At 70.2% G+C, this 55478-nt stretch carries 55 protein-coding genes (1 of these 55 only partly in view); 28 read left to right on the forward strand and 27 right to left on the reverse strand.

What is annotated here, in order from left to right; all coding sequences use genetic code 11:
• The first annotated feature begins 207 nt into the window (after positions 1–207).
• A complete protein-coding gene (locus AB0M73_RS07625; protein ID WP_363888188.1) occupies positions 208–849 on the forward strand; it encodes an NAD(P)H-dependent oxidoreductase in 642 nt (213 codons plus the stop codon).
• On the opposite strand, the gene AB0M73_RS07630 is transcribed toward AB0M73_RS07625, so the two are convergent.
• Entirely contained in the window at positions 850–1479 is a 630-nt protein-coding gene (locus AB0M73_RS07630; RefSeq protein WP_363888190.1) for a TetR/AcrR family transcriptional regulator, read from the reverse strand.
• A gap of 70 nt (positions 1480–1549) precedes the next feature.
• On the opposite strand from AB0M73_RS07630, the gene AB0M73_RS07635 reads away from it, so the two are divergent.
• A complete protein-coding gene (locus AB0M73_RS07635) occupies positions 1550–2416 on the forward strand; it encodes an NAD(+)/NADH kinase (protein WP_363888192.1) in 867 nt (288 codons plus the stop codon).
• Here AB0M73_RS07635 and AB0M73_RS07640 read toward each other — a convergent pair.
• From AB0M73_RS07640 to AB0M73_RS07660, 5 genes are all read right to left on the reverse strand, one after another.
• Complete coding sequence (locus AB0M73_RS07640) at positions 2413–2910, reverse strand: N-acetyltransferase family protein (RefSeq protein ID WP_363888195.1); 498 nt, start codon at positions 2908–2910, stop codon at positions 2413–2415. The two genes, AB0M73_RS07635 and AB0M73_RS07640, sit on opposite strands and share 4 nt — an antisense overlap.
• On the reverse strand, positions 2907–3467 hold the full coding sequence (locus tag AB0M73_RS07645) for an XRE family transcriptional regulator (protein WP_363888197.1): 561 nt from the start codon (positions 3465–3467) through the stop codon (positions 2907–2909). The genes AB0M73_RS07640 and AB0M73_RS07645 overlap by 4 nt, the downstream gene beginning before the upstream one ends.
• Positions 3468–3500: 33 nt before the next feature.
• Positions 3501–4331 (reverse strand): GNAT family N-acetyltransferase, encoded by an 831-nt coding sequence (locus tag AB0M73_RS07650; RefSeq protein WP_363888200.1) that lies wholly within the window; start codon positions 4329–4331, stop codon positions 3501–3503.
• Positions 4332–5408: 1077 nt separating this feature from the next.
• A complete protein-coding gene (locus tag AB0M73_RS07655) occupies positions 5409–6509 on the reverse strand; it encodes a DUF222 domain-containing protein (protein WP_363888202.1) in 1101 nt (366 codons plus the stop codon).
• Positions 6510–6587: 78 nt separating this feature from the next.
• Complete coding sequence (locus AB0M73_RS07660) at positions 6588–7223, reverse strand: hypothetical protein (RefSeq protein ID WP_363888205.1); 636 nt, start codon at positions 7221–7223, stop codon at positions 6588–6590.
• A gap of 73 nt (positions 7224–7296) precedes the next feature.
• Here AB0M73_RS07660 and AB0M73_RS07665 point away from each other — a divergent pair, with 73 nt between their 5' ends.
• Genes AB0M73_RS07665 through AB0M73_RS07680 form a run of 4 tightly spaced genes read left to right on the forward strand, consistent with a single transcriptional unit; the run spans position 7297 to position 10541 of the window.
• A complete protein-coding gene (locus AB0M73_RS07665) occupies positions 7297–8499 on the forward strand; it encodes a cytochrome P450 (RefSeq protein ID WP_363888207.1) in 1203 nt (400 codons plus the stop codon).
• A gap of 10 nt (positions 8500–8509) precedes the next feature.
• Positions 8510–9142, forward strand: coding sequence for a TetR family transcriptional regulator (locus AB0M73_RS07670; protein WP_363888209.1), 633 nt, complete (start codon positions 8510–8512; stop codon positions 9140–9142).
• An 8-nt stretch (positions 9143–9150) separates the two neighbouring features.
• The gene (locus AB0M73_RS07675) at positions 9151–9345 is read left to right on the forward strand and encodes a ferredoxin (protein ID WP_043725940.1); all 195 of its coding nucleotides are present in this window, start codon (positions 9151–9153) and stop codon (positions 9343–9345) included.
• A complete protein-coding gene (locus AB0M73_RS07680) occupies positions 9342–10541 on the forward strand; it encodes a cytochrome P450 (protein ID WP_363888211.1) in 1200 nt (399 codons plus the stop codon). Before AB0M73_RS07675 ends, AB0M73_RS07680 begins: the two co-directional genes overlap by 4 nt.
• Here the strand turns inward: AB0M73_RS07680 and AB0M73_RS07685 are convergent.
• The 3 genes from AB0M73_RS07685 to AB0M73_RS07695 are packed head-to-tail and all read right to left on the reverse strand — an operon-like array spanning position 10531 to position 12997.
• Positions 10531–11214: a nitroreductase family protein gene (locus AB0M73_RS07685; RefSeq protein WP_363888214.1), complete on the reverse strand. Its 684-nt coding sequence runs from the start codon at positions 11212–11214 to the stop codon at positions 10531–10533. The genes AB0M73_RS07680 and AB0M73_RS07685 overlap by 11 nt on opposite strands.
• Before the next feature lie 33 nt (positions 11215–11247).
• Positions 11248–12078, reverse strand: a complete 831-nt coding sequence (gene nadE, locus AB0M73_RS07690) for an ammonia-dependent NAD(+) synthetase (protein ID WP_363888216.1) — start codon at positions 12076–12078, stop codon at positions 11248–11250.
• Positions 12079–12109: 31 nt separating this feature from the next.
• The gene (locus AB0M73_RS07695) at positions 12110–12997 is read right to left on the reverse strand and encodes a sigma-70 family RNA polymerase sigma factor (protein ID WP_363888219.1); all 888 of its coding nucleotides are present in this window, start codon (positions 12995–12997) and stop codon (positions 12110–12112) included.
• Positions 12998–13128: 131 nt separating this feature from the next.
• Here AB0M73_RS07695 and AB0M73_RS07700 point away from each other — a divergent pair, with 131 nt between their 5' ends.
• A complete protein-coding gene (locus AB0M73_RS07700) occupies positions 13129–15621 on the forward strand; it encodes a LuxR C-terminal-related transcriptional regulator (RefSeq protein WP_363888221.1) in 2493 nt (830 codons plus the stop codon).
• A gap of 27 nt (positions 15622–15648) precedes the next feature.
• Here the strand turns inward: AB0M73_RS07700 and AB0M73_RS07705 are convergent, their stop codons facing one another.
• Positions 15649–15969 (reverse strand): hypothetical protein, encoded by a 321-nt coding sequence (locus AB0M73_RS07705; RefSeq protein WP_363888223.1) that lies wholly within the window; start codon positions 15967–15969, stop codon positions 15649–15651.
• Between the two features lie 283 nt (positions 15970–16252).
• Between AB0M73_RS07705 and AB0M73_RS07710 the strand changes: the two genes are divergently transcribed.
• Positions 16253–16708, forward strand: coding sequence for a carboxymuconolactone decarboxylase family protein (locus tag AB0M73_RS07710; protein WP_043725957.1), 456 nt, complete (start codon positions 16253–16255; stop codon positions 16706–16708).
• On the opposite strand, the gene AB0M73_RS07715 is transcribed toward AB0M73_RS07710, so the two are convergent.
• On the reverse strand, positions 16705–17079 hold the full coding sequence (locus tag AB0M73_RS07715) for an STAS domain-containing protein (protein WP_363888227.1): 375 nt from the start codon (positions 17077–17079) through the stop codon (positions 16705–16707). The genes AB0M73_RS07710 and AB0M73_RS07715 overlap by 4 nt on opposite strands.
• A gap of 177 nt (positions 17080–17256) precedes the next feature.
• Between AB0M73_RS07715 and AB0M73_RS07720 the strand changes: the two genes are divergently transcribed.
• From AB0M73_RS07720 to AB0M73_RS07730, 3 genes are all read left to right on the forward strand, one after another.
• Positions 17257–18342: an acyltransferase gene (locus AB0M73_RS07720; protein WP_363888229.1), complete on the forward strand. Its 1086-nt coding sequence runs from the start codon at positions 17257–17259 to the stop codon at positions 18340–18342.
• Positions 18343–18420: 78 nt separating this feature from the next.
• Positions 18421–19710 carry an NAD(P)/FAD-dependent oxidoreductase gene (locus tag AB0M73_RS07725; protein WP_363888232.1) on the forward strand — a complete coding sequence of 430 codons (1290 nt, stop codon included), beginning with the start codon at positions 18421–18423 and terminating at the stop codon, positions 19708–19710.
• Between the two features lie 134 nt (positions 19711–19844).
• The gene (locus AB0M73_RS07730) at positions 19845–21233 is read left to right on the forward strand and encodes an alpha/beta hydrolase (protein ID WP_363888234.1); all 1389 of its coding nucleotides are present in this window, start codon (positions 19845–19847) and stop codon (positions 21231–21233) included.
• Here AB0M73_RS07730 and AB0M73_RS07735 read toward each other — a convergent pair.
• The 3 genes from AB0M73_RS07735 to AB0M73_RS07745 form a co-directional block, all read right to left on the reverse strand.
• Positions 21230–22036, reverse strand: coding sequence for a PhzF family phenazine biosynthesis protein (locus tag AB0M73_RS07735; protein WP_363888237.1), 807 nt, complete (start codon positions 22034–22036; stop codon positions 21230–21232). The two genes, AB0M73_RS07730 and AB0M73_RS07735, sit on opposite strands and share 4 nt — an antisense overlap.
• Positions 22037–22056: 20 nt before the next feature.
• Complete coding sequence (locus AB0M73_RS07740; RefSeq protein WP_363888239.1) at positions 22057–23082, reverse strand: medium chain dehydrogenase/reductase family protein; 1026 nt, start codon at positions 23080–23082, stop codon at positions 22057–22059.
• 227 nt (positions 23083–23309) lie between these two features.
• On the reverse strand, positions 23310–23876 hold the full coding sequence (locus AB0M73_RS07745) for a TetR/AcrR family transcriptional regulator (protein ID WP_363888241.1): 567 nt from the start codon (positions 23874–23876) through the stop codon (positions 23310–23312).
• A 330-nt stretch (positions 23877–24206) separates the two neighbouring features.
• On the opposite strand from AB0M73_RS07745, the gene AB0M73_RS07750 reads away from it, so the two are divergent.
• From AB0M73_RS07750 to AB0M73_RS07765, 4 genes are read left to right on the forward strand one after another with little or no spacing between them, the layout of a single operon-like run.
• A complete protein-coding gene (locus AB0M73_RS07750) occupies positions 24207–25538 on the forward strand; it encodes a cytochrome P450 (protein WP_363888245.1) in 1332 nt (443 codons plus the stop codon).
• Positions 25538–26521 carry a hypothetical protein gene (locus AB0M73_RS07755; protein WP_363888247.1) on the forward strand — a complete coding sequence of 328 codons (984 nt, stop codon included), beginning with the start codon at positions 25538–25540 and terminating at the stop codon, positions 26519–26521. Before AB0M73_RS07750 ends, AB0M73_RS07755 begins: the two co-directional genes overlap by 1 nt.
• Positions 26522–26523: 2 nt before the next feature.
• Complete coding sequence (locus tag AB0M73_RS07760; protein WP_363888586.1) at positions 26524–27843, forward strand: cytochrome P450; 1320 nt, start codon at positions 26524–26526, stop codon at positions 27841–27843.
• 3 nt (positions 27844–27846) lie between these two features.
• Complete coding sequence (locus tag AB0M73_RS07765) at positions 27847–28587, forward strand: SDR family oxidoreductase (protein ID WP_363888250.1); 741 nt, start codon at positions 27847–27849, stop codon at positions 28585–28587.
• Here AB0M73_RS07765 and AB0M73_RS07770 read toward each other — a convergent pair.
• Together AB0M73_RS07770 and AB0M73_RS07775 are read right to left on the reverse strand one after the other, a co-directional pair.
• Positions 28577–29761, reverse strand: coding sequence for an alpha/beta fold hydrolase (locus AB0M73_RS07770; RefSeq protein ID WP_363888252.1), 1185 nt, complete (start codon positions 29759–29761; stop codon positions 28577–28579). The genes AB0M73_RS07765 and AB0M73_RS07770 overlap by 11 nt on opposite strands.
• Before the next feature lie 5 nt (positions 29762–29766).
• Positions 29767–31305, reverse strand: a complete 1539-nt coding sequence (locus AB0M73_RS07775) for a serine/threonine protein kinase (RefSeq protein ID WP_363888255.1) — start codon at positions 31303–31305, stop codon at positions 29767–29769.
• Between the two features lie 146 nt (positions 31306–31451).
• On the opposite strand from AB0M73_RS07775, the gene AB0M73_RS07780 reads away from it, so the two are divergent.
• Together AB0M73_RS07780 and AB0M73_RS07785 are read left to right on the forward strand one after the other, a co-directional pair.
• Complete coding sequence (locus AB0M73_RS07780) at positions 31452–32123, forward strand: DUF6218 family protein (RefSeq protein WP_363888257.1); 672 nt, start codon at positions 31452–31454, stop codon at positions 32121–32123.
• The gene (locus AB0M73_RS07785; protein WP_363888259.1) at positions 32120–33034 is read left to right on the forward strand and encodes an exonuclease domain-containing protein; all 915 of its coding nucleotides are present in this window, start codon (positions 32120–32122) and stop codon (positions 33032–33034) included. Before AB0M73_RS07780 ends, AB0M73_RS07785 begins: the two co-directional genes overlap by 4 nt.
• Here AB0M73_RS07785 and AB0M73_RS07790 read toward each other — a convergent pair.
• Positions 33031–33321 carry a hypothetical protein gene (locus AB0M73_RS07790; RefSeq protein WP_363888262.1) on the reverse strand — a complete coding sequence of 97 codons (291 nt, stop codon included), beginning with the start codon at positions 33319–33321 and terminating at the stop codon, positions 33031–33033. The genes AB0M73_RS07785 and AB0M73_RS07790 overlap by 4 nt on opposite strands.
• A gap of 85 nt (positions 33322–33406) precedes the next feature.
• Positions 33407–34090 (reverse strand): DUF2848 domain-containing protein, encoded by a 684-nt coding sequence (locus AB0M73_RS07795; protein WP_363888265.1) that lies wholly within the window; start codon positions 34088–34090, stop codon positions 33407–33409.
• A gap of 45 nt (positions 34091–34135) precedes the next feature.
• Here AB0M73_RS07795 and AB0M73_RS07800 point away from each other — a divergent pair, with 45 nt between their 5' ends.
• From AB0M73_RS07800 to AB0M73_RS07830, 7 genes are all read left to right on the forward strand, one after another.
• Positions 34136–35413, forward strand: a complete 1278-nt coding sequence (locus tag AB0M73_RS07800; RefSeq protein WP_043725987.1) for an MFS transporter — start codon at positions 34136–34138, stop codon at positions 35411–35413.
• Between the two features lie 60 nt (positions 35414–35473).
• Positions 35474–36265, forward strand: a complete 792-nt coding sequence (locus AB0M73_RS07805) for an alpha/beta hydrolase (RefSeq protein ID WP_363888268.1) — start codon at positions 35474–35476, stop codon at positions 36263–36265.
• Positions 36266–36379: 114 nt separating this feature from the next.
• Positions 36380–37561, forward strand: a complete 1182-nt coding sequence (locus tag AB0M73_RS07810) for a glycosyltransferase (protein WP_363888271.1) — start codon at positions 36380–36382, stop codon at positions 37559–37561.
• Positions 37562–37652: 91 nt separating this feature from the next.
• On the forward strand, positions 37653–39830 hold the full coding sequence (helR, locus tag AB0M73_RS07815; RefSeq protein ID WP_363888273.1) for an RNA polymerase recycling motor ATPase HelR: 2178 nt from the start codon (positions 37653–37655) through the stop codon (positions 39828–39830).
• A 189-nt stretch (positions 39831–40019) separates the two neighbouring features.
• Complete coding sequence (locus AB0M73_RS07820; protein WP_363888275.1) at positions 40020–41105, forward strand: ATP-binding protein; 1086 nt, start codon at positions 40020–40022, stop codon at positions 41103–41105.
• Complete coding sequence (locus AB0M73_RS07825; protein WP_363888277.1) at positions 41098–42186, forward strand: hypothetical protein; 1089 nt, start codon at positions 41098–41100, stop codon at positions 42184–42186. Before AB0M73_RS07820 ends, AB0M73_RS07825 begins: the two co-directional genes overlap by 8 nt.
• Positions 42174–42827 carry a response regulator gene (locus AB0M73_RS07830; protein ID WP_363888279.1) on the forward strand — a complete coding sequence of 218 codons (654 nt, stop codon included), beginning with the start codon at positions 42174–42176 and terminating at the stop codon, positions 42825–42827. Before AB0M73_RS07825 ends, AB0M73_RS07830 begins: the two co-directional genes overlap by 13 nt.
• Here the strand turns inward: AB0M73_RS07830 and AB0M73_RS07835 are convergent.
• The 4 genes from AB0M73_RS07835 to AB0M73_RS07850 form a co-directional block, all read right to left on the reverse strand.
• A complete protein-coding gene (locus AB0M73_RS07835; protein WP_363888281.1) occupies positions 42817–43203 on the reverse strand; it encodes an MmcQ/YjbR family DNA-binding protein in 387 nt (128 codons plus the stop codon). The genes AB0M73_RS07830 and AB0M73_RS07835 overlap by 11 nt on opposite strands.
• A 168-nt stretch (positions 43204–43371) precedes the next feature.
• Positions 43372–44355, reverse strand: a complete 984-nt coding sequence (locus AB0M73_RS07840; protein WP_363888284.1) for an amidohydrolase family protein — start codon at positions 44353–44355, stop codon at positions 43372–43374.
• A 32-nt stretch (positions 44356–44387) separates the two neighbouring features.
• The gene (locus AB0M73_RS07845; protein WP_363888286.1) at positions 44388–44969 is read right to left on the reverse strand and encodes a hypothetical protein; all 582 of its coding nucleotides are present in this window, start codon (positions 44967–44969) and stop codon (positions 44388–44390) included.
• Positions 44970–45447: 478 nt separating this feature from the next.
• Positions 45448–46191 (reverse strand): IclR family transcriptional regulator, encoded by a 744-nt coding sequence (locus tag AB0M73_RS07850; RefSeq protein ID WP_363888289.1) that lies wholly within the window; start codon positions 46189–46191, stop codon positions 45448–45450.
• A gap of 101 nt (positions 46192–46292) precedes the next feature.
• Between AB0M73_RS07850 and AB0M73_RS07855 the strand changes: the two genes are divergently transcribed.
• The 3 genes from AB0M73_RS07855 to AB0M73_RS07865 all read left to right on the forward strand — a co-directional run bounded on the left by AB0M73_RS07855 (position 46293) and on the right by AB0M73_RS07865 (position 48890).
• Positions 46293–46934: a hypothetical protein gene (locus AB0M73_RS07855; protein WP_363888291.1), complete on the forward strand. Its 642-nt coding sequence runs from the start codon at positions 46293–46295 to the stop codon at positions 46932–46934.
• A 90-nt stretch (positions 46935–47024) separates the two neighbouring features.
• Positions 47025–47732: a hypothetical protein gene (locus AB0M73_RS07860; RefSeq protein WP_363888293.1), complete on the forward strand. Its 708-nt coding sequence runs from the start codon at positions 47025–47027 to the stop codon at positions 47730–47732.
• Between the two features lie 6 nt (positions 47733–47738).
• Positions 47739–48890, forward strand: a complete 1152-nt coding sequence (locus AB0M73_RS07865) for a hypothetical protein (protein WP_363888296.1) — start codon at positions 47739–47741, stop codon at positions 48888–48890.
• Here the strand turns inward: AB0M73_RS07865 and AB0M73_RS07870 are convergent.
• Positions 48869–49876 (reverse strand): LuxR C-terminal-related transcriptional regulator, encoded by a 1008-nt coding sequence (locus AB0M73_RS07870; RefSeq protein ID WP_363888298.1) that lies wholly within the window; start codon positions 49874–49876, stop codon positions 48869–48871. The genes AB0M73_RS07865 and AB0M73_RS07870 overlap by 22 nt on opposite strands.
• A 13-nt stretch (positions 49877–49889) precedes the next feature.
• Positions 49890–50666, reverse strand: coding sequence for an SDR family NAD(P)-dependent oxidoreductase (locus AB0M73_RS07875; RefSeq protein WP_363888300.1), 777 nt, complete (start codon positions 50664–50666; stop codon positions 49890–49892).
• Positions 50667–50723: 57 nt separating this feature from the next.
• Between AB0M73_RS07875 and AB0M73_RS07880 the strand changes: the two genes are divergently transcribed.
• Positions 50724–51290 (forward strand): TetR family transcriptional regulator, encoded by a 567-nt coding sequence (locus tag AB0M73_RS07880; RefSeq protein WP_363888302.1) that lies wholly within the window; start codon positions 50724–50726, stop codon positions 51288–51290.
• A 73-nt stretch (positions 51291–51363) separates the two neighbouring features.
• Here the strand turns inward: AB0M73_RS07880 and AB0M73_RS07885 are convergent, their stop codons facing one another.
• The 3 genes in view from AB0M73_RS07885 to AB0M73_RS07895 are tightly spaced (at most 37 nt apart) and all read right to left on the reverse strand, a layout consistent with a single transcriptional unit that may run on beyond the window.
• A complete protein-coding gene (locus AB0M73_RS07885; protein WP_363888303.1) occupies positions 51364–54129 on the reverse strand; it encodes a discoidin domain-containing protein in 2766 nt (921 codons plus the stop codon).
• A gap of 37 nt (positions 54130–54166) precedes the next feature.
• A complete protein-coding gene (locus AB0M73_RS07890) occupies positions 54167–55033 on the reverse strand; it encodes a carbohydrate ABC transporter permease (protein ID WP_363888306.1) in 867 nt (288 codons plus the stop codon).
• A protein-coding gene (locus AB0M73_RS07895) for a sugar ABC transporter permease (RefSeq protein WP_363888309.1) crosses the window boundary here: on the reverse strand, positions 55030–55478 show its 3' end. The gene runs 478 nt beyond the window's last position; 449 of the gene's 927 nt are visible here — the last part of the coding sequence; its start codon lies off the right edge, out of view; it ends in the stop codon at positions 55030–55032. The genes AB0M73_RS07890 and AB0M73_RS07895 overlap by 4 nt, the downstream gene beginning before the upstream one ends.

The following is a 55478-nucleotide window of genomic DNA, read 5'->3' on the forward strand; positions in this document are numbered from 1 at the left end:
GTCACGCTCTCCGGCAGTGCGAAATACGGTTTCGGGCAGATCCGAGACTGGCGGCTCAGATCTGCTCGAAACCGTATTTCGGTGTGTCCGAGAGCGGGACTCGCGGGGGGTGTGACCCGTGCCGCAGTATTTGACATGAAGTCAGGTCAGCCGCATGCTTGAGCTCTCAACTGACATGAAGTCAAGTCAACTCAGGGGTGAACCAGCATGCCGCACCTGTTGCACATCGACTCGAGCATCAAGGGGAACGAGTCGGTCAGCCGGAAGCTGACGGCGCGGGCCGTCGCAGCGTGGCGGGCGGCCCATCCGGACGGCACCGTGACGTACCGCGACCTGGGCCGCGACCCGGTGCCGCACCTCGACGACAACGGCGGCCTGGCCCGTCAGACGCCGGTCGAGCAGCACACGCCGGCCCAGGCCGCGTCGTGGCGGGTCAGCGAGGAGCTGATCGCCGAGGTCCGGGCGGCCGACGCCATCGTGCTCGGGCTGCCGCTGTACAACTACGGCGCGCCGAGCAGCGTCAAGGCGTGGGTGGACCACCTGATCGCGCCGGGCCTGTCCTTCGACCCGTCGACCGGCAGCGGGCTGCTGGAGGGTCGGGACCTGATCGTGCTGGGCAGCCGCGGCGGCGGTTACGGCCCCGAGACGCCCCGCCACGGCTGGGACCATGTGACGCCGTGGCTGCCGCACGGCCTGGCGGTGACGGGCCTTGAGCCGCGTTTCATCACGGCCGAGCTGACCCTGGCTCCGGTGGTGCCGGCGATGGCCGAGCTGATTCCGCTGGCCGAGCAGAGCCTGGCCGAGGCCGAGCGCGAGATCGACGGCCTGTGGGCGTCGGTCTCCGTCTGATCAGCCGACCGGCGCGAGCCCCGCGACAGCGGCACTGACCTGCGGGTCTTGCGTGCAGACGGAACCCAGGATGGCCAGCAGGGTGGCGTAGGCCAGCTCGATGAGGTGGTCCAACGGCATGTCCAGGCCGTGCGACAGCCAGTCCATGGTCATCTCGTCGACCGCGCCCAGGCTGCCCCGCATGGCGATCCGCATCAACGGGTCCGGCTCGCCGGTCACGCCGAGCAGTTGGCGCAGGAAGCACACCCCGGACCGACGGGTCTGTTCGATCAGCTCGTCGACCTCGGGGTCCTGGCCGCCCGAGCGCATGATCGCCATGGACGTGTGGACGTGGTCGCGGCGGTACTCGATCTGCCGTCGCACCACCCCGCGCAGCCACAGCGGGTTGGTGTCCTCGCCCGGGCGCCGGTCGTGCAGCGCGCTGATCTCGGCCTGCATCTGACGGAGCACTTCCAGGTACAGGCCGCGCTTGTCCTTGAAGTGGTAGAAGAGCAGGCCGTGCGCGACGCCCGCCTCCTTGGCGATGTCGCTGATGTAGATCTCGTCGTACGGACGGGAAGCGAACATCTGCGAGGCGACCGCGACCAATGCGGCGCGGCGCTGGCCCCGCACGGGAGTAGTCGCACTCATAGTCCCCAGGATACGTCCGCGACTGCGGTCAGGTCTCGCCGGAACGGTCCGGAGCGGGCAGACTTTGCCCATGCATTCCGCCGGTCTTGTGCTGCACCCCCAGCGAGACTCCGCCGACGCCGTCGCCGCCGTGCTCGGCTGGGCGGCCAAGCGGGACATCGAGATCCTCGGCATCGAGGGCGAGATAGTCCGGCTCAACTGCGCCGCCATCCCCGTCACGCCCGTCGAGCTCGGCCGCCGCGCCGACCTTGTCGTCAGCCTCGGCGGTGACGGCACCATGCTGCGGGCCATGCGCATCGCCGACGGGCAGCGGGCCCCCGTGCTCGGCGTCAACCTCGGCAAGCTCGGGTTTCTCGCCGAGGTGGATGTGCCCGATCTGCCGGTGGCCCTGACCGCCATCGACGATCACGAGTTCAGCATCGAGCCCCGCCTGGCCGTCGACGCCGTCCTCGGCGACCGCACCGTCACCGCCTTCAACGACGTCGCCGTCGTGCGCGTCCCCGGCGACGGCTCCGCCGTTGTCGCCGTTCGTGTCGCCGGGCAGCCTTTCGTCAGCTACGCCGCCGATGCCGTCGTCGTCGCCACGCCCACCGGCTCCACCGCCTACAGCTTCTCCGCCGGCGGACCCATCACCAGCCCGTCCGTCGAGGCCCTGTTGGTCACCCCCGCCGCCCCGCACTCCGCGTGGAGCCGGGGTGTCGTGCTTTCCGTGCACGACGACGTGGAGCTGGACATCCTCCCCACCAGCGGCCGCCTGGCCGTCGAGGTGGACGGCGGAGTCGCCGGCTATGTGGGTCCGGGCGACCGTATCCAGCTGCGCGCCCGCCCCGGCGCCGCCCGCGTGGTTCGCCTTGGGCACACCACCTTCTATCAGCGGGCCCGCCGCAAGCTGCGCCTGACCGACTCCGCGGAGATTCCGGACGGGGTGGGGATCTAGAGCGGCCGGCCGACGATCACCAGGTCTTTCGGCACGCCGTCGAGGTCGGCGACTCTCGGCAGCCGCCCCCATTCCTCGAACCCGTGGGCACGGAACAACCTGAGGCTCGGCTCGTTGCTGGCGAAGATCGTGGTGGCCAGCGTGCGGGCCCCGAGTCTCGGCGCGTGGTCGATGGCTCGGCGGAGCAGATCCCTGCCCTGGCCCCGTCCTTGGTGCTCGGGGTGCAGATAGATCGCCAGGTCCAGCGTGACGTCGTAGCCCCGCCGTCCATTGAGGAACGGTTCGAAGGACAGGTATCCGGTGACGTGCTGGGGATCTTCCGGCCGGTAGCCGACCCAGGTCGGGTGTCGGGCTGTTTCGAACCATGCCCGTCGCGCGTCGACGGTGACCGGATCCAGATCGGCCGTGCTGGTTCTGGCGCTGACGGCCGCGTTGTAGATGTCCACTATGGCCGGCAGGTCTGCTCGGGTCGCCGTCCGGTGCAGGTACGTCATGGCAACACCACCACCAGCGCGTAGCGGACGGGATCCCCTGTAGGGCAACGGAAACGTGACGGTCCCCAGAGCCGGAACCTCAGGCAGTCGCCGGTGTCGAGGGTGTGGGTGTGGCCGTCGAGGGTGAGTTCCAGCGTGCCTTCGAGGACCCAGATGTGTTGCTCCAGTCCGGGAACCGGCGTCACCGCGTAGGCGATGTCGGCCCCTGGGCGCAGCGTGCATTCGACGAGCTCGCCCCTCAGTCCCGGTTGCGGCGGCGACACCGAGCGCCGGACGAAGCCGGCTTCGTCGTCTCGCCATGTCGGCTGTTGGTCCGGGTGCAGCACTTGTGGCGGGTTGTCTTCTATCTCGGCGAGGATCTGGGAGGCCGTTCGTCCGTAGGCCGCGCAGAGTTGGCTCAGCACGGCCGTTGTCGGGCTGATCTCCGCTCGTTCCAGCCGGGACAGCGTCGAGCGGCTGATGCCGCTCTGCCCGCTCAGCTCGTCCAGCGACCAACCGCGCTGCTGGCGCAGCTCCGCCAATCGCCGCGCCAGCCGTCCATCGAGATCGCGTCCCATATTCGAGAGACTATCCCAGATGTGAGACGCCGCTCAAGCCGTCTTCGGCGTCCAGACCCAGTTCTGCCGTTCGTACAGCACCTCGAAGCCCAGGCGCAGCATGTTTCGCAGGGACGTGTTGTGCTCTCCCGGCCCTTCCGCGCCCGTCTCGGTCACCAGCCACCGGCAGCCCGCTTCTCGGGCCGCTTGGGCCCGTGCCGCCAGCATCGCCGTTTGTCCGCCTCGCCCTCGGGCTTTGGGCAGCGTCGCGCCGGAGAAGCACTGCCCGGTCTCGCCGCGGACGAACATGGTGCCCGTGGTGACGATCTCACCGTCCAGCCGGGCCGTGAACGACCTCCAGCCCTCGCGGTCGGTGATCGCCACGAACACCGGTGTCAGCTCGTCGCCCATGCCGAACACCTCAAGCATCACCGATGTCCACTTCGGACCGTCCTCCGGGGACAGTGGCTCGATCTCCAGGCCCTCGGTCTCGACGGCTTGGTTCGCCACCGTGTCAACCTCCGCGACGACCTTCACCCACTTCGCCCCGGCCGTGATGCCGTGCTTGGCGCAGATCTCCGTCCAGTCCTCGGGTATGACCGTCGGCGCCAGTTGGATGACCGCCTTCGGCGTGCCCGCGTCGCGATAGAAGGCGCAGACCTCGCCCATCAGCTCCGCCGTGACCGGCTCGTCGAACCCGAACCCCAGCGCCTTGCTCCAGAACCCGCTTTCGTCGGTCCGGGTGGAGTTCACGATGCCGCCGCCCATACGGGCCTGCGTGACGCCGAGCGCGTCGCGGACCGCCTGCGCTGGTGCTTGGAAGAGGTCGTAGAGGGCCTCCGCCTCCGACCGCTCCGCCGTGTCGACTGGGATGTTCACCGTCATGTCGTTGACGCTACCGAGGATTGTAGGGGCGGTGGCTGTTCGGGCAGCCATTGGGTGACGGCGGTGCTCTTCGAGTGGGCGGTTGAGGTGTTGGGGAGGGGCGGGACGTTCTGGCATGCGGCTGTGGTGCGGGAGGCGTCGCGGGTTGGGTGGGTGTGCGGGTGAGGTCGGGCGGTGTCTGGTGGGTGGGGTGTGGGTTTACAGATGGCTTTGGAGGGCGGGGAGGGTTGGGGAGTTCGTGGTGCGGGGTGTGGTGTTGGAGAAGGGCGGGACTGTCCGGCATGCGGCTGGGGTGTCGGCGGGGGCGCGAGGTGGGTGGATACGCGGGTGGGTCGGGCAGTGTCCGGTAGGTGGGGCGTACGTCTACAGAAGGCTTAGGAGGGCGCGGAAGGAGAGGAGCGTCCGTGGTTCGCGGGCGTGGTGTTGAGGAAGGGCGGGACTGTCCGGCATGCGGCTGGAGTGTCGGAGGGAGCGCGAGGTGCATGGGTGCGCGAGTGGGTCGGGCGGCGGGGGTTGGGTAGGTGCGTGGGTTTACAGAAGGCTTTGGAGGGCACGGGGGGTGGGGAGGGTTCGTGGCACGGGGTGTGGTGTTGGGGGAGGGGGCGGATTTCTGGCATGCGGCCGTGGTGTGGGAGGGGCGCGAGTGGGGTGGGTGCGCGGGTTGTGTTGCGCGGTACGGATTGGGTGGGTGCGTGGGTTTACAGAAGGCTTGGGAGGGCGCGGAAGGAGAGGAGCGTCCGTGGTTGGCGGGCGTGGAGTGGAGAAGTGGCGGTGTGGGGGTGGTTTGTGGTGCGGGCCGGCGGGGTGAGGGCAGCGAGGGGTGCTGGGATGCAAGAAGTCGAGGTGTGGATGATGGCGCGCGGCAAGGTGAGCCACGGTGTGACGTGAGTGGACTGGCGGTCGCAAGCGCTGGACGTGAGGTGCGGCTGGCGGGACCACGGGTTCGGGTGGCAAGGCCGCGACGGCACAGAAATCCTTCAGCAGAGGGACTTGCCGTCGTGGTCGCGGCAGCGGCCCCTCCGACGTTGAGGCTTCCGGCGGTGGTTGGCCGGTCAGCGGGCAGTCCCCGGTCCGCCTTTAGAACGGGGGCTCGTCCAGCGGTTCGGGCTTGGTGACGTAGGTCAGACCCCACCGCGTTTTGACCGTCGTGGTGCCGTCCTTGTCGATGCTGATGTCGGCGTTGGTGGCGTGCTTGTAGCGGTGGTGCCGCCGGTCCAAGGGGGCCATGTTGGTGCCGGTGGACTCGCCCAGCGGCCACGGGGTGGCGTGGTCGATGTCGCAGCTCCGGGAGGGGTGTGAGCAGCAGGGCATGATGCAGGTTTGGTGGCGGGCGCGGAGGAAGCGGTCGACGCCGACCTTGGGCCGGTAGAGCTTCGGGGTGTACTCCACGAGGTGCCCGGCGGGGTCGGTGAGCAGGCGGTGGAACAGGGTGCCGGGGTGGGACATCAACTCCCGCACGACTGGGGCGGGGATCAACTGGCCGGTGGCGAGTGTGCCGGGGCGTTCGTCGACGCCGAGCAGGGCGGTGAGGGGGACGGTGACCTGGATCAGGGGCTTGAGGCCGGCGGTCTTGGGGTCTTCGAGGATGAGACCGGCCATGACGTCGGCGCGGATCTGGTCGAGGTTGCGGCCGTTTTTCGGTTCGTGGGCGGCGAGGCGGTCGATTTTGGTGTAGATGGCGTGGGCGATCTCGATGGGTTGGGAGCAGGAGACGATGCCGAGGCCGTCTTGGGCGTCGAACAGGATGACTGTGCGGCTGCGGCGGGCGGCGTCGCGGCGTTGCAGGTGGATGGCGGGGTCGGCGCGCTGCAACCGGGCCTGGCAGGAGCGGCGCAGTTGCTGCGGGGAGCGGCCTGCGGCGGTTTCGAGGGTTTTGGCGATGGCCCGCTGGCCGAGTTCGGGCGGGTAGTACTCGGTGGGGTCGACCAGGGCGTGGGCGGAGCGCTCGGAGATGGTGCCGGCGTGCAGGGCGTCTAGGACGGTGGGGTGCTCGTCATGCAGGGTGCGGGCCCACTTGACGCGGTCGGAGGCGTTGGAGGGGGAGAGTTGTAGGGCGGGGCCGATGTCGTGGGCGGTCCATTCGTCGACGTCGAGGGTGGCGATGAGGCGGAGTTGTTCGGCTTGCAGGCGGCGGATCTCGCGTTCGCATTCGATCATGCGAGCGACTTCGGGGTTCATACCAGCAAGTTTACGCGTGGAGCATGATCGACTCGAATCACTAACGGGTGAAAAGCGTTGGGGCACAACGACTTTAGGTCACCAAAGCTGTGAGTCGATGACGAGCATGTGGTGGGCGCCGCGTTGGAATCGGTAGGGGACGGGGCGGAGCTCGCTGGGTGGGAGGGAAGAACGCAGGTGGTCGAGGAACGCGACGGGAGAGCCGGTTGCCTGATGTACCAAGGGAAAGATGCGGACCTCACGGCGGGCGACGCGGAGGAGCTCGGTGATGGCCCGGAGGTGCCACTGCTCGTCGAAGCGGTTGGCCCACGTGAACAAGAGGTGTGAGCACAACGCCACATCGACGCTGCTGGAGGCGAAAGGCAGATCGGGCAGGGCGGCGGCGATGTAGTGGCTGGGACGGGAGCGGAGGTCGGCGAGGAAGAGCTCGGCGGCGGACAGGCGCATGGCGGCACGGGCGGAAACGGAGCCGTACCAAGACCATTCGAAGCGGTCCTGGTGCGCGGCGATCATGCGGTCGCCGTCGACCAAGCCGGCGCGGACGAGGCGGGACATCGCGGCGTAACCCATGGTGTAGGCGGGATCGACGGCGATGACGTCGGGCGTCTCGGCGGCGAAGCTGGAGCCGCCGGCGCAACAGTCGAGGAACGAGCCGCCGGGGTAGAGGTCGAACATGGCGCGGTACTCGGCAGCCGATCGGGAGGTGACAAGCATGACGACCATTCTGTCGACAACCCATTAAGTCAGTCGCTTGACTTAAAGCGGAGACAGGGCTTCACTGGGTCACGTGGAGAAACTGAGTTACCCACTACCCCGGCCGGCGGCGCTCGAACCACCCGCGGAGTGGGCGGAGCTGCGGAAACGCTGCCCGGTGGCCCATGTGACGATGCCGAGCGGCGACGACGCGACGCTGCTCACGCGCTACGCGGACGTGCGGCAGATCCTGTCGGACAACCGGTTCGGACGGCTGCTGAACGCGCCGGACGCGGCCCGGCTGTCGGACACGGACTCGGGCGGCGTCTTCAACAGCGAGATGGCCGAAGTGCTGCCGCAGACGGGACCTGGTCACGAGCGATGGCGGCGAATGATCAGCAAGTGGTTCACGGCGAAGCGCATGACGGCGCTGCGCCCGGGCATCGAAGCGATGGCCAACCAGCTGATCGACGAGATGACGGCCAAGGGACAACCGGCGGATCTCAAGGCGGCACTGGCCTTTCCGCTGCCGGTGTGGGTGATCTGCGACCTGCTGGGCGTGCCGGAATCGGACCGTGACCGGTTCGCGCACTGGTCGGACAGCCTGCTCAACCTGACCCGCTACACGCAGCAGGAGATGGAGACCGCCCAACGCGAGTTCGCGGCGTACATGGCGGAACACATCGCGGCCCGCCGCCGGGCGCCGGGAGAGGACCTGCTCAGCGAGCTGGTCCTGGCGACGGACGCGGAGGGGCGAGGCCTGTCGGACGCCGAGTTGGTTGCGACGGGCCAAGGTCTGCTGATCGCCGGCCACGAGACGACGGCGAACATGATCGCCAAGATGACCGGCATGCTGCTGGCCGACCGCGCCCGCTGGGAGCGGCTGCTGGAGGACCGGTCCCTGGTGCGCACGGCGGTCGAGGAGGCGTTGCGGTTCGACGCCAACCTGGGCTTCGGCATGGTGCGCTACATCGACCAGGACGTCGAGGTCGGCGACGAGCAGATCACCAGCGGCACCACGGTCGTCTGCGACATGGCGGCGGCGAACCGGGACGAGACGGAGTTCGCCGGGGCGGACGAGATGGACCTGGCCCGCACGCCCAACCCGCACCTGACCTTCGGCGCCGGCCCGCACTCGTGCCTGGGCCAGTCGCTGGCCCGCACCGAGCTGCAGACGGTGCTCACGGTGCTGTTGGACCGGGTGCCCTCGCTGGCGCTGGCGGTGCCGGCGGAAGATCTCCGTCGAGTGGAAGGTCTTGTGGTCGGCGGGCTGAGCGCCCTGCCGGTGCGATGGTGAGGAGCTGATCATGGCCGATGGCGCGGTGCGGACGGAACGGGCGCAGGCGACGCGGGACGCGATCCTGACGGCGGCGGAGCGGCTGTTCGCCGAACACGGCGTGATCACCGTGTCCAACCGGCAGATCAGCGAGGCGGCGGGGCAGGGCAACAACACCGCCGTCGGCTATCACTTCGGCACCAAGGCGGATCTGGTGCGGGCCATCGTGCGCAAGCACCAGGCCCAGGTCGAACGGCTGCGCGAGGCCATGGCGGCCGACGCGGCCGACTCCATCGACCTGCGGGTGTGGGTGGCCTGCCTGGTCCGGCCGGCCACCGGGCACCTGGAAGGACTCGGCAAACCCACCTGGTACGCGCGGTTCGCGGCCCAGGTGCTGGCCGATCCCGAGCTGCGCACCGTGATGATCGACGAGGCGCTCAACTCGCCCAGCCTGCGGACCGTGGTCGACGGCTACAACCGCTGCCTGCCCGACCTGCCGGCCCCGATCCGGGCCGAGCGGGACGACATGGCGCGGCACCTGATCGTGCAGATGACGGCCGAGCGCGAGCGCGCGCTGGCCGAGAACCGCCCAACGCCCCGGTCCAGCTGGCACGACGCCGCGACCGGGCTGATCGACGCGATCGTGGGCATCATGCGTGCCTGAGGAGAACCATGCAGGTCTTTGTCGACCAGGAAAAGTGTTGTGGCGCCGGCAGTTGCGTGCTGCTCGCGCCGGATGTGTTCGACCAGCGGGAGGATGACGGCATCGTGGTGCTGCTCGATGCCGCGCCACCCAGTGAACTGCACGGCGCAGTCCATGAGGCCGTCAACGTCTGTCCCGGCGCGGCGATCCGGGTGGCGTCATGACTGTGCTGCCCGAGTTCCCGCTGCCCAGGGCGGCCGGCTGCCCGTTCGATCCGCCGCCGGCGCTGCGTGAGATGCAGCAGGCGGGACCGCTGGCCCGGGTGCGCCTGGCCGACGGCAGCACGCCGTGGCTGGTCACCCGATACGACGATCAGCGCGCCGTGCTGGCCGACTCCCGCGTCAGCGCCGACATCGAGCGGCCCGGATATCCCCTTGGCGCACCGCGTCCGCCGAGCGGCGGGCCCAAGATCGGGTTCATCCTGATGGACGACCCCGAGCACGCCCGCCTCCGCCGCATGGTCACGGGTTCGTTCGCGGTCAAACGGGTCGAGGCGATGCGGCCGGCGGTGCAGCGCATCGTGGACGAGCGCATCGACCAGCTGCTGGCCGGTCCACGACCGGTCGACCTGGTGGAAGCCTTCGCGCTGCCGGTGCCGTCACTGGTCATCTGCGATCTACTCGGAGTGCCGTACACCGATCACGACTTCTTCCAGCAGAACAGCAGGACCATCATCCGGCGCACGGCGTTGCCGGCCGATCGGACGGCTGCCATGCAGGCGCTCAACTTGTACCTGGACGATCTGATGGGCCGCAAGCTGGCCGAGCCCGCCGACGACCTGCTGTCGCAGCTGGCCGGCCGCGTCCACAACGGCGAGCTGACCCGACAGGACGCCGCGCAGATCGGCGTGCTGCTGCTCATCGCCGGGCACGAGACCACCGCCAACATGATCGCGCTGGGCACCTTGGCGCTGCTGGAGAATCCCGCGCAGCTCAAGGTTCTCCGCGACTCCGACGACCCCAGGCTGGTGGCCTCGGCGGTCGAGGAACTGTTGCGGTACCTGCACATCACCCACAACGGCCGCCGCCGCGTCGCCATCGAGGACCTGGAGGTCGGCGGCCAGCTGATCCGCGCCGGCGAGGGTCTGATCGTCGCCAACGACATCGGCAACCGGGACCCCTCGGCGTTCGAGGATCCCGACCGCCTCGACCTGGCCCGCAACGCCCGACACCACGTCGCCTTCGGTTTCGGCGTGCACCAGTGCGTGGGGCAGCCGTTGGCCCGCATGGAGTTGCAGGTCGTGTACGGCACCTTGTACCGGCGCCTCCCCGACCTGCGCCTGGCCGTCGACGCCGATCGGATCTCGTTCAAGCACGACGGCGCGGTCTACGGCGTGTACGAGCTGCCCGTCACGTTCTGACCACGACCAGCGCCTCGGAGAGCGATTTCCGGCTCAGGTCGGGCACTTCGCAGTCGTCGGCCGGATAGCCGACGGGGAAGAGGATGTACGGCCGCTCGGTTGCCGGGCGGCCGAACAGCTCCGTCAGGAAGATCATGGGATTCGGCGTGTGGGTGAGCGTCGCCAGGCGCATTTCGTGCAGGGCGGCGATAAAAAGCCCGCAGGCGATCCCGACGCTCTCGTTGACGTAGTAGTTCTTGCGCAGCGAACCGTCCGGGCGCGGTGTGCTCTTCTGGGCGAACGCCACCACCAGCCAGGGAGCGCTCTCCAGGAACTCCTTGTTCTCATCGGTCTCCAGCCGTGACAGCGCCGCGTGCCACTCGGGGGCCTGGCGCTCGTGGTAGAAGCGGCGTTCCTCCTCCTCGGCCGCCGCCCTGACCTGCCGCTTCAGCTGCGGGTCGTCGGTCGCGGCGAACGTCCACGGCTGGAAGTGAGCCCCGCTCGGCGCGGTGTTGGCCGCCCGCACTGCGAGCTCGATCGCCTGCTGCGGCACGGGATCGGGGGAGAACCACCGCACCGAGCGTCGCTCGTCCAGACGGCGGTAGAAGTCCTCGCCCCGCCGCAGCGCGTCGTCCAACGACGGCCGGGCGGGGCGGTAGGGCACGAAGGGATGCTCATGGCGGCGTTCGGGCACGTCCTCGACCCTGGCACGCCGCCGGTCAGCGGTCTAGCTCTTGCGCCACCAGGTGTCGAGAGGGGTCACGGGCACGGTCCGCTTGTGCCGGGTCGCCAGGAACACCGACTCGACCCGCTGGGCGACCTCCGGCGTGACGTCCAGGCCCTCCAGGTAGTCGTCGAGCTCGGTGTACTTCATGCCCAGCGCCACCTCGTCCGGCAGCGCCGGCCGGTCGTCCTCGAGGTCCGCCGTCGGCACCTTCTCCCACACGCTCGGCGGCGCCCCCAGCTCCTGCAGCAGCGCCGCACCCTGGCGCTTGGTCAGTCCCGTCAGCGGCGTCACGTCCACGCCGCCGTCGCCGTACTTGGTGAAGAAGCCCGTGACCGCCTCCGCCGCGTGGTCCGTGCCCACCACCAGCATGTTCAGCTGGCCGGCGATCGCGTACTGGATCACCATGCGCTCGCGGGCCTTGATGTTGCCCCGCACGAAGTCCCGCAGCCCCGGCTCGTCCAGGCCCCTCGCCGCCTCCGCCGCCACCTCGTCCGCTCCCGGCTTCACGTTCACCGTGATCGACCGGTCGGGCTGGATGAACTTCAGCGCGATCTGAGCGTCCTGTTCGTCGGCCTGCACCCCGTACGGCAGCCGCACCGCCACGAACGTCGCCTCGTGCCCCTCCGCCCGCAGCTCCTCCGCCGCCAGCTGGCACAGCCGCCCCGTCAACGTGCTGTCCTGCCCGCCGCTGATGCCCAGCACGAACCCCTTGGCCGGCGTCGACCGCAGGTACTCCTTGAGGAAATCGACCCGCTGCCGGACCTCGACCTTGGGCACGACGGTCGGCTTGACACCCAGTTCGGCGAGGATCTGCTCCCGTAGGTTCACCATCCCCGCACTCTACCGAGCCCTCGGGCGGTGATCAGTTGCCCAGCGGCAGCTTGAGAGGGAGGCCGGGGAGGGACGGCAGCGGGGGCAGCGCGGTGGGCAGGTGACGGAGGAGATCCGTGACGACGCTGTCCACGTGCGGCACGACATCGGGCGTCGGCAAGTGGTGGGCCGTGGTGGTCGTGGTGACCGATGCGGGGGTGGACGTCGCGGTCGTCGTGGTGCTGACAACAGTTGTTGTCGACGCTTTGACCGGGGGCGGAGGCGGGGTTGTCGTCGTGGGGGTGGTGGTCATGGCGGCGGGGGCTGCGGCGTGGGGGAGCGAGTGGTGCGGGGCGGGGGAGCCGGGCAGGAGCATCACGGCGGCGACCGGGGCGGCGACGGCGGCGCAGGTCAGGGGGGCGGCGAGGCGCTGGAGGACGCGGGCGCAGCAGACGCCGACGGGGAGGACGATGGCGATGCGCAGCCTGCGGAGCCGGCGGCGGGCGCGGGTGAGGTGTGACTCGACGGCGCGGGCGGTGAGGCCGAGCTCGGCGGCGACCTCGGCCTCGGACTTGCCGGCGCCGATGGCGGCGCAGACGTCGCGGGTGGTCGGCGGCAGGTCGGCCATGGACCGGACGAGCCAGCGCGCGAGGTCGCGATCGGCGACGAGGTCGGCGGGATCGGCGGGGGCGATGGCGGAGGGCTCGCGCTGGCCGGCGGCGCGCTCCCGGGAGCGGCGGCGGAGCTGGTCGATCAACCGCCGACGGGAGACGGTGGCGACCCAGCCGGCGGGGGCCCGCACGGAGGCGGGGTCGTCCACCTCCAGCAGCTCGACCAGCGCCTCGTGCACGCAGTCCTCGGCCTCCTCGACGGTGGCCCCGGCGGCAAGGCACAGGCGCAGCGCATGGGCGCGCACGGTGCCGTACTCGTCGACGGTCATGCCCCTCCCTCGATCGATCCGGAAGCTAACACGGCGGACGCTCCGGAATCGCCTAGTGACCGATTGCCCTCTCTTTTGCGGGCGGAGCGCTTCCCGTACGACCCCTCTGTGGACGGCGGAGGGAGCACTGGGTGCGGGTGAGACAGGCGTGTGTAGGCCGCGACGCCGAGCTGGCGGTCATCCGGCAAGCGCTTTCCGAGGGACCGGCGGTGGTGTGCGTCGAGGCGGCTCCCCGCATGGGGCGGACGACACTGCTCAAGGCGGGCGCGGAACTGGCGGCCGAACTCGGGTTCACGGTGTTCGCGGCCCAGGGCTCGGCGGTGGAGCGGGAGTTCCCGTACGAACTCGCGGCGCAGCTGTTCGATTCGGTCGCCGGCCCCGTGCTGGATCGCCTCGCGAGCGACGACGACCCCAGGGCGGTTCAGGCGGCGCTGCGGGAGCTGTATCGCGAGCTGCGTGAACTGGCGAACAGCACGCCGGTGCTCATCGCGGTGGACGACCTCGATCTCGCCGACGCCGATTCGCTGCGACTGCTGGACTATCTGCGGCGGCGCCTGACGGACCTACCCGTGGCGATGATCGTGACAACGTCGCCGGGACGGCTGGGGGAGTTCGCCCGTGACGCCCGCCGGATCACGTTGGGCCGCCTCGACGAGCGGGCCGTCCGGACGCTCGTCCCCGACGAAGACGGCCTCGTCCATCGGGCGACCGGTGGACACCCCTGGCTGATCGCGGAGCTGCTGCGCTGCGGCGGGGCATCGATCGGCGAGCTGTGTCGGGAGCCTTCGCCGGAGCTGACGTCGGCGATCGTCGCGACCCTGGGGCCGGAGCTGGTGGCCGTCGGCCGGGCGGTCGAGGTCCTCGGCAGCGCCGACATCGGACTGGTGGCCGCGGTGGCCGATGTCGATCACACGACGGCCAGCCGCGGGCTGGTTGACCTCGGAACCGTTGGCCTGCCTCTGGTTACGGCGGCGCTGGTCGCCGGGATACCGTCGGAGATGCGGCTGCGGGCGGCGCGGGCGCTGTACCGACGAAGAGCGGCGACCGAGGACATCATCGATCACCTGCTGGCGACCGAGCCCGCGGGCGACGAGTGGACGTGCCGAATGCTGCGCGAGCACGCGGCGACCGCCATGACCGACGGCGATCCGGAGCTGGCGGCCGAGTGCCTGCAACGGTTGCTGGCCGAGCCACTGTCCGATGAGGACCGTTGGCGAGCGCTGGGCCTGCTCGGTGAGGCCGAGGTGCACACCGATCCCACCGCGGCGCTGGAACATCTGACCCAGGCCGGCGGCGGCGCGACGTTGGCGTACGAGCTGGCCGAGCGCGGGCAGTTGGTCGACGCGGCCCGAGCGCTGGTCAACGTGAACGACGACCTGGCGGCGTTGTCGATCGGTGTCGAACACGCCGGTGTCGTCGACGCGATGCCGACGCTGCCCGAGAACCCGCGCCGGCAACGGTTCTGGCACGCGATCGTGGCTGTCTCCCATACCCTGGAAGGTGATCGGGTGCAGGCGACGGCCGCCTTGAAACGCGCGACCGGTCGGAACCTTGCCGTGACGGCCGGGTCCGACCTGGTGGATCGCCGGGCCTTGCAGCATGTCGTGACCGCACTGTCCATGATGGACGAATTCGACGAGGCGGAGCGGCTGTGCGACAACGCCTTGACCGCGATCTCCGGGCGCTCCCGGCCCGCGCTGACCCGCCTGGCCCACGGGCTGCGGACCGAGTTGGCGCTGCGCAGGGGAGCTCTGCGTGACGCACGGCGACTGACGTTGCTGCAACATGACTCGCACGTCACCGCCCTGGCGCCGATGGTCGGTGCTCTGATCGACGTCAACGAGCTTCAGGCGGCGGCCGTGCTGCTGAGCGCCCAGGGATTGGATGGCGAGGTTCCGGGATCGGCGCGGTTCGATGCCGTGTTGTTCCAACGTGGGCGTCTTCGCGCGGCCGACGGTGACAAGGTTCGCGCCGTGCACGACCTGCTGGAGTGCGGGCGCCGGCTGGAACAGCGCGGGGTGCTGAACCCTGCGGTCTGCCCGTGGCGATCGACGGCGGCGTTGTTGTTGGCGGAGCTGGGAGGTCGGCGTCGGGCACTGTCGCTTGTGGAGCGTGAACTGCACCTGGCGCGGCGCTGGGGCTCGGCGTCGACGGTCGGTGTCGCGCTGCGCGGCGCCGGCGTGGTGACCGGCGACGCCGAGCTGCTCTCGGAGGCCGTCGACGTCCTGCGGGAATCGCCGGCGCGATTGGAGTACGGGCGTGCGCTCGCCGAGTGGGGCCGCTGCCTGCGGGAATCCGGCGACGAATTGCCGGCTCGTTCCGTGCTGCGGATGGCGCACGACATGGCCATGCGCTGCGGTTCGGTGGCGTTGATGGAACGGGCCGGTCGCGAATTGCGGCAGGCAGGGGGACGCCGCAGATTCGCGCTGACCGACCCGGCCCTGCTGACCGAGCGGGAATCGTTCGTCGCCCGGCGCGCGGCGGCCGGGCGGACCAACAAGGAAATAGCCGGCGAACTGTACGTCACCACGCGCAGCGTGGAATTCGCCCTGACCAGCGTGTACCGGAAACTGGGCGTCTCCGGCCGGCGTGAGCTGCGGGACGCGCTGGGGACGGGGAACTGACCCCAGCGCGTCCCGCACCGACACCTCTCAGCCCACGATCACGAGGTCGGCGACCAGCGCGCCGCCGACCTGGTGGCCCTTCACCGTGATCAGGGCGTTGAGGTCCAGGCTGCCCTGGATCCGGGTGTCGCCCGTCAGCTTGAACTTCACGTCGGCGCCCGCGCTGGCCTTCACGGTCAGCAGGTTGCCGACGACCGCGGTCAGGGCGCCGGACGCGGACACCTCGGCCGAGGCGGAGACGGCCGGGACGGCGGGCGCGGCCGACGCCATCGCGGTGCCGCCGAGCAGGGCGCCGGCGGCCGCGGTCGCGACGACAGCGGCGGCGATACGACGGTGCAGAGCGTTCATCGTTGTCTCCTATTATCGCGTTTCCGGTCGGAAGTCGTTTCCGCCTTCGAGACAAGAGCTTTCCGCCCGCCGGCCGGTCGCGGAAGGTTTCCGAGGCTCCCTCTAGTGCGTTTCCCCAGTCCGCTACGGGCCGGGTGGGGTGAACCGAATTAAGCCGTTTGCCAGCGGGAACACATTCGGCTCACGTCGTGTGGCCGCCGTCACATCGGGCCGTGTCACATCGTCGGTCGCGCGCTCGTCAGTGAGATGACGGAGCAAGAACCGCTGGAGAAGGAGCGAGATCATGGCTGCTCGTATGACCAACCCCGCCAAGGTGCTGCCCGACACCGTCGCCGGTGTGCAGGGCTTGTTCAAGGCCATTTATCAGGGCGGCGTGCCCAAGGCCACGCTGGACCTCGTGCACCTGCGGGCCAGCCAGATCAACGGCTGCGGCTACTGCGTCGACGCCGGCGTCACCAGCGCCCAGAAGGCCGGCGAGAGCGTCGACCGCCTGCTGCGCGTCTCCGCGTGGCGGGAGAGCGACCTGTTCACCGACGCTGAGCGGGCCGCCCTGGCCCTCACCGAGGCCGCCACCCGCATGGCCGACCAGGTCGACCCGGTGTCCGACGCCGTATGGGACGACGCCGCCGACCACTTCGACGAGAAGGCGCTCTCCGCGATCATCCTGATGATCGCCACCACCAACTTCTTCAACCGCATCAACGTGACGGTCCGGCAGCCGGCCGGCGAGCAGTTCTAGTCAATTTCGTTGTGGGGCAAGGGAAATGTCGACACGATGGTGAGCACGGTGTCGAGCCTGGCGACCTGGATCGGGCGCCACACGCTCCGGTTGTCCCCGACGACGACGCACAGCCGGCTGCCCACGGCGGCGCAGAGCTGATCGTGCTCGACCATCATCGCCAGGCCCACCGAGCCGAGAAAAGTCACTCGGCTCAGGTCGAGCACGACCACAGCGGGCGGATCGGCGGCGGCCGCGGCCTCCGCGGCGCGTAACCGGTCCGCCGCGTGCTCGGCGGTGGTCAGGTCGACCTCGCCGGTCAGACGGACCACCACCACCGTCTCCGGTTCGTCCGTGGTGAAGACGTCGGCCCGGCTCTCAAGGTCTGCCATCGCGGAAGTCCTCCCCTGCTCGATCCTGACCTGATGCCGGGGAGTACCCGTGAGGAATTTCGCGAACCACGACCAGGGCAACCGTTGTCCCCGGGGTGACGTCTCCTGACTGCGCGACGCAAATGACGCGCGGTGAAGGGCGATTTCTCTGCCGGGGGGTAGTGAGCTGTGCGTGCGATGACCCATGCCGATTTTCTGGCGACAAGACGCTTTACCGCGCTGGACGGACTGCGGGCGGTGGCCGCCGTCCTTGTCATTGTGTTCCACAGCGGTGGGCCGAGCCTGGAATGGCTGTCGGGTTGGGTTGGTGTCCACGTCTTCTTCGTGCTGTCGGGCTTCCTCATCACGACGCTGGCGCTGCGGGAGGAGTCCCGCAACGGGCGCGTCTCGCTGCGTGAGTTCTATATTCGACGGGCCTTCCGCATTCTGCCGGTCTACTTCGTGGTGCTGGGGGTGACAGCGCTCGTCTACGTGCTGCGCGGGCAGTTCACCTCGGTCGGGTTCGGCCAGGTGATGCCCTTCTATCTGACCTTCAACGGGGAACTGGTCGGTCCCGGCCGGGTCTTCGGCATTGTCTGGACGCTGGGCATCGAGCAGAAGTTCTACCTGGTCTGGCCGCTGCTGGCTTTCGCGGCGGGGGCGTTCCTCGGCCGAACCAGGATTGTCGCGACCGTCTGCCTGCTGGCGTCGATGTTTCTGCTGTGGACCCTCGTGCTGCCGATGTTCGTGCACTACTACGTGATTCTGCTCGGCTGTCTGTTGGCGATGGTGATGCACAGCAAGCGCGGTTTCGCGCTGGTGCGGCCGTTCACCCACCCGGTGGCCGGGGTGTTGGCCGCGGTCGCCCTTGTCGCGGCGCAGCTGTGGATTCCGACGGGTGTGGCGCTGTTCGGCTCGGAGGCTCCGGTGATCGCGTTGTACGCGATTCCCGTGGTGTTGCTGATTCCGTCGCTCGTCTCACCGGGTCCGGTCTCCTGGCTGCTCAGCCGGCGTCCGCTGGTCTTCGTCGGCGAGCGCTCGTATTCGCTGTACCTGTGCCAGTTGGTGGCCGGTTTCCTGGCGTCCGGCGTCTCGCCGATGTTCGGCGTCGCCCGTGTCGCCAGCGCGATCGCCGTGACGCTGATCAGCCTGCTGATGGCCGACCAGCTCTATCGGCACGTCGAGCAGCCGATGATCGCCGTCGGCAAGCGCGTGATCGAGAACCTGCGCCGCCCGGCGGCGGGCAACCCGCCCGAGCGCACGCCGGTCGACGCCAGCGCCTGAGCTTCGGGTTGCCGTGGAGCGAGGGTGCTTCCATGCTGGGTGGGCCGGGTTGCCGACCGCGGAGTTGGGTGAGGGATTGTGGGCACAGCGAACCGGATCGTGATCGTCGGCGGTGGCTTCGCCGGGTTTCACGCGGCGAAGGCGCTGGTGAAGGCGGTGCCGGAGGACACGGAAGTGGTGCTGGTCAACAAGACGGACTACTTCCTTTACCTGCCGCTGTTGCCGCAGGTGTCGGCGGCGTCGCTGGATCCGCGGCGGGTGGCGGTGTCGCTGACCAAGACGCTGCCGAAGGTGCGGCTGGCGCTGGGCACGGCGGACAAGCTGGCGGTGGATCGGCGTGAGGTGACGTACACGGATCCCGAGGGTGGCTCGCATGTGCTGAGCTACGACCGGCTGCTGCTGGCGGCCGGGAGCGTGAACAAGCTGCTGCCGATCCCCGGGGTCGGGGCGCACGCGCACGGGTTCCGGGGCATCGGGGAGGCGCTGTACCTGCGGGATCACGTGATCCGGCAGATCGAGCTGGCGGCGGCGACGGACGACCCGGCGCTGAGGGCGGCCCGCTGCACGTTCGTGGTGGTAGGGGCGGGCTACACGGGCACGGAGGTGGCGGCGCAGGGCCCGCCGTTCACGGCGGCGGTGGCGGGGCGGAACAAGGCGTTGCGAGGGCAGAAGATCCGGTGGCTGCTGCTGGACGTGGCGCCGAAGGTGTTGCCGGAGCTGGATCCGCGGCTGTCGAAGGCGGCGGACAAGCTGCTGCGCAAACGCGGTGTCGAGGTGCTGATGGGGACCTCGGTGGAGGAGGCGACGGCCGAGGGGGTGCGGCTGACGAATGGCGAGTTCGTGCCGACCCGCACTTTGGCCTGGTGCGTGGGGGTGCGGCCGGATCCGCTGACAGATGCGACGGGGCTGGCGACGGCACGCGGGCGCATCGTCGTGGACGCCACGATGGCGGTGCCGGGGCATCCGGAGATCTTCGCGTGCGGGGACTGCGCGGCGGTGCCGGACCTGACGCGACCGGGAGAGCTGACGGCGATGACAGCCCAACACGCGATGCGGCAAGGGAAGCTGGCCGGCAAGAACATCGCGGCGTCGCTCGGGCACGGCCAGATAGCGCAGTACAAGCATCACGATCTGGGCTTCGTGGTGGACCTCGGCGGGCTGGCCGCGGCGGCGAACCCTTTGGGGATACCGCTGTCCGGGCTGCCGGCGGCCGCGGTGACGCGCGGATACCACCTGGCGGCGATGCCGGGGAACCGCACTCGGACGCTGATCGACTGGGGTGTCGACGCGGTGTTCGGACGGCAGACGGTGCAACTGGGGCTGGTGCGCGGAGATGACGTGCCGCTGGACACCGAGCGGCCGGCGTAACACGGGAAGATCCGGGCCGGCGTCATCCCTCGGGCTGAGGCGGCGGTCCTCTCGTGGCCGGACGCTGGATGATCACGGGTGCCGGCATCCTCCCGATCATGTCGTTTTCGGGGGTAGCACTTATTCTGGCGACCGTGGCGTCGCTCACGACCGGGGTGACGGGCATCGAGTGGCACGGATGTGCGCTCGGGCCCGACGACGCGATCGGCCAGGAGCTCGACAGTCACGGCGCGCAGTGCGCCGAGGTCGTGGTGCCGATGGACTATCGGCGGCCGGACGGCCGGAAGATGTCCGTGGCCATTTCCCGGGTCAAGGCCACGGATCCGGCGCATCGGCGCGGGGTTCTCCTGCTGAATCCCGGCGGTCCAGGGTCCAGCGGGCTGGAACTGGCGGTGCTGGGGACGTTCTCGCCGGCCCTGGGTGCCGCGTACGACCTGATCGGCTTCGATCCGCGGTTCGTCGGCCGGAGCGGGCCGCTGTTGTGCCCGTGGCAGACGGTGACGTTTCAGCAGTCGGCGGGACCGACTTTGGCCAGCTACAAGGAAAGCGTGTCGTTCGAGGCGAAGCTGGCCGCGCAGTGTGTGCGCGGGCATCGGAACGAGTTGCCGTACGCCACGTCACGGAACGTGGTGCGGGACATGGACGCGATCCGGCTGGCGTTGGGGGAGCCGCGGATCTCGTACTACGGGGACTCCTACGGCACGTACCTGGGTGCGGTGTACCTGCAGATGTTCGGTGCGCACGCGGATCGGTTCGTGTTGGACAGCTCGGTGGACCCCGATCTCTACGGGCCGGGGTTCTTCACCACCCAGGGGCCGGCCATGGAAGCGGCGCTGCGGCACTTCGCCGAGTGGGCGGCGGGAAAACAGGGCATCGGCGACACGGCCGATGACGTGCTGGCCACGGTGCACCGGCTTGTCGCGGGCGGCCCGGTGAAGGCCGGCGGGTACACAGTGGACGGTCATGTGCTGCCGTATCTGCTGTACAGCGTGGTTTCAAGCGATACAGCGGAGGATTACACCGAGCTCGCGGCGGAGATTCGCCAGCTGCGGGACGGATCGCCGACCGTGACCGATCGGCTGGCGGCCCAGCTGGCCGCCGTGCACGGCGAGGGCGATGACGTGAGCGCCCAGGCCGGGACTCCGTTCCTCTGTGCCGACCGGGCCGTGTCACACGATCCGGCGGTCTACTACCGTGACATCGAGGCGCATCGGGCATCCGAGCCGGTCTTCGGGGCGGTGACGCGCAACATCACGCCGTGCGCCTTCTGGCCGGTACAGCCGATCGAGGCGCCCACCGAAATCCACAATGGACTCCCGGTGTTGATGGTTGCCGCCAAGGGAGATCCGGTCACGCCGTATCCGGGCCAGCTGGCCATGCATCGGGCGTTGACGGGGTCGCGCATGGTGACGCAGCTGGGGGCCTTTCACCACGGGGCTTTCCTGGGGAACGAGTGCATCGACGGGACCGTGGTGGGCTATCTGACCGGTGGTGCGCTGCCCGCCATCGACGGGACCTGTTAGCTGACGGCGCCGCCGAGCCACAGGTTGGTGGGGGTGAGGCGGAGGGTGATCCGGGACGGGCGCCCCATCGCGCGGCCTTGACGGACGTAGATGGGGCGTTCCGGATCGATCAGACGGTTTTCGAGCAGGCCGTACGCGAGGGCCGCGGCGGCGATGCCGGTGGCCGGATCCTCCGGGTAGCCGGAGGAGCGGGGGAACTGCCGGGCGTCGAAGGTCTGGTCGCCCGACTGCGCGTACGGGTAGAGGCCGGTGGAGCCCAGGTCGTCGCACAGCTCTCGGACGCGGGCGAAGTCGGGCGTCAATCCGTCCAGGATCTCCGGGCTGGCCAAGGGAATCAGGGTCTTCACGCGGGAGGTGCTGGCGTTCTGGATCGGATGGGCGGCCAGATCGGCGGCGGTGATGCCCAGGACGTTGACAACATCTGTTGTCGGTGCCGTGGTGACCGTCCCTTGAGGCTGGCTGATCTCAACGTTTCCGTCGGTGATCAAGGCCTCGACGGGGCCGGACGGCGTGGAGATGGTGAGCCGGTCCTTGGCCAGGAGGCCGAGCCGGTGCAGGGTGTGCACGGCGCCCACGGTGGCGTGGCCGCACATCGGCATCTCATGGTTGGGCACCCAGAACCGGAGCGCGAAGTCGAACGGCGGCTCGGCGCTGAGGACGAAGGCCGACTCGTGGCCGTGAGTGCGGGCCACCTCCCGCATTTCTTCGTCCGACATGGGGTCCGCGTCGAGCACGATAGGGGCGGGATTGCCGCCGCCGGGGCCGTCGGGAAAGACGTGGACCAGATGTGTGGTGGGTGCCATGCCTCCTACCTTCCGTCGAGTCACGGCACCAGGACAACTTTGCCGGTGACGGTGCCCGACTCGGCCAGCCGCAGGGCGGCCGACGCCTCGGCGAGGGGAATCTCGGCGGCCACCTGCGGGCGGAGCGTGCCGTCGGCCAGGAGGGCGAAGACCGCGGTGAGGTCCTCGCGCAGGCGGCGGTGGAAGGCCTCGGGCTTGCGGGAGCCGGTCCAGATGTTGAAGAACGAGGCGCGGCGGCGGTTGGGCAGGACGTTCCACACCGCCAGGCGTCCGAACAGCTTGAGGACCGGCAGCCTGGACGAGCCGGCCTGGTCGCGGGTTGCGGCAGTGCCGTAGGAGACGAGCGCGCCGCCGGCGGCGAGCAGGCGGAACGAGTCGACGATGCCGGCCCCGCCGACGTGGTCGAAGACGGCGTCGACGCCGTTCGGGGCCAGGGCGCGGACCTGGGCCGGGAGGTCGGCGGCGCGGTAGTCGAGGGGTGTGGCGCCGAGGGCCGTGACGGCGTCGTGGTGGCGCGGAGAGGCCGTGCCGATGACGCGGATGCCGGCCGCGCGGGCCAGCTGGACGAGCGTGGAGCCGACGCCGCCGTTCGCACCCATAACCAGGATCGTCTGGCCCGTACGGACGCGGGCGACGCGGTGCAGCATCTGCCACGCCGTGATGCCGTTGACAACAACTGTTTCCGCCTCGGCGGCGGACACGCCCTCGGGCACGGGGACGACGGTGGCGGCGTCGAGCAGCATGTGGCTGGACCAGGCGCCGACCTTGGTCAGCGCCGCGACGCGGGTTCCGACCAGCGCCGGGTCGACGTCCGGGCCGGCCGCGGTGACCGTGCCGACCATGTCGTAGCCGGGCACGAAGGGGAACGCCGGCTGGTCGTAGTACTTGCCGCGGCGCATCTGCTGCTCGGCGAACGAGACGCCGGTCGCCTCCATGCGCACCAGCACCTGACCGGCGGCCGGGGCCGGCAGGCTGCGCGAGCGGCTCTCCAGGCCCTCCGGCTCGACCTTGCCGGGCAGGACGATCTCGGTGACGGTGACGCTCATAACGGGCTCCTGAGATGTATTGAGTGGTTAACCACTCACTAAGCGGGCGAAAAGAGGGCGAATCGGGCGGGTGAAAGGGGGCCTGGGTGACGGGGTTGGGGTGAAGGGCTGGGCGGCCAGGCCGGGGGAGCGGGTGGGGCTGGGGCTGCGGGCTAGAGATGCAGGTCGGACGGACTGGAGGGCGGGGGTAGCCGACTGGGGGATCGGGGCTGCCGTCGACCGGTGGGTCAGTAGTGGCGGATGCCGGCGGAGAGGGTTCTGGCCCAGGGGGTGTCCACCTGGTCGGCGTCGATGGCGACGATGAGGTGGCACAGCAGGCCGGTGGCGAAGAACTGCTGGATCTCGGGCTCGGTGGCGCCGGAGGTGCTGCGGACGTACTCGACGACGCGGGCATAGCCGGCGCGGACGGTGTCGCGGACCGAGGGTTCGGCGACGGCGGCGGCCTGGGCGTGGAGCTGGATGAGCATGAGGTTCTTGTCCTGGATGAGCCGGGCGTACGAGTCGCCCATGGCGTAGAGGACGTCGGCCGGGGTGGTGCTGGGCGCGGCGGCGGCGCCGTGGGCGAGGCTCTCGCGGACGAGGTCGTAGGCGTGCTCGACCACGGCCAGGAACAGGGCCTCCTTGTTGGGGAACAGGCGGTAGACGTACGCCTGCGAGATGCCGGCCCGAGTCGCGACCTCGGTGGTGGTGGTGCCGTAGTAGCCACGGCTGGCGAAGGTCTCGACGGCCGTGCGCAGCACCGTCTCCCGTCGTTCCTCCGAGGTGGAGAGGGTTCGTGGTCGAGTCCGAGGCATAGGAGTAATAAACCACTCACACTTCGCCGAGTCAAGCCACCCCGGCGAGTCCCGCTCTCCGTCACACCGAAACACGGTTTCGGGCAGAAGCAAGACCTGAGGCTCAGTTCTGCTCGCCGGCGGGTTTCGGTGTGACGCTGGGCGGGACTCGCGGGGGTGGTTCTGGTCGGGGGGTGGCGGTTGTCCGGGTGGGGGTGGTCGAACGTTCGCTCGTGGGGTGCCAAGCGGTCAGTGGCCTGGTTCCGGCTTGGCCCTCGATGCACAAATGGAGACATGGGATCTTTGGCGCGCGAAGTCGCTGTAGCACGACGGGGAGGGAGTCCCTCCACTGTGGACAGGCCGGCGCCGGAGGCGCCGGGCGGGTGGCCGCTGCTGGGGCACATCGTGCCGATCCTGCGATCACCGCTGGGATTCCTGCCAGGACTGGCCAAATACGGCGCGGTGGTGAAGATCCGGTTCGGCACGCTGCCGGTGTACGTGGTGGCGCACCCGGACGCCGTGCGGGACGTGCTGGTGCCGGGCGACATCGACTACAAGCGGGGCCTGTGCTTCGAACGGCTCAAGCCCGGCCTGGGCGAGGGCATCGCGACGGCCTCGGGCGACGAGCACCGAAGGCTGCGGACGTTGCTGCAACCGGTGTTCAGCCGGGAGCGCCTCGTCGAATATTCGACGATCATGCGCACGGCGGCGGAGGAAGCCGTCCAGAAGTGGCATGACGGCGAGGTCATCCAGGCCGACGAGGCGATGGACGACCTGGCGCTCACGGCGCTGACCCGCAGCCTGTTCCGGTTCACGGCAACGGAAGAGACGGCGGAGGCGATCAAGCACGGCATGCGCGAGCTGACCCACAGCCTGCTCAAGCGGATCGTGCTGCCGCCGGCCTGGGAGCGAGTGCCGACGCCGGGCAACATCCGTTTCCGCAAGGCGATGGCCAGGATGAACAACGCCATCGCCGAGGTGATCGACGCCTACCGGGCGGCCGGCGAGGACCGGGGCGACGTGCTGTCGGCGCTGCTGGCGGTCCACGACGATGACGGAAAGCCGTTGTCGGACAAGGAACTGCACGCGCAGGTGATGACTCTGGCGCTGACCGGTATCGAGGCGCCGGGCGCGACGCTGGGCTGGGTTCTGTACGAGATCGGCCGCAACCCCCAGGTGGCCGAGCGCGTGCGGGCCGAGCTCGACGAGATCCTCGGCGGACGGCCGCCGGAGTTCGACGATCTGCCGAAGCTGGAGTACCTCGGGCGCGTGATCAACGAGGTCCTGCGGCTGCGGACGCCGCTGCTGTTCTCCCGTCGGACGTTGAAGGAGACCTCGGCCGGCGGCCTGACCATCCCGGCCGACGCGGAGATGATCTACAGCCCGTACCTGCTGCACCACGACGCCCGCTGGTTCCCGGACCCGCAGCGCTTCGATCCGGACCGGTGGCTGCCGGAGAAAGCGGCGAAGTTGCCCAAGAACGCCTACATCCCGTTCGCGGCCGGCGCCTACCAGTGCATCGGCAAGATCTTCGCCACCACCGAGCTGACCATGATGACGGCGGTGATCTGTGCCAGGTGGCGGGCGGAACTGGTGCCAGGAACGGAGGTTCGCGAGGTGGCCAGCGCCTTGATCAGGCCGAGCCGCCTGCCGATGACCGTGCGCAGAAGGGCCACGGCTTGATGCGGCCGGACCTGCGGTTGCCGTTCGCCACCGCGACCCACCCGCAGACGACGCGGCTCCAGGAGCTCACGGAGCAGTGGTGCCGAAAGTTCGGGCTGCTGCGCACACCCGAGGTGGTCGCGAAGTTCCATGCCCTGGGCTACGGACGGATCATGGCCACCCTCTGCCCGTACGCGCGGCTCGACGGCGTCGGACTGATCACCGACTGGAACAGCTTCTTCTTCATCACCGACGACCAGCAGGACATCGCCGTCACGACGAATCGCCTGGCGCAGTACGAAGAACTGGTCGCCAGCATGCGGCACACGATCGCGGGCGACCCGGAACCGACGCCGTACCATCATCATCCGCTGCTGATCGCCCTGCGCAACCTGCTGGGCCGCACGCTGCCGGGCCGTCCCGCCTACTGGGCGCCGAGGTTCCGTGAGAACCTGGACCGCTGGCTCACCGGGCACCTGCGGGAGGACTTCTACCGTTTCACCGCGACGGTTCCCGAGATAGCGGACTACATCGCGGTCCGGCGGGACGCGTCGACGGTGCTGCCGACGCTCGACCTGGTGGAGATGGTCGAGGGCGCCACGGTGCCGGACGCGCTGTACGAAACGCCGCAGTACCAGACGTTGGTGCTCGGCACGGCCGACATCATGTGCTGGATCAACGACATCCACTCGCTGCACAAGGAACAGGGCGACCCGATCAACTTCGTCACGGTGCTCGACCACCATCAGCAGTTGGGCGAGCAGCGGGCCGTGGCCGCCGTCGCCGACCGCATCGTGGCCCGGGTCGAGGACCATGTCACGGCGCTGAACGAATTGCCGGGTGTCATGAGGCAACTCGACGTGCACGATCCCGAGCGGGTCATGCGGTGCGCGCTGGACATGCAGTCGTGGGCGGCCGGCATGGAGGCCTGGGACCGCACGGACACCATTCGCTTCGTCGACGACGAGTCCTATGTGGACGACCTGCTGGAGATGACATCGTGACCATGCTCATGCCCCGAACAGTGCCGACCGCGCCGGGCAACCTGCCGCTGCTCGGGCACTCCCTGTCGCTGCTGGGCGAGGACCGCCTGGGCTACCTGGTCTCGTTGCAGCCGCACGGCGACGTCGTGCGGCTCCGCATCGGCACCCGCTCGTTCCTCGTGCTCAACTCGCCGGAGTTGGTGCGCTCGATGCTGTTGGAGCCCAAGAACTTCGACCGCGGGCGGATCTTCGAGAAGGCGCGGCCGTACGTCGGCGACGGCCTGTTCACGGCCGAGGGCGCCGAGCACAACCGGCAGCGCCGCATGGTGCAGCCGGCGTTCCACCGCGCGGAAATCGCGCGCTACGTGGAGATGATCGGCGACATCGCGCGCCAGCACGTCGCCTCGTGGCGGCCGGGCGACACGCTCAACGTCGAGCGCGAGATACACGTGCTGATGACGGAGGTCATCGGCGGCACCATGTTCCGCGCCCCGGAGGCACGCGAGGTCGTGCGGGTGGCCCGGGATCAGCTGCCGACGCTCGTGCAGGGGCTGGGCGCACGGACCGTGCTGCCCGACTTCTTCACGCGCATCCCGGTCGGGGTGAACCGGCGGTTCGACGCGGCCTGCGACAACCTCCACAACGCGGCTCAGCGGCTGGTGGCGGCGTATCGGGACAAGCACGGCGATCTCGGGGACTTCGTGTCCTCGCTGATGAACGCCCAGGACGCCCGGACCGGCGCCACGATGTCGGACGCGGAGATCCGGGACCAGGTGATGACCCTGCTGATCTCCGGTATCGAGACGCCGGCGACCTCGCTGGTCTGGGCCCTGTACGAGCTGGGCGTCAACGCGGATCTGCGGCGGCGCATGGAAGAAGAGGTCGACGCGGCCGGTGGCGATCAGGAGCGGATGCCCTTCATCGACGCCTTCGTGCAGGAAACCCTGCGGCTGCACCATCCGCTGTGGCTGCTGATGCGGAGGGCCGTGCGGCCCACGATCCTCGGCGGAGTGGACATCACGGCCGGCAGCGAGGTGATCTACAGCCCGGCGGCGATGCACCGCAACGGCAAGATCTTCACGGAACCGTTGCGGTTCAACCCCGACCGCTGGCTCGGCGACGCCGCGACCGAGGAGATGCAGCGCGCGTTCATCCCGTTCAGCCTGGGCAACCGGCAGTGCATCGGCGACCACTTCGCCTGGACGCAGATGAAGATCACTCTCGCCGCGATCGTGGCCGACCGCAGGCTCACGCTGTCCGCGCGCTACCGGCCGCGGACCGTGGTCAGCAGCATCGTGCATCTCGACCGGCTGCCCATGACCGTCCACTTGAGAAACGGGTGACCCATGCTTGACGGAAAGTCGGTGCTGATCACCGGTGCGGGCTCCGGCATCGGCCGGGCCGCGGCGGAGGTGTTCGCCGGGCACGGGGCGCGGCTGCTGCTCGTCGACATCGACGGCGACACGTGCAAGGAGACCGCGGAGTTGTTCGGCGGCCTGCCCTTCGTCGCCGACGTGTCCAAAGAGGACGATGTGGCGGCCATGGTGGAGGCGGCGGTCGACGCCTACGGCCGGCTCGACGGGGCCTTCAACAACGCCGGCGTGGACGGGGCGTTCGAGTCGGTGGCGGAGTCGACCCGGGTCAACTGGGACCGGGTGATGGACGCCAACCTGATGGGCGTCTGGCTGTGCATGCGGGCGGAGATCCGCCACATGCTGACCATCGGCGGCGGGGCGATCGTGAACACCTCCTCGACCGCCGGCCTGGTCGGCATGGGGCTCGGACTTTCCGCTTACGTGGCGGCGAAACACGGCGTCATCGGCCTGACCAAGGCGGCGGCGTTGGAGTACGCCACACAGGGTGTCCGCGTGAACGCGATCTGCCCCGGCACGGTGAAAACCGGGATGTACCACCAGGTCGTGGCCACCGGCGTGGTCACCGAGCAGCAGATCGCCGCCATGCAGCCGATCAACCGCCCGGCCGATCCACGCGAGATCGCCGAGGCGGCGGCGTGGATGCTGGCCGACCAGGCGTCGTTCGTGACGGGACAGGCGCTGGCGGTCGACGGGGGACTGGTCAGCCAGTGAGCCAGTCCGCGATGTCGGCCACCACTTCGGGATCCACGTGCTGCGCCGGCTCGTACTCTGCCGGCGTCGACGGGCCGCTGCCCGGCGTGAACATGTGGTTGTCGGCCTCGTACACGCGGACCGTCACGTTGGAACGGTTCGCTAGTTCTGCCTGCCACAGCGCGAGGTCGTCGTCGACGGTGACCTGGTAGTCGCGGCCACCCTGGAGGATGAGCATCGGCACGTCCAGGCGGGCGGCGGTGGCCGGCGCGTCGTAATCCCGCAGGTCCAGCCAGTACGGGGCGGGCACGCCGAACGGCAGCTCGGCGGCGGGGGTGTCGGCGGAAAGCTCCGGACTGTCAACCATCTGCGCCCGCTGGGTGATGGCCTCGATCGTCGTCTCGGCCGCGCCGATGTGCCGGAGTTGGCGCACCGTCGCCCAGTGCAGCGGCTGCGCTGCGCCGGCCAGCAGGATCAGGCCGGCGATCGCCGGTTCGACGGCGGCGATGCGGGGCGCGATCGTGCCGCCGAGGCTGTGGCCGAGCAGGTAGACCGGGCCGATGTCGGCGCGCTCCTGCAGCAGCGCGAACGCTGACAGCGCGGCCGGCGCGTACTCGTCGTACACGGTGAAATCGGCCGGGGCCGACGTCATCCCGTACGTGACCTTGTCGAAGCGCAGCACCGCGATGCCCCGGCTGGCCAGGCCCCACGCGACGTCCTTGAGCGGCTTGTTGCGCCCGATCGTCTCGTCACGGTCGTGCGCCCCCGAGCCGCTGAGCAGCACCACCGCCGGGGCCGGGCCGCTCACGAAGGGCAGGCTGAGCGTGCCTTCCACCCCGTGCAACGCGACGTCCTGCTCTTCGAACGTAGAAGTATCCACATAGGACGGCGGCTCCCACGGAGCCATCGGCTCCGCTGCGCCGGCCGGGGCCAGCTGGAGCCCGGCCAGGCCGTCCGGCCCCTCGGCCGTCACCAGCGTCATCCGCCCGCGCTCGAACTCCAGCAGCACCCGCGTCACGCCCTGCTCGGTGGCCGGCGCGCCGGTGGAAACCAGAGCGCCGTTCTCGGCCAGCGCGGCTGTCCACGCCGCCTCCAACGCCTCCGGCGACGCGAGCGGCCGCAGCTGGGGCGCCAGCAGCTCGTGGACCTCGGCGAACCGGCCCGTCCGCAGCAACTCGACGAGGTCTGGAGTCATGGCCCCTATTGTGCCGGTGTCACCGCGAAAAGCTGGCTCGGCCCGCCGGTGCACTGCAACTGCTGCAGCCGGGTGTTGTCCGCGCTCGACCCGCCGGTCACGTCCAGGCAGGCATTGCTGTGCTGGGCGACCAGCTCGAAGGCGCCGTTACCCTGGTCGACGGGCTTCCACTGCTGGTTGGTGCCGCCGCCGTAGGTCCACAGCTGCACGTGCGTGCCGTCCGCGACCGCGCCCGCGCCGCCCTCGACGTCGAGGCCGAGCGCCGGGGCGCGGCGGCTGGCGACCCGGAAGAAGCCGTTGGCGGTGGGGATGAACTGCCACTGCTGGTTGTCCTTGCCGTACGCGCAGGTGTACGACACCACCGGGGTGCCGTCCTTCCGGCCGCCGCCGGACGCGTCCACGCATTTGCCGGTCGCGGTGTTGGTGATCGTGTACCAGACGCCGGCCTGGAGGGCGGTCAGCGCGGACGTCGTCGTCGTGGTGGTTGTGGTCGTGGTGGTCGTCGTTGTCGTGGTCGGCAGGACCTGCGTCGTCACCGGCGGGGCCTTGCTGGTGGTCGTCGCCGCGTCCGTGCGGGGGCCGCCGCCGAAGGCCAGCAGCACGCCGGCCAGGGCCGTCACGAAGACCGTGAACACGATGACCGCGCCGACGATGGTGGCGGTCTTGCGCCGCGCCTCCGGCGTCTCCACGGTCGGCGGCGGCGTGCCCGGCGCCGGCGGCTCGCTGACCGTGCGGGCGGCCTCGGCCTTGCGGCGGGCGATCATGTCCTGCACCGCCTGCGGCCACGGGTGGATCTGCTGGTGCCCGATGGCCTCCAGGATCTGGCCGGGCGCGGGGCGGCGGGCCGGGTCCTTGGACAGACAGGGGCCGATGATCCAGCGCAGGGTGTCCGGCACCGGCGTGAGGTCCGGCTCCAGCTGCATGACGTTGGTCAGCGTCTGCTGCGGTGTGCCCGCCGCGAAGGGGCTCCTGCCGGTCGCCGCCGTGTACAGCACCGTGCCGTAGGCGAAGATGTCGCTGGCCCAGGACGACGGCTGGCCGGCCGCCTGCTCGGGCGCGATGAAGCCGGGGGAACCGGCCAGGCCGGGGCCGTGCGTGAGGCCGAAGTCGACGACCTTGGGGCCGTCCTCGCCGAGCAGCACGTTGGCCGGGTTCAGGTTGCGGTGCAGCAGGCCCGCGCCGTGGATCTCGGCCAGCGCCGCCGCCATGCCCGCCGCCAGGACCAGCACCGACTCCGCCGGCAGCCGGCCGGCTTGCCGCAGCGACGGGCCGGCCACGAACACCGTCGCCACCCACGGCACCGGCGCGTCCAGATCCCGGTCGACGATCGGCGCGGTGTTCGGGCCCGTGACCTCACGCGCCGTCATCACCTCGCGGCGGAACCCTTCGTCCCGCACGAGCGCCGGATGCAGCAGCCGCAGCGCCACCAGCCGCCCGTCCGGCGCGACGCCCAGCAACACCCGACCCGTTCTGCCCCGCCCCAGCAGGGCAATGGTCCGGTACTGGCCCACTGCCACCGGGTCGGACGTCCCTAACGGCCTCACATCAGCTCCTCCGTCAACTTTCGGGGAGAGAGGGTAGCGGTCGGAGCAACGCCCGTGCGGCCTCCCGGTCGGTTGGAGCTGCGGAATGTAACGCTCCGTGTCCTTTGACGGATGGATGGTCGTTCTTGATCTGTGTGGAGGGGACCATGACCGAAGTGCTCGACGACATCGCCGTCGTCGGCGCGGCGCCGGCGGAGCTGTCCGCGCCGGGCAGCGCGGTGGTGGCGCTGGGGCCCGGTGCGGCCGGCGACGAGATCGTGATCTGGCACGTCGATCCGCACGGCTCGCCCACCGGCTGGTGGACCTTCCCGCAGGCCGAGGTGTTCGGTGACGTCGAGGCCGCACGCCGCGTGCTGGCCCTGCTGGAGCGGCGTGCGATCACCTCGTGCGACCCGGAGGACGTGCCCGTGCTGATGACCCGGTTGACCGGCGTCGCCGGCCTCGACACCGGCCCCTGGTGGACCGCGCAGGTCTTCTCGCCGATCGACAGCTTCCGCGAGACCGTCGCCCGTCGCCACGCCTTCGCCCGCCTGGACGGCCCGATGCACTGGATCCGCGACTTCGACGTGATTCCGCCCGACTTCGACGCCCTGCGGCGGCTGTCCGGCCTCCACGCCGCCTCCCGCGCCACCGCCGCGCAGGCGGCGGCGCAGACCGCGTCCCGGCTGCTGCGCTGGCTCGTGGGCCTGTGGCTGGAGACCGAGCAGGTGAAGGGCCGGAGCCGGCCCGTCCGCGCGGCCCACGGCGCTCCCGAGCCGCTGCCGCCCTCCTGGCTGTCCGCCGTGCTCACCGCCGAGGCGAAGCGCCTGCCGCTGTGACGTACGCGGTGATCGACACGGAGACGACCGGGCTGTTGCCGGGTTTCCGGCACCGGATCGCGGAGATTGCCGTCATCCACGTGGACGCGGACGGCACGGTGACCGACGAGTGGTGCACGCTGCTCAACCCGGAACGCGACCTCGGGCCGCAGGCGATCCACATGGCGGCCGCGGCTCTGCTGCGGCACATCCTGGCCACCCGCCCCGAAGCCGTGCGGACGACCGAGCAGCACCGACGCACCGTGGGCTGGCCGTGGCCGGCGTTGACAACAGGTGTTGTCGCGCCGTTCCGGCGCACGCCCATCGGGCATGTCGAACCGCATTTCCTGGCCCGGCTGGTGGAGCGGATGTCGCGCGACCAGGAGCCGATGGTCGACGCGTACTTCGCCATGCTGGACGCGGCGTTGCTGGACCGGCGGATCTCGGCGTCGGAGGCGGACGCGCTGATCGCACTGGCCGACGACCTCGGCCTGCACCGGTCGGAGGCGCTCGCGGTGCACCACAGCTACCTGCGCGAACTGGCCCGCGCGGCGTGGGCGGACGGCGTGCTGACCGAGGACGAACGCCGTGACGTGCAGACGGTGGCGACGCTGCTCGGGCTGGACGCCGGCGAAGCGGAGCGGGTGCTCGCGCAGGAGAAGACCGGGGACTCCAAGGTGACGGTCGGCGGCCTCGTGCTGCGGCCCGGGGACCGCATCGTGCTCACGGGCACCATGCGACGGGCCCGGGAGGAGATCGTCGAACGGGCCGTGGCCGCCGGGCTGCGGGTCACCGGTTCGGTCAGCGGCAAGACCAGGGTGGTCGCCGCCGCCGACCCGGATTCCCTGTCGGGCAAGGCCAAGCAGGCCCGGGAGCTGGGCGTGGCGGTGGTGAGCGAGGAGGCGTTCCTGCGCGCCCTGGACGCGATCTAGGCGGCCGGGGCCGCCGGGGGAGCGGTGGCGGTCTCCGCCGGCAGGCGCGGGGTGTGCTTGGCCAGCCAGCCGGCGGCGAAGGTGAGGCCGCCGACCACGGCGCCGCTGATCACGGCGGTGGCCCAGCCGGGCACGCCGTCGGGGAACACGTACTTGGCCACCAGGTCCATCACGAAGCTGGTGACCAGGGCGGTGGTGCTGGCCGCCTTCACCTTGGTCTCCACGACGTGGAAGGCGCCGACCTCGGCCTTGCGCGCCTGCCGGAAGAAGAAGCGCTTGAGATCCATCTCGGCTCCAGAGTCGTCGGGGTCGAGAATGATGATGATGCCTCGGCCGGGGACCCGGGTACTCCGGCCGCCCGAAAGGACGCGCTTACGCGACCGGTTCCGGCAGGCGGCGGACGTCGTACTGGCAGCGGATGACGGCGCCGGTGGCGGGATCGCCCAGCTCGACGCGCCAGGAGGCGCCGAACTGGTCGACGCCGGGGTGCATGGGGATGGTGCCGGACAACAGGACGGTGCCGGGCGCCAGCAGGTCGCGGGAGCGCAGCGCGTCGAGCCAGTACTGCGGGGTGAGGAGCTCGGCGAGGGTGCCGCGCTGGATCTCGGTCCACGACTCGCCGTCGCTGACCCAGGCGGTGAGTGTCAGGGAGTCGATGCGGTCGGCGACGTCGGACAGCCGCCAGGCCTGCCGGCCGACGATGTCCGGCGCGGCCTGCTTGCTCCAGGCGACGCCGTGCACTTCGAGGTCGCGGTCGGTGTGGTCGCAGGCGACGGTCAACAGCACGTCGTCATGAGTGACGATCATGGCCCACTCGGCCTCGCCGGAGGTGTGCCCGTGCTGGGCGGGCACGGAGTCGGCCTGGCTGACGAGATAGGGCGCCACGGGGTAGAGGCACGGCGTGGTGGTCGGCGCGGGCACGCCGAGTTCGGCCAGCTCGGCGACGTGCGCGGCGACGTCGTCCTGGCTGCGTCCGGCGTAGCCGCCGTTCAGCGCGGACCGCACGAACACGGTGACTTTCTGGCCGTTGACCAGCTCAAACGTCAGTTCGCTCACGACTTCTCCCTTGCGCATGCATCTTGTATACATAGAATATGCCACATGGCTGACACCGCTGTTGACCGAAGGGCGCTGTGGCGGGCCTTCGCCGCGAGCCTGTCCGGGACCTCCCTGGAGTGGTACGACTTCGCGGCGTACTCGGTCGCCGCGGCCACCATCTTCGGCACGCTGTTCTTCCCCGGCGGCGATCCGCTGACCGCGACCATGCTGGCGTTCTCCACCTACGCCGTCGGCTACGTCGCCCGCCCCCTCGGCGGGGTGGTGTTCGGTCGGCTCGGCGACGTCATCGGCCGGAAACGGGTGCTGGTCAGCACTCTGCTGCTCACCGGCTTGGCGACCGTCCTCATCGGAGTGTTGCCGACCTACGCCGACATCGGCGGCACGGCGGCGATCCTGTTGGTGTGCCTGCGTTTCGTGCAGGGCGTGGGCATCGGCGGCGAGTGGGGCGGCGCGGTGCTGCTGTCCAGCGAGTTCGGCGAGCCGGAGCGGCGCGGGTTCTGGGCCTCGGCCGCGCAGGTCGGTCCGCCGGTCGGAAACCTGTTGGCCAACGGCGTGTTGGCCATCCTCGGCGTCGCGCTGACCGAGCAGCAGTTCCAGTCGTGGGGCTGGCGGGTGGCGTTCCTGTTGTCCGCCTTGCTGATCGCCTTCGGCCTGTGGATCCGTGTACGGCTGGAGGAGACGCCGATCTTCCGCGAGCTGGCCGAGCGCAACGAACGCCCGAGCGCCCCGGTCACCGAACTGTTCAAGCAGGAGCGGAAAGGCCTGCTCGCCGCCGTGCTGGCCCGGGTCTGCCCGGACGTGCACTACGCGCTGTTCACGGTCTTCGTGCTCACCTACATCCAGCAGCTCGGCATGCCCCGCGCTGTCGGTATGGCCGCCGTGCTCGTCGGTTCGGCGTTGCAGGTGGTGGCCATTCCGGCCTTCGGCGCTCTGTCGGACCGCGTCAACCGTCGCAAGGTCTACCTCGTCGCCGCCATCGCCGCCGCGATCTGGCCGCTGATCTTTTTCCCCGCGGTGGCCGGGAAATCCGTCCTGTGGGTGTTCGTCGGCGTGATCGTCGCGCTGCTGATCCACTCCGCGATGTACGGCCCGCAGGGCGCCTTTGTCGCCGAGCAGTTCTCCGTGCGGCTGCGCTACACCGGCAGCTCGCTGGCCTACACCCTCGCCGGCGTCATCGGCGGCGCCCTCGCCCCGCTGTTGTTCACGGCCTTGTTGGCGTGGACCGGAAGTTGGCCGGCGCTGGCCGCTTACGTCGCCGTCACCGCCGTGATCACGATCATCGGCCTGGCCATCGGGCGGGATCCGTTACCCGAGACGTAATGGCCAAACCGGCCGTCCCCCAGCAGGATTGCCCTCGTCAACGAGAGCAAGGGGGACAAGATGCCTTACGTGAACGGGATTTTCTATCGCGACCAGGGCGCCGGCCGGCCGGTGGTGTTCGTGACGAGCTGGGCGCTGAGCAGCAGCATGTGGCAGTACCAGATGCACCACTTGGCGGACAATGGTTTCCGCGCGATCGGTTACGACCGTCGCGGCCACGGCCGGTCGGACGATCCCGGCACGGGCTACGACTTCGACACGCTGGCCGACGACCTGGCGGCGCTGATCGAGCACCTCGACCTGACCGGTGTCATGCTGGTCGGGCACTCGATGGGCGGCGGCGAGATCGTGCGCTACCTGACCCGGCACGGCGAGAGCCGCGTGGCGAAGATCGTGTTGGTCGGCTCGACGGTGCCGTGCCTGCGGCAGCGGCCCGACAACCCGGACGGCATTCCGGCGACCGCCGGCGACGAGTTGCTGGCCCGGCTGCGGACCGACTTCGGCGGATGGGTCGATGAGAACGCCGAGCCGTTTTTCGGTGGGGAGTTGCCCCAGGCGACCAAGGACTGGGTGGTCCGGGAGTGCATGAGCGTCGACCTGCACGCGGCGATCGGTTGCGTGGAAACGAACATGACCGCCGACTTCCGGCCGGAGCTGCCCAAGATCACGGTGCCGGCGCTGGTGGTGCACGGTGAGCACGATGTGTCGGCGCCGCTGGACCTGTGCGGGCGGATCACGGCGGAGCTGATCCCCGGGGCCGAGTTGACGGTCTACAGCGACGCGGCGCACGCCCTGTTTCTCACGCACACCCAGCGCCTGAACGAGGATCTGCTGGCATTTGCCCAAAAATAAGGGCGGGGATCTCCCCGCCACTATCAACTTATAGCGCACCGGGGGTCTTGCCGCAAGACCCGGGTCCTGCCGCAGAATCGCCGTCGTACTCGGCGAAAAACGGGGGAAAACCAGGTGCGTGTAGTAGTGACGGGATTCGACTCGCGCGGCGGCGTGGAGCCGTTGGCGGCGCTGGCGGTTCGGCTGCGCGAGCAGGGGGCGGACGTGACGGTGTGCCTGCCGCCGGACAAGGAGTTCCAGCGGCGGCTGGCCGGCATGGGCGTGGCGATGGCGCCGTTCGGGCAGGAGGTGCGGCCGGCGGCGACGAGGCAAGGCCCGCCGGACCTGCCGCGGCGGGCGGCGGAGGTGATCGCCAACCAGCACGAGGTGCTGCTCAAGGCGGCCGACGGGGCCGACGCGGTGGTGGCGTCGGGGGTGATGCCGGCCTGTGCGGGGGCGAGGACGGTGGCGGAGAAGCTGGGTCTCCGGTACGTCTACGCGACGTTCCAGCAGCTCACCTTGCCGTCGCCATACCACCCGCCGATCGCCTACGTCGGCCGGCCGTTCCCGGCGGGCGCGGACATCCCGGCCATGTGGGACTGGGACCGCGACAGCATCAACCTCCTGTTCGGGGCGGCCGTCAACAACGACCGGGCCCGCCTCGGCCTGCCGGAGGTCGACGACGTCCGCGACTACGTGATCACCGATCGGCCGTTGCTGGCGGCGAATCCGGTGCTGAGCCCGTGGCGGGAGGCCGAGCTCCAGGTCGTGCAGACGGGGGCGTGGCTGCTGCCCGACGAGCGGCCGCTGCCGGCGGACCTCGCCCGCTTCCTGGACGGCGGCGAGCCGCCGGTCTACGTGGGCTTCGGCAGCATGCCCATGCACCAGGCGACCGACCTGGGCGAAGTCGTGGTGGAGGCGGTCCGCCGGCACGGCCGCCGCATGGTGCTGTCCCGCGGCTGGGCCGACCTCGAATCGGCCGGCGACGACTGCTTCGTCACGGGCGAGGCCAACCACCAGGCCCTGTTCCGCCGGTCGGCGGCCGTGGTGCACCACGGGGGAGCGGGCACGACCGTGACGGCGGCCTGGGCCGGCACGCCGCAGGTGGTGGTGCCGCAGGGCGCGGACCAGCCCCACTGGGCGAGCCGGGTGGCGGAGCTGGGCATCGGCGCGGCGCACGACGGTCCGGCGCCGACCGTGGAATCCTTGGCGGAGGCGCTGGGCACCGCCCTGGCTTCGAAGAAGAGGGCCGCCGCTGTCGCTGCGACAATTCCCACCGATGGGGCGGCGACGGCCGCGAAAATCGTGCTGGGTTGACACGGCATGGACAATAAAAAATCGGCGTATCCACACGAAGATGTGTGGTACCGCCGACTGTAGTTTTCAGTTTAGGCACTGTGAGGGGCTTGTGTCAACTCAGGGGTACGAGGACGAATTGCGGTCCGAGCGGGAGTACGTGGCCGACCTCTACGCGCGCCTGGACGCCGAGCGCGTGCGGGTGAAGGCCCGGCACAAGGCCGCGCTGCTGGGGACGGGCGGCACGGCGCTGGAGCGGGACGACGAGGTGCGGGCGATGGGCCGCGAGGCCAAGCGCCTGGACGTCGCCGACAACGGGCTGTGCTTCGGCCGGCTCGACACCCAGCAGGGCGAACGCCTGTACATCGGGCGGCTCGGCCTGTTCGACGAGGACGACGACTACCGGCCGGTGCTGCAGGACTGGCGGGCCCCGGCGTCGCGGCCGTTCTACGTGGCCACCGGGGCCAACCCGGAGGGCATGCGCCGCCGGCGCCAGTTCCACACCCGCGGCCGGCGGATCGTCGAGTTCACCGACGAGGACCTCGGCCGCCCCGGCGACGACGCCAGCGGCGACGCGGCCCTGCTGGCGGCGGTCAACGCCCCGCGTGGCGAGGGCATGCGGGACATCGTGGCGACGATCCAGTCCGAGCAGGACGAGATCATCCGCCTCGACAACCCGGGCGTGCTGGTGATCGAGGGCGGCCCGGGCACCGGCAAGACCGTGGTGGCGCTGCACCGCGTCGCCTACCTGCTGTACACGCAGCGGGAGCGGATGGAACGCCACGGCGTCCTCGTGGTCGGCCCCAATCCGGCCTTCCTGAACCACATCAGCCGGGTCCTGCCGTCGCTGGGCGAGTCCGACGTGGTGTTCGTGACGCCCGGGGACTACGTGCCGGGCCTGCGGGTCACCGCCGAGGACACGCCGGAGGCGGCGCGGGCCAAGGGGTCTCTCGCGATCGTGGGCGTGCTCAAGGCGGCCATCGCCGACCGCCAGCAGGTGCCGGAGGAGCCGATCCCGATCGAGCTGTCGGGCATCACGCTGCGGATCGACGCCTCGGTCGCGGAGTGGGCGATCGAGGAGGCGCGGGCCGCCGACCTGCCGCACAACGAGGCCCGCGACGTGTTCACCGACATCATCACCTACGTGCTGACCGAGCGGGCGCTGGGCCGGCTGACCAAGGGCTGGCTGTCCCGCAGCGACAAGGAGGAGTGGGAGAGCCAGCGCCGGCACCTGACCAAGCAGCTCGCCGAGAACGAGCGGTTCACGGACGCGCTGAACGCGCTGTGGCCGATGCTCACCCCGCAGTCCCTGTTGCAGCCGCTGTACGAGTCCAAGGCGCGGCTGGGCCGGGCCGGCGCGGACCCCGCCCTGTACCGGGCGCAGGGCGACGCGTGGACGGTGTCGGACGTGCCGCTGCTGGACGAGCTGGTGGACCTGCTCGGCCGGGACAAGACCGCCGACCGCGCGGCCGCGGCGGTCGCGGCCCGCACGCAGCGTGAGGCGGCCGAGTACGCCGAGGCCGTCATGGGCATGCTGGAGATGGACCGCGAGGAGATCTCCGACGACTACTCGCTGCTGGCCAAGGACGTGGTCAACGCCATGTCGCTGGCCGAGCGCCAGGACGAGGTCGACACCCGGGACCTGGCCGAGCGGGCCTCCGCCGACCGTGACTGGACCTACCGGCACGTGGTGGTGGACGAGGCCCAGGAGCTGTCCGAAATGGACTGGCGGGTGCTGATGCGGCGCTGCCCCAACCGGTCGTTCACCATCGTCGGCGACCTCGCGCAGCGCCGGTCGGTGTACGGCGCCACCACCTGGGGGGAGATGCTGAAGCCGTATGCGGCCGACCGCTGGGCCTACCGGTCGCTGACCGTCAACTACCGCACGCCGGCCGAGATCATGGCCGTGGCGGCGTCGCTGCTGGCCGAGTTCGCGCCGGGCGTCCAGCCGCCGGACTCGGTCCGCGCCTCGGGCGTGGCGCCGTGGTCGCGGAAGGTCACCGCGGACGAACTTCCCGGCGCCATCGAGGAATTCGTTCGGGACGAGGCCGGCCGTGAGGGCACGAGCGTGGTGATCGGGCCGCCCGGGACGCCGGGCACGGTGCCGGCCTCGGAGACCAAGGGCCTGGAGTTCGACGCGGTGCTGGTGGTGGATCCGGACCGGATCCTGGCCGACGGCCCGCGTGGGGCGGCCGAGCTGTACGTGGCGCTGACCCGGGCCACGCAACGGCTGGGGGTGCTGCACCAGGGGCCGCTGCCGTCGGCGCTGGCCGGTCTCGTCGAGGGGTAGGAAGTCAGACGGGCTCGGCGCACAGATTCGCCGAGCCCATCTTCCCCTCTTCGATACTGCTCCCCCGCGGACAGCTCCTCGCCCCGGTGTCCCCCCGCAAGCGGTTCCCCGTCCGACATCAACGATGCGCCATACTCCGTGCCGATGATGTCGGGTGAACACCCCACACGTGGGTCGGTCGAGGGACAGTTGACGCGCGCCGCGCTGCGCATTCTGGCGGTGGCGCGGCTGGTCGTCGCCCTGGTCGGGGGCCTTTTGGGTGTGATGTCCGCACCGTCGGGCCACGAGCTGCGCACCACGGTGATCGTGATCACCGTCTCGGCGTGGAGCGTGCTGTACGCGAGGTGGCTGTGGCAGGGGCCGCCGCCCGGCCTGGCCTGGGCCGACGTGGCGGTGCTGAGTGTGGTCGGGTTGTTGCAGCCGTGGACGGTGCCGCCGCTGTCGGTCGGCAACGGCCAGGGCTGGGTGATCACCCTCGTGTCGGTCGCGGTCGTGTTCCACCAGTGGCACACCAAACCGGTGTCGGGCCTGGTGTCGGCGTCGGTGGTGACCGTGGCGTTTCTGGTCGGGGCATGGTGGACCGCGCCGGATCTGTGGGTCGGTGCGGCGGCGATCGGGGCGTGGACGCCCGTGCAGGCGATCCTTTCCCGTGTCCTGAACACACTTCTCATACAGGCGGCGCGGGCGGCCGACGTGCAGGAATCCCGGGCGGTGGCGGCGCGGCGCGAGGCCGCCGTGGCGGAAGCCGTCCGTGCCGACGAACGCGCGAACGCCGCGATGCTCCACGACACGGCGGCGACAACGTTGCTGATGGTGGGGCTGGGCGAGGTCGGATCGAGCCGGCAGTGGGTTCGTGAACAGGCCGGGCGGGATCTCGATGCGTTGGCCGGCGAGAACCTCGACGTCGCCGAGGGAGACGCGTTGCCGGCTTTGCTGGAGGTCGTCCACGCGAGCCGGGTGGCCGTCGACCTGACCGCGCCGGATGCTTTGCCGCTGCCCCACGAGATCGCCACGGCCGTCCGCGGCGCGTTGCGGGAGGCCCTGAACAACGTGATCCGGCACTCCGGCGAAACCTCGGCGACGGTGGTGATCACCGTCGATTCGGTGGTGATCACCGACCGTGGCAAGGGATTCCGCCCCGAGAGCGTGCCCGAACGGCGCCGCGGCGTGGCCAACTCCATCGTCGACCGCCTCGCCGCGGCCGGCGGCCGGGCCGTGATCACCTCCGCGCCGGGCGAGGGCACCACCGTGCGGCTGGAGTGGGATCGTGGCTGACACCGTGCAGCGGATGCGAGGACGCCTCAGGATCGCCATCCTGATCGTCGCCACCGCCGACCTGACCGCGCTCGACCTGCCGGCGCTGATCACGCACCTGGACGTGTACCTCGTCGCGTGGCCGGTCGTGGCCGCCTACCTGACGTTGATCGCGCTGCTGGCCACCGAAGGCGTGCTGATCGTGCGCGGCCGGTCGTGGGGCGCCTGGCGCTGGCCCGCCCTCGGTCTGACGCTGGCGATCTCGGTGCTGGTCAACGCCCTCATCCCGGTGGCCGAGGTGCCGGGCTATGCGAACTGGCCGATCGACGCCATCGGCTGGATCGCCGTCATCCTGCTGGTCGACCACCACCTGGGCGTGCTGCTGGCCGTGCTGGCGGCGCACTTCGCCACCAACTTCGTGCACCTCGCCCTCGGCGGCGACCTGACACCGCTGGTGCTGATCAACGTCGGCACGGACGTCGTGACGATCGGCGCGTTCCAGGTCACCGCCGGCGCGGCGACGTGGATGTGCCGGTACGCCGCGCGAACCGCCGCCCGCGCGACTGAGGCGGAGGCGGCGGTGCGGGCGTCCGAGGCGATTGCGGCACGCCTGCACGAAGACCGTCGCCGGCGCTCGCTGGAACTGGACGCCGAGGTGCGGCCGCTGCTCACGGGCCTGGCCGACGGCTCGCGCGACCCGGCGGCCGACCAGACCCGCCGCGACTGCGCCATCGCCGCCGCCCGCATGCGGCGGCTGTTCGCCGAGGGCGACGACGTCGACGACCACCTGCTGCACGAGCTCAAGGCGTGCGTGGACATGGCCGAGCGGCGGGGAGTCCTGGTCGACCTGTCGACGCAGGGCAGCTGGCCCGGGCTCTCCCTGGCCGTGCGGCGAGGGTTGACCGAGGCGCCGGTGCGGGTACTGAGCACCGCACGGAATTGGGCGCGCGTTACGGTTCTGGGCACAGATTCGGGCGTATCGGTCAGCGTGGTCGCCGACGGTGACGCGGCGGGCATTCCCGCGCGGGCCGACGGCGCCGTGATGATCACCACCGTTGAGGACGAGGACCGCCTGTGGGTGAAAGCGACGTGGCAGAGCTGATTACCGCGATGATCATCGACGACCACCCCGCGATCACGGCCGGGGTGAAGGCGTGGTGCGCGGCCGCCACACCCCCGGTCGAGCTGATCGACGCCGACGGCCGGATCGGCCGGGCCTGGACCGAGCCCGGCGCCTCGGCGCGGGTGGTGATCTTCGACCTCCAACTCGGCGGGCCGCCGGCCTTCCGCGAGCTGGAGCGGCTGGTCGACGCCGGCCGGCAGGTGATCGTCTACTCCCAGCGCTCCGACCGCGACACCGTGCTGACCTGCCTCGACCTCGGCGTGTTCACCTATCTCACCAAGGCCGAGGGGCCCGACCACCTGATCCCGGCGATCCGGGCCGCCGCCGCGGACCTGCCCTACACGTCGCCGTCGCTGGGCGGCGCGATCAGCACCGACCGCCGGCCCAGCCGCCCGCAGCTGTCCGAGCGGGAGATGGAGACGCTGGTCGCGTGGTTCGAGTCCGACTCGAAGCGTCTGGTGGCCGGCAAACTCGGCGTGTCGATCAAAACCGTGGAGACCTACATCGACCGGGTGCGGATCAAGTACGCCAACACCGGCCGGCCCGCCCGGACCAAGGCGGCGTTGGTGGAGCGGGCCATTCAGGACGGGCTGATCGGCATGGAGGACCTCACCGGCTGACCTTGCTCCGGCGGCGCGGCAAGGCCTTGGCCACCTTGGCGAACGGCAGCTCGTCGGCCAGCTCCTCCGGCGCGCTCAGCCGCCACGCCTCGTACACCAGCTCGGCCAGCTCGTCGGCCTCGACGCCGTCCAGGTACACCACGACCCAGCCGAAGCCGCCCGAGGTGTACTGCTCCTCGAACACCTCGGGACGTTCGGACACCAGCGCCTGCTGCTCGGTGATGGTCTGCTTCAGGCCGACGGTCTCGGTCCGCGGCCAGTAGTAGCCGAACCGCTTGCCGCGCACGCTGAACGAGGTCCAGTCGTGCGCCTGCGAGCTCTCCACCTCGGCGAGCGCGTCCACGACCCGGTGGAACACGGCGCTGCTGACTCCCATTCGTCGGAGTCTACGCAGGGGGCCCGACAGCCGAAGCCCCCGCGAGTCCCGCTCAGCGTCACACCGAAAGGGCGAATCCGTTTCGTGCTTTCGGTATGACGCTAGCCGGGACTCGCGGGGGTGTCTGAACCGGTTTCATGGGTGTCCGAGAGCGGGACTCGCGGTGGGTCAGGGGGCGAGGTTGAATTCGCGGAGGGCGTTGGTGCGGCCGATCTTGTGGCGGTCGGTCTCGCTGATGGCGGCCGAGTCGAACCAGCGGGCGGCGTGGTCGACGTTCTCGAAGGGCCAGTCGGTGGAGAACAGGATCCGGTCCGAGCCGAGGGCCATGACGGCCGACACCAGGGTCTGGGTGGTGAAGTTGCCGGACGTGGTGATCAGGAAGTTGGCCAGGAAGTAGTCGGCCACCGCCCGCCGCGCCCGGTAGCCCGGCGCCCGCCGGCCGTGCCAGGCGTTGTGGTTGTCCAGCCGCCACAGGCCATAGGGCAGGTTCTCGCCCAGGTGCCCCAGCACGATCCGCACGCCGGGATGGGCGTCGAACAGGCCGGAGCCGATGAGCCGCAAGGCGTGCACGGCCGTCTCGTGGCCGAAGGCCCAGGCCGGGCCGAGCAGCCACTGGTGCTCCCCGTACACCCGGGCGTCCCGCGGCAGCGGATTGCGCGGGTGCAGGTAGAACGGCACGCCCAGGCGCTCGACCTCGGCCCAGAACGGCCGGTAGCCGTCGGTGTCGTAGTGAGTGGTGGAGCCGTCCTCGTCGATCTCGGAGAAGCCGTTCACCAGCGCGCCGACGAAGCCGAGGTCGACAACCGCGCGCCGCAACTCCTCGGCAGCCGCCTCTGGATCCTGCATCGGCAGGGCCGCGAAGCCACGGAACCGGTCCGGCCGTTTCGCGACCTCTTCGGCCAGGAAGTCGTTGGCCCGGCGAGCGAGGTCCACGGCCTTGGCGGTGTGCGGAACGGCCTGCACCGCCGGCGAGTTCAGCGACAGCAGCATCAGCTCCACGCCGTTCTCGTCCATCTCGCGCACCCGCCGGTCCTGGATGTCCAGCAGCCGGGACCGCAGCTCCGGCCAGGACTCCGCCGGCGCGTACGGCTGCGAGTCGCCGATCGTCTCCTCGGTCGCGAAGTGCTCCTCAAGCGCGATCTTCCCCAGCACGGTCGTTCTCCTCTTCTCGGCGCGTGGTCGGATCAGACGGAAACGCGGTCCTCGATGAGCTGGCGGCGGACCCGTCCCGGGTTGTAGAGGGCGGCGATGTGCGCGCCGAAGATCAGGTGCCACAGCCACACCGCGAACGGGAACTGCCAGCCGTGGCCGAACGAGAGGATGCCGAAGCCCTTGCCCGGGGCGTAGACGAACGGCACCAGCAGCGTGATCGCGATCAGCGTCAGGATCGTGCAGAACACCTGCGCCTTCAGGAAGTTGCCGGCCTCGGTGTCCCGGAACGGCAGCCCCGGGTGGGCCAGGAAGGCGAACACCAGCGTGAACGCCATGCCGTCCAGGTAGTGCATGAACTGCCCCACCGCGTACGAGGCCGCCGTGCCCTCCGGTGTGTTCGGCGCCGCCACGATGCCGTTGTGCAGTGGCCAGGGCAGCTCCGGCAGCCCGATCGCCGGCATGAAGTAGCCCAGCGTGGTCGCCATCTGGGTGGCGACGAACCCGACTACCAGCACCGACGCCACCGGGTGCCGGGCACACCAGCGGAACCACACCTTGTCGGCCCGCGCCTCCGGCACCGGCTCGACGGACACCTCGACGACGCTCGTGGACATGACCGTTCCTCCCGCCGTTGGGATTCACCAATGTGGAGCGAGCTTACGAGTAGTGAATCCCGCTGTCGAGACCCGCCCGCTGCTCGATTCGAGTGACCCACCCCCGACGGCCCTGCCGCCGCCCCCGCTTAGCGAAGGCAAACGTCACATGCGCTCCGCACTTGCCTCCAGGCGCCACCTGGGGAGCGCATGTGGCGAAAAGGAGGGGGTGGCGGGAGGGGGTGCCGAGCGCGCGGCGGAAAAGGCGAGGAGGCGGTGGCGGGGGAGAGGTGCGCGCGGCGGAAGGGGGAGTGGGGGAGAGGTGTGGAGCGCGCACGAAAGGGTCGCGGCCAGCCCGCGGCGGAAGGGGAGTGGGGGAGAGGTGTGGAGCGGGCACGAAAGGGTTGCGGCCGGCGCGCGGAGGTAAAGGCGGTGGAGGCGGGAAGGCGTGGAGCGCGCGGCGGTGAAGGTGTCAAGGCGTGGAGGGCGCGGGCAGGGGCTAGGCGGCGCCGCCGAGTTCGGCGGACATGCGGGTGGTGGTCTCGACCAGGTCGGCGGTGACCGCCGACAGCTCCGAGGCGTCGGTGCGGGACGGCAGGGCCAAGGCCACGGCCAGGGGCAGCGACGCCGTCAGGACTGGGGCGGCGACGGAGGTGACGCCGGGGATCATGGCCTCGCTGGTGTGGGCGAATCCGTGGTCGAGGACGGCCTGCCGGGCGGCGGCCACGCCGGCGGGGTCGTGGTCGCCCAGGAGGGGAGCGGTCAGCGCCGAAGGCAGGTGGGCGAGGAAGACGAGACCCACCGACGACGTGGTCAGGGGCATGGTGGCGCCGATGCGGATGGTGATGGGCAGCGGATGGACGCCGTACTCCCAACGCACGAGCACGGGACCGTGATCACCCCACACGGCTAGGTTGACGGCATGAGAGGTGCGGTCGCGCAGCGACGGCAGGTACTCGGAGGCGAGGCCGACCTCGTCCATGCGGCGCAGGGACTCGACGCCGAGGCGGCGGGCGGCGGGGCCGAGGTCGTAGAGGCCGGAGCTGCGGGCCTGGGCGACGAGCCCGGCGCGGCTGAGGCTGACCAGGTAACGATGGGCCTTGCTGGTCGCCATGTCGCAGGCGGCGGCGATCTGGGTCAGGCTCATCGGCCCCCGCCCCCGCTCGATGGCGTCGAGCACGGTCATCGCGATCTCGACGGACTGGATGCCCTGGCGGTCGTCCGCGCCGGATTGTGCTGCCACGCGAGCACTATAGGGCGGCCTCGAAGCGTCTACAGTGGACGGTCGGGGCAACCGTCTAGCACATCTAGACGATATGAGACCGTCTAGCTACTCTAGACGGCATGGATCCGAACAACCCGGTCGTGCAGCTGTGCGGCCAAGGCATGCAGGCCGAGGCGCAGGGCCGGGCGGACGAGGCGCGGGAGCTGTTCCACCAGGCCTGGGCGGTGGCGACGGACGACTTCGAGGCCTGCGTGGCGGCGCACTACGTGGCCCGCCACCAGGACACGCCCGAAGGTGTCCTGCACTGGAACACGGTCTGCCTGGAACGGGCCGATCGGGTCGGCGACGAGCGGGTGACCGGCTTCTATCCGTCGATGCACCTGAACCTGGCCCGAGCGAACGAAGAGCTGGGCAACGCGGACAAGGCCCGCGAGCACTACCAGCGGGCGGCGGACTGCGGCGACGACGCGCTGTCCGGGCCGTATCGGGACGGGATCCGCTACGCGGTGGCCAAGGGGCTGCGGTCGACGTCCGAGTCGGAAGCGCTCAGGGAACTGCTGGCCAAGCTGTGTGCCCGGGCCGATCTGACGGCGCTGGGCCTGCTGCTGCCGTCGTACCTGGGCGACCTCGGCGGCGCGCAGGACCGGGTGGCGCTGCTGACGGCGTTGCAGATGGTGCACGCGGGCCGCTCGCTGCCCGAAGACGAGCAGGCGATCCTCGGACGGGCGATCACCGAGGTCACGGCGTCCGCAAAGGACTGAGCGGGGCCGACATGGCGGAGTTGCGACGTGTCGTGGTTCGGACACGCCGGCCCGGTGACAAAGCGCCGTCGACTGGCCAATCCTGGGCAGATGCATCGATTCCTGGGACGAGCACTGCTCGCGATGGGGCTCTCCGTGGCGCTGGCCGTGCCGGCGACCGCGGCGAAGGCCCCGTCATGGCTGTCGATGGGCCCGAACGCCAGCGGCGGCTATCTGGCGTTCACACCGGCGGCGCCGTCGAGACTCTACGTCCTGCCGGACGGGGCCCGCGCGGTCTTCCGCAGCGACGACCACGGCGTCACCTGGGCGCCGCCGACCCCGTTCGCGTCGGGCGTGAGCGGCACGCACCTGGCGGCGGATCCTCGTGACGCCAACGTGGTCTACGTGGCGGCGAGCCAGCTGGGCGGCGGTCAGGGCCACATCTACCGCAGCACCGACGGCGCGAAGACGTTCCGGCCGGTGCTGAACGACAAGGCCGACATCACCGACGTCACGGTGCTGGGCCGCCGGGTCTACGCCGCCGGGGTGTCCGGTGTGTTCAGCAGCGACGACCGTGGCGCGCACTGGGCATTGCTGCCGGGTTCGCCGGCCGGCGCCAAGCGGCTGGTCGCGGATGGCACTGCGCTGTTCGTCGGCACGGACAACGCCGTGTTCCGCATCGAAGGGTCCAAGACGACGAAGCTGCCCGTGCCGGGCGACATCTTCGTGGAGCACCTGGGCGCCCACGGCCAGCTCGTGGTGGCGTCGCAGGAACGGGACGGCAGCGCGGTGATCTCCACCGACGGCGGCCGGAGCTAGCGGGGGATGACCGGTCCGTGGGGCACGGACTGGGTGAGCTTCCTCGGCGTCACGCCGAGCGGCGACATCCAGGCGCAGACGCTGGAGCCGTCGCCGGACGGCCCGAACGCCGGCAAGAACACCTGGGTCAGCCACGACAACGGCCGGCACTGGACGTCCGAGCCGAAGGCGCTGCCGACCCTGGACCTGTACGCGGACCTGGGCAGCTTCCCGGACCGCCCGCACGAGCTGGTGATCAGCGCGGCCGCCGGCATCTACACCACCACCGACTCGGCCCGGTTCCGCCGCATCGGCGTGCCGGCCGTGAGCGTCGGCGCGATGGCGATCTCCGGGTCGTCGCTGGTCGCCGGCACTTCGGTGGACAGCTACCGCTCGACGAGTTCGATGGCCGCGAAACCCCCGACCGGCTACCAGGACTGGGGTTGGACGGGCAAGGCGCCGGCGACGATCGGCAACGTGATCGGCGGAGTGGCGGCGCTGCCGGGCAAGGATGTTGTGCGGGTGCGCATCGGCTTCTGTCCCGACGAGTGCATCTGGCTGGAACGGTCGCACGACAACGGAACCAGCTGGCAGCAGCAGACCAGCCCGGTGCCGGGGTCGTCGCGGTCGATCGCCGTGGATCCCGGCGACCCGAACAAGCTCTACATCGCCACCTACCTCACCGGCGCCAGCCTGTACACCAGCACGGACGGCGGCAAAACCCTGACGCCGCAAGCATATGACGGTGCCGAGGGCGCCTGGGCCGTGGCGGCCGGAGCTGGCAACGAGGTGTGGATCGCCACGCCCAAGGGTCTCTTCCGCAGCACCGATTCCGGCGTGACCGCGACCAAGGTCCTCGACGGCAACGTGAAGAACGTCGCCGTGACCGGCCGGCAGGTCGTCGCGGTGGGCGACGGCCTGGTCAAGATCAGCCGTGACGGCGGCAAGACTTTCGCCGCTGCGCAAGGGGTTCCTGCCGCCGACTACGATGCCGTCACCGTCGGGACGGACGGATCCCTTTACGTGGGATCGAGTTCCGGCCTGTTCCACGGCGACGGCCAGCACTGGACCGAGCTGACCGGCCTGCCCGACCACGAGGTCCGGTCGCTGCTGGCCACCCGGGACTGGCTGTTCGTCGGCACGGGCAGCAGCGGCGTTTACCGCCTGGCAGTGCGCTGATCGGACGCCGCCGGGCTCGCCACGGGCCCGGCGGCGCCGTCCAACCAGCCGAGTTTGCCGATCTGCCACGACAGCTGCATCCGATTGCGGACATCGACCCGGCGCATCAGGTCCTGCACCCGCCGCTGCACGGTCCGCTGGCTGACCTGGAGCTGCGTGGCGATGGACTTGTCGCTGACGCCGCCGATGAGCAGCGAAAGCAGCCGCGCCTCGTCGGCGGTGAGCGGACCGCCGTTGCCGTCGATGTGCACTGGCGCGGCTCGGTTCCAGTAGTTCTCGAACAGGGCGATGAGCGCCGTCAGCAGACTCGTGCCCTCCACCAGGGCGGCGGTCGGCTCGCCATCGGCCTCGTCGCCGAGCGGGCACAGCGCCACCTTGCGATCGGCGATGGCCAGCCGGACCGGCACCGTGTCCACGGTCCGTGCCTGCTCGCCGGCTCGGATGCCGTCGGCCAGGCCTTTGAGCGCACCGGGTTCCCCGAGCAGAGCCGACTCGTAGACGACCTGGTAGCGCACGCCGCGGGCGAGGGCCCGGAACTCCTCCTCGTTCTCCGCCGACGTCATGGCGATGGGGTTCGTGCGGCAGAACCAGAGCATCTCGGTGCGGGCCTCGCGCTGGAGCTGCATCGCCTGCTGCCGGATCGCCTCCGCGCCGGTCAGCACCTCTACCAGCTGCGTGGAATCCCGCCGCCGCACGTCCTTGCGGTACTGCTCCGCCAGCTGGCCGACGGCGGCCCGCGCCCGTTCCAGCTCGGCCTGGCCGTGCACGAGCAGCGGGCCGAGGGCGACGTCCGGCGGCGCTGGCACGTAGTGGCCGCCGACCCGGCTGATCAGGCCCTTGTCCAGCAGATCGTCGAGCAGCGGGGATAACGCCGACGGCGTTATGTCGAGCTGTGTGGCGATCTCCGACGGCCCCGCCCGGTGTCCGAGGACAACCGCCCGGTACACCCGTTCCTCGGCCGTGGTCAGGCCCAACGCCTCCAGCATTCGGCCAGGATAATCAGGCCACCGACCGGATCGCGCCGCCGTCCACGCGCAGCGTCGCGCCGCTGACGTAGTCGGCGTACGGGCTGCAGAGGTAGGCCACCGCGCCGGCGATCTCCTCGGGCCGCCCGTACCGGCCGATGTCGTTGGGCACGAAGTCGCGGACCGAGTTGGCCTCGATCTCCGCCCACTCGGAACCCCAGCTATGGCTGGGCGCGAGGCCGATGAGCAGCTCCCGCGTCGCCTCGGCCAGTATCGCGCCCGGGGCGACGACATTGGACGTCACGCCGGTGCCCGCCAGCTCCCGGGCCAGCGAGACCGCGAGGTTGTGCCGGGCGGCGAGGGTGGCGTTGTAGTGCGGCTGCATGGCCATCGGCTGCACGGCCAGGCCGCCGCCGATCTGGATCACCCGGCCCCAGCCGCGGGCCGTCATGCCCGGCACCAGGCGGTGGATCATGCGGATCCCGGCCACCACGTTCACGTTGTACGTGTCCTGCCACCGTTGCGGGGTCGACTCGTGCCAGCCGACGGTGTCGTAGGCGCCGGCGTTGTTCACCAGCACGTCGATCTCCCCGGCCGCCTCGGCCACCGCGTCCGCGCCGGCATCCGTGGCCAGGTCGCCGAGCGCGACCGACGCCCCGATCTCCCGTGCCACGGCCTCGGTGCGCTGCCGGTCGCGCCCGTGCACGACCACCTCGGCGCCTTCTTCGGCCAGCAGCCGGGCGATCGCCTCGCCCAGCCCCGAGCTCGATCCCGTCACCAGCGCTCGACGGCTCTTCAGCTTCAGATCCATGATTACTCCCGATGGTGTCTACACCCGTAGACTTGAGCATAGTCTACACTCGTAGACATGGTTCATCGGCGGGATGCGGCGGCAACGCGGGAGGCGATCCTGCGGGCCGGGGTGGAGGCCTTCACCCGGTCCGGGTACGACGGCGTCGGCGTGCGGGAGATCGCCGCGTCGGCCGGCGTGACGGCGATGCTCGTGAACCGCTACTTCGGTTCCAAGGAGGGGCTGTTCGCCGAGGTCGTGGACGTGTCCGTGGCCGAGCGGACCGTGCTGGGCAGCGACCCTCGCACCCTGGCCCGGGACATCGCCTCGGCCCTGGTGCGCCGCACCGCCCCCGAGGCCGACACCCTCGACCCCTTCTTGCTGGCGCTGCGCTCGGCCGCCAACCCCCGCGCCGCCGAGATTCTCCGTGCCGGCATCGAGAAGCACGTGGAGAAACACGCGTTGGAGGTCTCTGGAGCCCCTCGTCCCAACGTGGCCATCGCACTGGCGTTGATCAACGGCTTCTGGTTGATGCGCAAGGTGATCGGCAGCACCGCCCTCAACGAGGCCGACGAGCCCACCCTCGCCGAAACCCTGCAACAACTGTTCCAGATCCTGCTGAGCACCCCCGCGAGTCCCGCTTAGCGTCACACCGAAAGCACGAAACCGTTTCACGCATTCGGTGTGACTGTGGGCGGGACTCGCGGGGGTGAACGGGTTAGTTCGAGCCGTAGAGGGCCAGCTCGCTGACGGCCATCTGGCCGCCGGCCTGGCCGCCGTCGTCGGGGCGGTCGGCGACGACCTTGATGTAGCGGGCCTTGACGGGCTGGTCGAGGCCCACGCCGGTGACGCCGCCGGCGGCGTCGACGCGGCGGGCGACGGTCCAGAAGGTGGAGCCGTCGAGGGAGACGTCGATGTGGAACCGGGTGGCGAACTTGTCGGCCGGCATGGTCAGGGCCACGACGTCGACGGACTGGGCCTTCTGCAGGTCCACCTGGTACGACCAGCGGTAGCGCTGCGTGGCCTGGGTCCAGGTGTCGGGGTTGCCGTCGGTGCCCAGGGCGGGGGTGGAGTTGGGCTGCATGAGGGCCTGGGTGCCGTCGATGAAGTAGGCCTGGGCGGGCTTGTTCAAGGCGGCGTTGTCGGGGCCGGCGGCGCAGGCGGCGAAGGCGCCGACCTCGCTGATGGCCATCTGGTCGCCGCGCTGGCCGCCGTCGTCGGGCTTCTCGGTGACGATGCGCAGGTACCGGGCGGTCACGGGAGTGGCGAAGTCGACCGGGACGGTGCCCCAACCGCTGCCGTGCACGGAACCGACGGTGGTCCACGCCGTGCCGTCGGTGGAGGCGTCGACGTGGAAATCGGTGGCGAAGTGCGGCTGCGGCATGCCGACCGTCACGTAGCCCAGGGACTGCGACTTCTGTAGGTCGACCACGAGCTGCCACTTGAACTGCCCGCTGGCCTGGACGTAGGTGGCGGGATTTCCGTCCGTGGCATAGGAAAGCTGCGACTCGGGCTGGAGCTGTGCGGTGCTGCCGTCGAGGAACTGAGCCTGCACGGGCTTGCCGGCGGCCAGGTTCTTCGGTGCGGTGCCGGCCGGGGCCGTGGTCAGGGACTTGTACTGCGCCTCAAGGCCGGCGTTGGCCAGCAGCGAGGCGGGCACGCCGGTGCCGTCGAACGACACCTGGTGGTTGTTGGCCAGTGTCAGGTCGGTCGGGTCGCCGGCCGGGAAGTCGGGAGTGGTGTGCTCGTAGTAGTTGTCGGTGAACAGGAAGTCCCCGTACGGGTTGTTGGCTTCCTTGCTGCCGCCGAACGAGTTGGTGTCGTTGCCGAACTCGGCGTTGCCGGTCTCGGTGATGTGCCAGCTGCCGCCGTCGGTGTAGATGGAGTGGCCGAAGCCGGCGCCGTTGCGCACCACGTTCCCGCTGATCAGCAGGCCGTTGGCCAACGTGGTGCCCTCCTGCCCGACCACGTAGATGCCGCCGCCGTCGATGTGCGTCTGGAGGTGGTCGAAGATCAGGTTGTTGGTGATCTTGTTGCCCTCGGTCCTGGTGCCGGGGTTCCAACCCCAGCCCCACGCCGAGCTGATGCCGCTGTAGGGCACGTCGTTGACCTGGTTGTGGGTCACGGTGTCGTACCGGGTGTAGCCCTGGAAGATGCCGACGCCGCCGGTGTACTCGACGGCCACGTGGTGCACCCAGTTGTCGGCGATGGTGTTGTTCGCCGGGATCACGTTGAGGTCGGCGGGAGTGGCGTCGGCACCGTTGCCGATCTCGATGCCGTTGGACGAGATGTCGGTGAACACGTTGCCGGTGATCGACGAGTTGTGCACGTACTGGCCCAACTGGAGGCCGGCCGCGCCCAGGTGCTGGAAGGCGTCACCCTGGATGGACAGGCCGTCGGTGTGGTCGAACACCACGTTGCCCGGTGTCATGGTCCAGTTTCCGTACGGACAGGTGCCGGGATTGGTCTGCGAGAACCGGTTGCACGAGCCCTGCCGGTCCCAGGCGCTCGGGCCGGTGAGACGCATGTTGGCCTGCACCTCGGAGAAGCCGTCGGGGCCGCTGGACTCGGTCCACCCTCCATACTGGACTGTGATGCCCTTGAGGCTCAGTCCGCGCAACGGGTTCGACACCGAGCCGGTGCCGGAGACCACGGTCTGCAGGCGCGGGATCTCGACGTCGGCGGCCCGCAGGTCCTGGCCCTCACGCGGCATGTAGTACAGCGTGTGCGACGGCTTGTCCAGGTAGAACTCGCCCGGGTTGTCGAGCAGCTCCTTGGCGTTCTCCACATAGGACGGCTGGTCGATGTTGACGCCGTAGGGCTTCTTGGTGGAGTTGTCGAAGCACGGCTGCTTCATCGTCACCGTGGTGCCGGCCACCGAGGCGACGCCGCAGCGCACCTCGGTCCAGCTGACCTCGTAGACGAACTCGATGTCCGACGGGTTGTGCCAGCCGGCGATCGTGGTGGTGGAGGTGGTGTAGCCGGTGGCGGTGCGGCTGAAGCCGGTCGGGTTCGGCCCGGAGGCGCGATTGGCCCGCACGCCGTCCACGTACAGCTGCCGCGTGTCGGTGCCGGCCGGCACATTCGCCGACCAGATGCCGCCCGTGCCCTGCTTCCAGCCGTTGACCTGCTGGCCGCCGCTGATCACCGGGTGCGCGCCCGGCGCGGCCTGGTAGGTCACGGTGTGCCCGCCGGTCGCGGAGTCGCCCGCGGCGGCGTCGAAGCTGAACGTCTTGTCCAGCCGGTAGGTTCCGTCGGCCAGCACCACCGTGATGTCGGACGACATCGACGGCGAGGCCTTGCGGACCTTGCCCTGGGCGGTGAGCAGCGAGCAGGGGGTGGCGGCCGTGCAGGCCGAGCCCTGGCCGCCCGGGGCGGCGTAGAAGGTCGTGCTCGATGCCGCAACAGCGTCCGATGTGGACACGGCGACCGCGCCGGCCGCCATGAGCACGGCTAAGGCCGCGCCCAGAAAACGGTGGTGCATGGACACTCCCGAGACGTCGTTGGTCGAGAAGGGACGGTCATTCCTTGGTGGCCCCGGCGAGCATCCCCGACACGAGGGTGCGCTGGGAGAACAGGAACAGCACCAGCACCGGCAGCACGGCGATGATGATCGCCAGTGCCAGCTCGGGGCTGGTGATGTTCAGGCCGGCGCCGGCGACCGGGTTGAACGACGGCGTCGACGACAGCAGCTGGTTGAGCCCCACCTGGATCGGGAACCCGTCGCTGTTGGGCAGCACCAGGTAGGGCAGGAAGAAGTTGTTCCAGTTGCCGACGAAGCTGAAGAACGCCACCAGGCCGACGACCGGCGTGGCCAGCGGCAGCGCGATCCGGGTGAAGATCTGCCACTCGGTGGCCCCGTCCAGCCGCGCCGCCGACAGCAGCTCCCGCGGCAGGCTGGTGGCGAAGTAGATGTACACCAGGTACACCCCGAACGGGTAGAACGAGAACGGCAGGATGATCGACCACGCGGTGCCGATCAGGTGCACCAGGTTCAGCTCCAGGAACACCGGCAGCACCAGCGCGGCCGACGGCATGATCATGACGATCAGAGTCACCGTGAGCAGCAGCTTGCGGCCGCGGAACTTGGTCAGCGCCAACGCATAGCCGGCGGGAATGCTGGTGATCAGCGTGACGATCAACGCACCGACCGCGTACACCGCGGAGTTGCGCAGCCACACGAACAGCACGCCGTCCTGGAAGCTGGTCAGGTGCTGCCAGGCCACGCCGATGTTGGCGAACGACCCGAACGACAGCGGCGACTCGCCGGCCAGATCCGCCGCCGCCTTGGTCGGCGCGAGCAGCAGCCACAGCGCCGGCAGCACGAAGAACACCAGCAGCACCACCAGAACCAGCGCCACCAGGGTCAGTCCGACCACACGTTTCATGACTCATCCACCTTGAACAGCCCAGACCGCGTGACCAGCAGCCCGGCCCCGGCCAGGCCGATCACCAGCAGCACCAGGGAGATCGCGGCGGCCCCGTTGAAGTCGCCGTGCTGGAACGCGTACGAGTAGGCCAGCTGGTTGGGCGACCAGGTCGGGCTGACCCGGCCCAGCGACGCCGTCTGCAGCAGCTGCGGCTCCACGAACAGCTGGGTGCCGGCGGCGAAGGCCAGGATCACCATGTAGACGATCCACTTGCGGATCATCGGGATCTGGATGTGCAGCGCCATCCGCCACGGCCCGGCGCCGTCCATCCGGGCCGCCTCCAGCACCTCCTGCGGGATGTTGTTCAGCGCTCCGTACATCACCACGATCCAGCCGCCCGCGCCGGTCCAGAACGCGATCAGCGCGAAGATCAGCGACAGGTGGCCGGGGGCCAGCACCTCGG

This window comes from Kutzneria sp. NPDC051319, from assembly GCF_040682195.1.
In the GTDB taxonomy this organism is placed as follows: domain Bacteria; phylum Actinomycetota; class Actinomycetes; order Mycobacteriales; family Pseudonocardiaceae; genus Kutzneria.

Excerpts from the sequence above, each read along its gene's own strand:
- AB0M73_RS07625 (WP_363888188.1), top strand. The coding sequence starts at position 208 with ATGCCGCACCTGTTGCACATCGACTCGAGCATCAAGGGGAACGAGTCG.
- AB0M73_RS07630 (WP_363888190.1), bottom strand. The coding sequence starts at position 1,479 with ATGAGTGCGACTACTCCCGTGCGGGGCCAGCGCCGCGCCGCATTGGTC.
- AB0M73_RS07635 (WP_363888192.1), top strand. The coding sequence starts at position 1,550 with ATGCATTCCGCCGGTCTTGTGCTGCACCCCCAGCGAGACTCCGCCGAC.
- AB0M73_RS07640 (WP_363888195.1), bottom strand. The coding sequence starts at position 2,910 with ATGACGTACCTGCACCGGACGGCGACCCGAGCAGACCTGCCGGCCATA.
- AB0M73_RS07645 (WP_363888197.1), bottom strand. The coding sequence starts at position 3,467 with ATGGGACGCGATCTCGATGGACGGCTGGCGCGGCGATTGGCGGAGCTG.
- AB0M73_RS07650 (WP_363888200.1), bottom strand. The coding sequence starts at position 4,331 with ATGACGGTGAACATCCCAGTCGACACGGCGGAGCGGTCGGAGGCGGAG.
- AB0M73_RS07655 (WP_363888202.1), bottom strand. The coding sequence starts at position 6,509 with ATGAACCCCGAAGTCGCTCGCATGATCGAATGCGAACGCGAGATCCGC.
- AB0M73_RS07660 (WP_363888205.1), bottom strand. The coding sequence starts at position 7,223 with ATGCTTGTCACCTCCCGATCGGCTGCCGAGTACCGCGCCATGTTCGAC.
- AB0M73_RS07670 (WP_363888209.1), top strand. The coding sequence starts at position 8,510 with ATGGCCGATGGCGCGGTGCGGACGGAACGGGCGCAGGCGACGCGGGAC.
- AB0M73_RS07675 (WP_043725940.1), top strand. The coding sequence starts at position 9,151 with ATGCAGGTCTTTGTCGACCAGGAAAAGTGTTGTGGCGCCGGCAGTTGC.
- AB0M73_RS07680 (WP_363888211.1), top strand. The coding sequence starts at position 9,342 with ATGACTGTGCTGCCCGAGTTCCCGCTGCCCAGGGCGGCCGGCTGCCCG.
- nadE (WP_363888216.1), bottom strand. The coding sequence starts at position 12,078 with ATGGTGAACCTACGGGAGCAGATCCTCGCCGAACTGGGTGTCAAGCCG.
- AB0M73_RS07695 (WP_363888219.1), bottom strand. The coding sequence starts at position 12,997 with ATGACCGTCGACGAGTACGGCACCGTGCGCGCCCATGCGCTGCGCCTG.
- AB0M73_RS07705 (WP_363888223.1), bottom strand. The coding sequence starts at position 15,969 with ATGAACGCTCTGCACCGTCGTATCGCCGCCGCTGTCGTCGCGACCGCG.
- AB0M73_RS07710 (WP_043725957.1), top strand. The coding sequence starts at position 16,253 with ATGGCTGCTCGTATGACCAACCCCGCCAAGGTGCTGCCCGACACCGTC.
- AB0M73_RS07715 (WP_363888227.1), bottom strand. The coding sequence starts at position 17,079 with ATGGCAGACCTTGAGAGCCGGGCCGACGTCTTCACCACGGACGAACCG.
- AB0M73_RS07720 (WP_363888229.1), top strand. The coding sequence starts at position 17,257 with ATGACCCATGCCGATTTTCTGGCGACAAGACGCTTTACCGCGCTGGAC.
- AB0M73_RS07735 (WP_363888237.1), bottom strand. The coding sequence starts at position 22,036 with ATGGCACCCACCACACATCTGGTCCACGTCTTTCCCGACGGCCCCGGC.
- AB0M73_RS07740 (WP_363888239.1), bottom strand. The coding sequence starts at position 23,082 with ATGAGCGTCACCGTCACCGAGATCGTCCTGCCCGGCAAGGTCGAGCCG.
- AB0M73_RS07745 (WP_363888241.1), bottom strand. The coding sequence starts at position 23,876 with ATGCCTCGGACTCGACCACGAACCCTCTCCACCTCGGAGGAACGACGG.
- AB0M73_RS07755 (WP_363888247.1), top strand. The coding sequence starts at position 25,538 with ATGCGGCCGGACCTGCGGTTGCCGTTCGCCACCGCGACCCACCCGCAG.
- AB0M73_RS07760 (WP_363888586.1), top strand. The coding sequence starts at position 26,524 with ATGCTCATGCCCCGAACAGTGCCGACCGCGCCGGGCAACCTGCCGCTG.
- AB0M73_RS07765 (WP_363888250.1), top strand. The coding sequence starts at position 27,847 with ATGCTTGACGGAAAGTCGGTGCTGATCACCGGTGCGGGCTCCGGCATC.
- AB0M73_RS07770 (WP_363888252.1), bottom strand. The coding sequence starts at position 29,761 with ATGACTCCAGACCTCGTCGAGTTGCTGCGGACGGGCCGGTTCGCCGAG.
- AB0M73_RS07780 (WP_363888257.1), top strand. The coding sequence starts at position 31,452 with ATGACCGAAGTGCTCGACGACATCGCCGTCGTCGGCGCGGCGCCGGCG.
- AB0M73_RS07790 (WP_363888262.1), bottom strand. The coding sequence starts at position 33,321 with ATGGATCTCAAGCGCTTCTTCTTCCGGCAGGCGCGCAAGGCCGAGGTC.
- AB0M73_RS07800 (WP_043725987.1), top strand. The coding sequence starts at position 34,136 with ATGGCTGACACCGCTGTTGACCGAAGGGCGCTGTGGCGGGCCTTCGCC.
- AB0M73_RS07805 (WP_363888268.1), top strand. The coding sequence starts at position 35,474 with ATGCCTTACGTGAACGGGATTTTCTATCGCGACCAGGGCGCCGGCCGG.
- AB0M73_RS07835 (WP_363888281.1), bottom strand. The coding sequence starts at position 43,203 with ATGGGAGTCAGCAGCGCCGTGTTCCACCGGGTCGTGGACGCGCTCGCC.
- AB0M73_RS07845 (WP_363888286.1), bottom strand. The coding sequence starts at position 44,969 with ATGTCCACGAGCGTCGTCGAGGTGTCCGTCGAGCCGGTGCCGGAGGCG.
- AB0M73_RS07855 (WP_363888291.1), top strand. The coding sequence starts at position 46,293 with ATGGATCCGAACAACCCGGTCGTGCAGCTGTGCGGCCAAGGCATGCAG.
- AB0M73_RS07860 (WP_363888293.1), top strand. The coding sequence starts at position 47,025 with ATGCATCGATTCCTGGGACGAGCACTGCTCGCGATGGGGCTCTCCGTG.
- AB0M73_RS07865 (WP_363888296.1), top strand. The coding sequence starts at position 47,739 with ATGACCGGTCCGTGGGGCACGGACTGGGTGAGCTTCCTCGGCGTCACG.
- AB0M73_RS07870 (WP_363888298.1), bottom strand. The coding sequence starts at position 49,876 with ATGCTGGAGGCGTTGGGCCTGACCACGGCCGAGGAACGGGTGTACCGG.
- AB0M73_RS07875 (WP_363888300.1), bottom strand. The coding sequence starts at position 50,666 with ATGGATCTGAAGCTGAAGAGCCGTCGAGCGCTGGTGACGGGATCGAGC.
- AB0M73_RS07880 (WP_363888302.1), top strand. The coding sequence starts at position 50,724 with ATGGTTCATCGGCGGGATGCGGCGGCAACGCGGGAGGCGATCCTGCGG.
- AB0M73_RS07885 (WP_363888303.1), bottom strand. The coding sequence starts at position 54,129 with ATGCACCACCGTTTTCTGGGCGCGGCCTTAGCCGTGCTCATGGCGGCC.
- AB0M73_RS07890 (WP_363888306.1), bottom strand. The coding sequence starts at position 55,033 with ATGAAACGTGTGGTCGGACTGACCCTGGTGGCGCTGGTTCTGGTGGTG.